The 57,048-nt window shown below is 73.0% G+C and carries 54 protein-coding genes and 1 riboswitch (2 of these 55 running past the window's edge); of the genes, 24 read left to right on the top strand and 30 right to left on the bottom strand.

Annotated features, from left to right (window positions below; genetic code table 11):
* Positions 1-970 carry the 3' portion of a DUF4037 domain-containing protein gene (locus tag FHX44_RS36655; protein WP_147259951.1) on the top strand. Its footprint begins 128 nt before the window's first position, so the window shows 970 of its 1,098 coding nt (coding positions 129-1,098); the start codon falls outside the window, past its left edge; the stop codon is at positions 968-970.
* 214 nt (positions 971-1,184) lie between these two features.
* On the opposite strand, the gene gcvP is transcribed toward FHX44_RS36655, so the two are convergent.
* Positions 1,185-4,055, bottom strand: coding sequence for an aminomethyl-transferring glycine dehydrogenase (gcvP, locus tag FHX44_RS36650; RefSeq protein WP_147259950.1), 2,871 nt, complete (start codon positions 4,053-4,055; stop codon positions 1,185-1,187).
* Between the two features lie 167 nt (positions 4,056-4,222).
* Positions 4,223-4,315: riboswitch (glycine riboswitch) on the bottom strand.
* 98 nt (positions 4,316-4,413) lie between these two features.
* On the opposite strand from gcvP, the gene FHX44_RS36645 reads away from it, so the two are divergent.
* Positions 4,414-4,704, top strand: a complete 291-nt coding sequence (locus tag FHX44_RS36645; RefSeq protein ID WP_147259949.1) for a YiaA/YiaB family inner membrane protein — start codon at positions 4,414-4,416, stop codon at positions 4,702-4,704.
* Here the strand turns inward: FHX44_RS36645 and FHX44_RS36640 are convergent.
* The 8 genes from FHX44_RS36640 to clsA all read right to left on the bottom strand — a co-directional run bounded on the left by FHX44_RS36640 (position 4,688) and on the right by clsA (position 11,742).
* Positions 4,688-5,914: an NAD(P)/FAD-dependent oxidoreductase gene (locus tag FHX44_RS36640; protein WP_147259948.1), complete on the bottom strand. Its 1,227-nt coding sequence runs from the start codon at positions 5,912-5,914 to the stop codon at positions 4,688-4,690. The two genes, FHX44_RS36645 and FHX44_RS36640, sit on opposite strands and share 17 nt — an antisense overlap.
* Positions 5,911-6,789: an alpha/beta fold hydrolase gene (locus FHX44_RS36635; protein ID WP_147259947.1), complete on the bottom strand. Its 879-nt coding sequence runs from the start codon at positions 6,787-6,789 to the stop codon at positions 5,911-5,913. Before FHX44_RS36635 ends, FHX44_RS36640 begins: the two co-directional genes overlap by 4 nt.
* A 109-nt stretch (positions 6,790-6,898) precedes the next feature.
* A complete protein-coding gene (locus FHX44_RS36630) occupies positions 6,899-8,509 on the bottom strand; it encodes a helix-turn-helix domain-containing protein (protein ID WP_147259946.1) in 1,611 nt (536 codons plus the stop codon).
* Between the two features lie 16 nt (positions 8,510-8,525).
* A complete protein-coding gene (locus FHX44_RS36625; protein WP_075953851.1) occupies positions 8,526-9,104 on the bottom strand; it encodes a MerR family transcriptional regulator in 579 nt (192 codons plus the stop codon).
* A gap of 132 nt (positions 9,105-9,236) precedes the next feature.
* A complete protein-coding gene (locus FHX44_RS36620; protein ID WP_147259945.1) occupies positions 9,237-9,710 on the bottom strand; it encodes a bifunctional nuclease family protein in 474 nt (157 codons plus the stop codon).
* Positions 9,711-10,097: 387 nt separating this feature from the next.
* A complete protein-coding gene (gene garA / locus FHX44_RS36615) occupies positions 10,098-10,550 on the bottom strand; it encodes a glycogen accumulation regulator GarA (RefSeq protein ID WP_147259944.1) in 453 nt (150 codons plus the stop codon).
* A 142-nt stretch (positions 10,551-10,692) separates the two neighbouring features.
* Positions 10,693-11,079, bottom strand: a complete 387-nt coding sequence (gene gcvH, locus FHX44_RS36610) for a glycine cleavage system protein GcvH (protein ID WP_147259943.1) — start codon at positions 11,077-11,079, stop codon at positions 10,693-10,695.
* A 9-nt stretch (positions 11,080-11,088) separates the two neighbouring features.
* A complete protein-coding gene (gene clsA / locus FHX44_RS36605; protein ID WP_246170787.1) occupies positions 11,089-11,742 on the bottom strand; it encodes a cardiolipin synthase ClsA in 654 nt (217 codons plus the stop codon).
* A gap of 80 nt (positions 11,743-11,822) precedes the next feature.
* Between clsA and FHX44_RS36600 the strand changes: the two genes are divergently transcribed.
* The 8 genes from FHX44_RS36600 to FHX44_RS36565 all read left to right on the top strand — a co-directional run bounded on the left by FHX44_RS36600 (position 11,823) and on the right by FHX44_RS36565 (position 18,171).
* Positions 11,823-12,326 (top strand): OsmC family protein, encoded by a 504-nt coding sequence (locus FHX44_RS36600; protein WP_147261761.1) that lies wholly within the window; start codon positions 11,823-11,825, stop codon positions 12,324-12,326.
* Entirely contained in the window at positions 12,323-13,903 is a 1,581-nt protein-coding gene (locus tag FHX44_RS36595) for an acetolactate synthase large subunit (protein ID WP_147259942.1), read from the top strand. Before FHX44_RS36600 ends, FHX44_RS36595 begins: the two co-directional genes overlap by 4 nt.
* A gap of 219 nt (positions 13,904-14,122) precedes the next feature.
* Complete coding sequence (locus FHX44_RS36590; RefSeq protein ID WP_147259941.1) at positions 14,123-15,145, top strand: MEDS domain-containing protein; 1,023 nt, start codon at positions 14,123-14,125, stop codon at positions 15,143-15,145.
* A complete protein-coding gene (locus FHX44_RS36585; protein WP_147259940.1) occupies positions 15,142-16,113 on the top strand; it encodes an ATP-binding protein in 972 nt (323 codons plus the stop codon). The genes FHX44_RS36590 and FHX44_RS36585 overlap by 4 nt, the downstream gene beginning before the upstream one ends.
* A 247-nt stretch (positions 16,114-16,360) precedes the next feature.
* Positions 16,361-17,158: an AfsR/SARP family transcriptional regulator gene (locus FHX44_RS36580; RefSeq protein ID WP_147259939.1), complete on the top strand. Its 798-nt coding sequence runs from the start codon at positions 16,361-16,363 to the stop codon at positions 17,156-17,158.
* 50 nt (positions 17,159-17,208) lie between these two features.
* The gene (locus FHX44_RS36575) at positions 17,209-17,445 is read left to right on the top strand and encodes a hypothetical protein (protein WP_147259938.1); all 237 of its coding nucleotides are present in this window, start codon (positions 17,209-17,211) and stop codon (positions 17,443-17,445) included.
* A complete protein-coding gene (locus tag FHX44_RS36570) occupies positions 17,442-17,759 on the top strand; it encodes a DUF4235 domain-containing protein (RefSeq protein WP_246170786.1) in 318 nt (105 codons plus the stop codon). Before FHX44_RS36575 ends, FHX44_RS36570 begins: the two co-directional genes overlap by 4 nt.
* A 4-nt stretch (positions 17,760-17,763) precedes the next feature.
* Positions 17,764-18,171 carry a ChaB family protein gene (locus FHX44_RS36565; protein WP_147259937.1) on the top strand — a complete coding sequence of 136 codons (408 nt, stop codon included), beginning with the start codon at positions 17,764-17,766 and terminating at the stop codon, positions 18,169-18,171.
* A gap of 52 nt (positions 18,172-18,223) precedes the next feature.
* On the opposite strand, the gene fgd is transcribed toward FHX44_RS36565, so the two are convergent.
* Positions 18,224-19,237, bottom strand: coding sequence for a glucose-6-phosphate dehydrogenase (coenzyme-F420) (gene fgd / locus FHX44_RS36560; RefSeq protein ID WP_147259936.1), 1,014 nt, complete (start codon positions 19,235-19,237; stop codon positions 18,224-18,226).
* A gap of 148 nt (positions 19,238-19,385) precedes the next feature.
* Between fgd and FHX44_RS36555 the strand changes: the two genes are divergently transcribed.
* Positions 19,386-21,161, top strand: a complete 1,776-nt coding sequence (locus FHX44_RS36555; RefSeq protein WP_147259935.1) for an ABC transporter ATP-binding protein — start codon at positions 19,386-19,388, stop codon at positions 21,159-21,161.
* Positions 21,158-23,083, top strand: a complete 1,926-nt coding sequence (locus FHX44_RS36550; protein WP_212612814.1) for an ABC transporter ATP-binding protein — start codon at positions 21,158-21,160, stop codon at positions 23,081-23,083. Before FHX44_RS36555 ends, FHX44_RS36550 begins: the two co-directional genes overlap by 4 nt.
* A 66-nt stretch (positions 23,084-23,149) precedes the next feature.
* Here FHX44_RS36550 and FHX44_RS36545 read toward each other — a convergent pair whose 3' ends face one another.
* The 6 genes from FHX44_RS36545 to FHX44_RS36520 are packed head-to-tail and all read right to left on the bottom strand — an operon-like array spanning position 23,150 to position 28,238.
* Positions 23,150-23,914, bottom strand: coding sequence for a fumarylacetoacetate hydrolase family protein (locus FHX44_RS36545; RefSeq protein WP_147259934.1), 765 nt, complete (start codon positions 23,912-23,914; stop codon positions 23,150-23,152).
* Positions 23,915-23,930: 16 nt separating this feature from the next.
* Positions 23,931-24,977, bottom strand: a complete 1,047-nt coding sequence (locus FHX44_RS36540; protein WP_147259933.1) for an ABC transporter substrate-binding protein — start codon at positions 24,975-24,977, stop codon at positions 23,931-23,933.
* 39 nt (positions 24,978-25,016) lie between these two features.
* Positions 25,017-25,868 carry an ABC transporter permease gene (locus tag FHX44_RS36535; RefSeq protein ID WP_147259932.1) on the bottom strand — a complete coding sequence of 284 codons (852 nt, stop codon included), beginning with the start codon at positions 25,866-25,868 and terminating at the stop codon, positions 25,017-25,019.
* The gene (locus tag FHX44_RS36530; RefSeq protein WP_147259931.1) at positions 25,865-26,713 is read right to left on the bottom strand and encodes an ABC transporter permease; all 849 of its coding nucleotides are present in this window, start codon (positions 26,711-26,713) and stop codon (positions 25,865-25,867) included. The genes FHX44_RS36535 and FHX44_RS36530 overlap by 4 nt, the downstream gene beginning before the upstream one ends.
* Positions 26,710-27,561 (bottom strand): ABC transporter ATP-binding protein, encoded by an 852-nt coding sequence (locus tag FHX44_RS36525; RefSeq protein ID WP_212612813.1) that lies wholly within the window; start codon positions 27,559-27,561, stop codon positions 26,710-26,712. Before FHX44_RS36525 ends, FHX44_RS36530 begins: the two co-directional genes overlap by 4 nt.
* A complete protein-coding gene (locus FHX44_RS36520; RefSeq protein ID WP_170309188.1) occupies positions 27,558-28,238 on the bottom strand; it encodes a GntR family transcriptional regulator in 681 nt (226 codons plus the stop codon). Before FHX44_RS36520 ends, FHX44_RS36525 begins: the two co-directional genes overlap by 4 nt.
* 105 nt (positions 28,239-28,343) lie before the next feature.
* On the opposite strand from FHX44_RS36520, the gene FHX44_RS36515 reads away from it, so the two are divergent.
* Entirely contained in the window at positions 28,344-29,108 is a 765-nt protein-coding gene (locus tag FHX44_RS36515) for a GntR family transcriptional regulator (protein WP_147259929.1), read from the top strand.
* 123 nt (positions 29,109-29,231) lie between these two features.
* Entirely contained in the window at positions 29,232-31,205 is a 1,974-nt protein-coding gene (locus FHX44_RS36510; RefSeq protein WP_147259928.1) for an elongation factor G, read from the top strand.
* On the opposite strand, the gene deoC is transcribed toward FHX44_RS36510, so the two are convergent.
* Positions 31,202-31,930 carry a deoxyribose-phosphate aldolase gene (gene deoC, locus FHX44_RS36505; RefSeq protein WP_246170785.1) on the bottom strand — a complete coding sequence of 243 codons (729 nt, stop codon included), beginning with the start codon at positions 31,928-31,930 and terminating at the stop codon, positions 31,202-31,204. The genes FHX44_RS36510 and deoC overlap by 4 nt on opposite strands.
* The gene (locus FHX44_RS36500; RefSeq protein ID WP_212612812.1) at positions 31,927-32,631 is read right to left on the bottom strand and encodes a GntR family transcriptional regulator; all 705 of its coding nucleotides are present in this window, start codon (positions 32,629-32,631) and stop codon (positions 31,927-31,929) included. Before FHX44_RS36500 ends, deoC begins: the two co-directional genes overlap by 4 nt.
* 146 nt (positions 32,632-32,777) lie before the next feature.
* Here FHX44_RS36500 and recQ point away from each other — a divergent pair, with 146 nt between their 5' ends.
* Complete coding sequence (recQ, locus tag FHX44_RS36495; RefSeq protein ID WP_147261756.1) at positions 32,778-34,589, top strand: DNA helicase RecQ; 1,812 nt, start codon at positions 32,778-32,780, stop codon at positions 34,587-34,589.
* Between the two features lie 7 nt (positions 34,590-34,596).
* Here recQ and FHX44_RS36490 read toward each other — a convergent pair whose 3' ends face one another.
* The 4 genes from FHX44_RS36490 to FHX44_RS36470 form a co-directional block, all read right to left on the bottom strand.
* The gene (locus FHX44_RS36490; protein WP_147259926.1) at positions 34,597-35,205 is read right to left on the bottom strand and encodes a GTP-binding protein; all 609 of its coding nucleotides are present in this window, start codon (positions 35,203-35,205) and stop codon (positions 34,597-34,599) included.
* Complete coding sequence (locus FHX44_RS36485) at positions 35,195-35,581, bottom strand: DUF742 domain-containing protein (RefSeq protein ID WP_170309187.1); 387 nt, start codon at positions 35,579-35,581, stop codon at positions 35,195-35,197. Before FHX44_RS36485 ends, FHX44_RS36490 begins: the two co-directional genes overlap by 11 nt.
* On the bottom strand, positions 35,578-37,362 hold the full coding sequence (locus FHX44_RS36480) for an ATP-binding protein (protein WP_170309186.1): 1,785 nt from the start codon (positions 37,360-37,362) through the stop codon (positions 35,578-35,580). The genes FHX44_RS36485 and FHX44_RS36480 overlap by 4 nt, the downstream gene beginning before the upstream one ends.
* Before the next feature lie 215 nt (positions 37,363-37,577).
* A complete protein-coding gene (locus FHX44_RS36470) occupies positions 37,578-40,019 on the bottom strand; it encodes a GcvT family protein (RefSeq protein ID WP_170309185.1) in 2,442 nt (813 codons plus the stop codon).
* A gap of 53 nt (positions 40,020-40,072) precedes the next feature.
* Here FHX44_RS36470 and FHX44_RS36465 point away from each other — a divergent pair, with 53 nt between their 5' ends.
* From FHX44_RS36465 to FHX44_RS36450, 4 genes are all read left to right on the top strand, one after another.
* Entirely contained in the window at positions 40,073-40,996 is a 924-nt protein-coding gene (locus FHX44_RS36465) for a choline kinase family protein (protein WP_212612811.1), read from the top strand.
* A gap of 36 nt (positions 40,997-41,032) precedes the next feature.
* Complete coding sequence (locus FHX44_RS42955; RefSeq protein WP_246170784.1) at positions 41,033-43,726, top strand: amino acid permease; 2,694 nt, start codon at positions 41,033-41,035, stop codon at positions 43,724-43,726.
* A gap of 99 nt (positions 43,727-43,825) precedes the next feature.
* The gene (locus FHX44_RS36455; RefSeq protein WP_170309354.1) at positions 43,826-45,169 is read left to right on the top strand and encodes a glutamine synthetase family protein; all 1,344 of its coding nucleotides are present in this window, start codon (positions 43,826-43,828) and stop codon (positions 45,167-45,169) included.
* A complete protein-coding gene (locus FHX44_RS36450) occupies positions 45,150-45,899 on the top strand; it encodes a gamma-glutamyl-gamma-aminobutyrate hydrolase family protein (protein WP_147259922.1) in 750 nt (249 codons plus the stop codon). Before FHX44_RS36455 ends, FHX44_RS36450 begins: the two co-directional genes overlap by 20 nt.
* A 7-nt stretch (positions 45,900-45,906) precedes the next feature.
* On the opposite strand, the gene sigJ is transcribed toward FHX44_RS36450, so the two are convergent.
* On the bottom strand, positions 45,907-46,812 hold the full coding sequence (gene sigJ, locus FHX44_RS36445; RefSeq protein WP_147259921.1) for an RNA polymerase sigma factor SigJ: 906 nt from the start codon (positions 46,810-46,812) through the stop codon (positions 45,907-45,909).
* Positions 46,813-46,957: 145 nt separating this feature from the next.
* Here sigJ and FHX44_RS36440 point away from each other — a divergent pair, with 145 nt between their 5' ends.
* Together FHX44_RS36440 and FHX44_RS36435 are read left to right on the top strand one after the other, a co-directional pair.
* Positions 46,958-47,317 carry a nuclear transport factor 2 family protein gene (locus tag FHX44_RS36440; RefSeq protein ID WP_246170783.1) on the top strand — a complete coding sequence of 120 codons (360 nt, stop codon included), beginning with the start codon at positions 46,958-46,960 and terminating at the stop codon, positions 47,315-47,317.
* 157 nt (positions 47,318-47,474) lie between these two features.
* The gene (locus FHX44_RS36435; protein ID WP_147259920.1) at positions 47,475-48,242 is read left to right on the top strand and encodes a 3-oxoacyl-ACP reductase; all 768 of its coding nucleotides are present in this window, start codon (positions 47,475-47,477) and stop codon (positions 48,240-48,242) included.
* 270 nt (positions 48,243-48,512) lie between these two features.
* Here FHX44_RS36435 and FHX44_RS36430 read toward each other — a convergent pair whose 3' ends face one another.
* A complete protein-coding gene (locus FHX44_RS36430) occupies positions 48,513-48,926 on the bottom strand; it encodes an MmcQ/YjbR family DNA-binding protein (protein WP_246170782.1) in 414 nt (137 codons plus the stop codon).
* Entirely contained in the window at positions 48,919-51,189 is a 2,271-nt protein-coding gene (locus FHX44_RS36425) for an ATP-binding domain-containing protein (protein WP_147261752.1), read from the bottom strand. Before FHX44_RS36425 ends, FHX44_RS36430 begins: the two co-directional genes overlap by 8 nt.
* A gap of 227 nt (positions 51,190-51,416) precedes the next feature.
* Between FHX44_RS36425 and FHX44_RS36420 the strand changes: the two genes are divergently transcribed.
* On the top strand, positions 51,417-52,187 hold the full coding sequence (locus FHX44_RS36420) for an RNA polymerase sigma factor SigF (protein WP_147259919.1): 771 nt from the start codon (positions 51,417-51,419) through the stop codon (positions 52,185-52,187).
* Positions 52,188-52,215: 28 nt separating this feature from the next.
* Entirely contained in the window at positions 52,216-52,725 is a 510-nt protein-coding gene (locus FHX44_RS36415; RefSeq protein ID WP_147259918.1) for an SRPBCC family protein, read from the top strand.
* A gap of 14 nt (positions 52,726-52,739) precedes the next feature.
* Here the strand turns inward: FHX44_RS36415 and FHX44_RS36410 are convergent, their stop codons facing one another.
* Together FHX44_RS36410 and FHX44_RS36405 are read right to left on the bottom strand one after the other, a co-directional pair.
* Complete coding sequence (locus tag FHX44_RS36410) at positions 52,740-53,357, bottom strand: DUF6328 family protein (protein WP_147259917.1); 618 nt, start codon at positions 53,355-53,357, stop codon at positions 52,740-52,742.
* Between the two features lie 81 nt (positions 53,358-53,438).
* Entirely contained in the window at positions 53,439-54,017 is a 579-nt protein-coding gene (locus FHX44_RS36405; protein ID WP_147259916.1) for a type 1 glutamine amidotransferase domain-containing protein, read from the bottom strand.
* An 80-nt stretch (positions 54,018-54,097) separates the two neighbouring features.
* Here FHX44_RS36405 and FHX44_RS36400 point away from each other — a divergent pair, with 80 nt between their 5' ends.
* On the top strand, positions 54,098-54,742 hold the full coding sequence (locus FHX44_RS36400) for an SDR family NAD(P)-dependent oxidoreductase (protein WP_170309184.1): 645 nt from the start codon (positions 54,098-54,100) through the stop codon (positions 54,740-54,742).
* 6 nt (positions 54,743-54,748) lie between these two features.
* Here FHX44_RS36400 and FHX44_RS36395 read toward each other — a convergent pair whose 3' ends face one another.
* The 3 genes from FHX44_RS36395 to FHX44_RS36385 form a co-directional block, all read right to left on the bottom strand.
* Positions 54,749-55,816, bottom strand: coding sequence for a DNA topoisomerase IB (locus FHX44_RS36395; protein ID WP_147259915.1), 1,068 nt, complete (start codon positions 55,814-55,816; stop codon positions 54,749-54,751).
* A 72-nt stretch (positions 55,817-55,888) separates the two neighbouring features.
* Positions 55,889-56,248 (bottom strand): TraR/DksA family transcriptional regulator, encoded by a 360-nt coding sequence (locus FHX44_RS36390; protein ID WP_147259914.1) that lies wholly within the window; start codon positions 56,246-56,248, stop codon positions 55,889-55,891.
* Positions 56,249-56,487: 239 nt separating this feature from the next.
* A protein-coding gene (locus FHX44_RS36385) for a glycoside hydrolase family 65 protein (RefSeq protein ID WP_147259913.1) crosses the window boundary here: on the bottom strand, positions 56,488-57,048 show its final stretch. 1,800 nt of this gene lie beyond the right edge of the window; the window shows 561 of its 2,361 coding nt (coding positions 1,801-2,361); its start codon lies beyond the right edge, outside the window — the gene reads right to left on this strand; its stop codon occupies positions 56,488-56,490.

Raw genomic sequence — 57,048 nt, 5'->3', positions numbered from 1 at the left:
CCGGTCGGCCGACCACGAATGGGGACCACGCCTGGAGGTCTTCCTCTCCCCCGCCGACGCCGGCCGCATCCCGGAGCTGCACCGCAGGCTCGCCGAACACCTGCCGCGCACCTTCCACGGCTGGCCGACGCACTTCGAGCCCGTCGAGGGCGACCACGCCGGCCGCATGACCCCCACCGACGGTCCCGTCCGGCACCGCGTCGGGCTCACCACCGTCGAGGAGTGGTGCCAGGAGCGGCTCGGTGTCGACCCCCGCCGCGGCCTGAGCTCCGGCGACTGGCTCGCGACGCCCGCCCAGGCCCTCGCCGAGGCCACCGCGGGTGCCGTCTTCCACGACGGGCTCGGAGAGCTCGAGCCGCTCAGAGCCGTCCTGGCCTGGTACCCACCGGACGTCTGGCGCTACGTCCTGGCCTGCCAATGGCGGCGCATCGCACAGGAGGAGGCGTTCGTGGGCCGCACGGGCGAGGTCGGCGACGAGCTGGGATCCGCCGTCGTCGCCGCCCGCCTGGTCCGCGACCTCATGCGCCTTGCCCTGCTCCTGCACCGGCGCTACCCGCCCTACAGCAAATGGCTCGGCAGCGCGTTCGCCGCACTCCCCGTGGCCTCCGCCCTCGACCCCGCCCTGCGCGGTGCCCTGGCCGCCACCACATGGCACGAACGCGAACGCCACCTCGTCACCGCGTACGAGACCCTCGCGGCCGCCCAGAACGACACCGGCCTCGCCGCACCCGTGGATCCCACGACACGGCCCTACTTCAGCCGCCCCTTCCAGGTCCTGAAGGCCGATCGCTTCGCCGACGCCCTCCTCGCCGCCGTCACGGACCCGGTGATCGCCGCACTCCCCCGCGTCGGCGCCGTGGACCAGCACGCCGACAACACCGACCTGCTCACCGACCCCCGGCGCAGCCGCGCCGTCGCCCACACGGCCCTCTCCCCCGAGCTGTCGGCAAAGCACGTTCATGACACCTGACGTCAGCAAAGCCACTTTGCTGACGTCGCTCGGGGCCCTCTTTGCCGGCGTATGCCCTGGTCATCGAATCGTTGGCCATCCGGAGGCGTCAATGATTCGTTGACAGTGATGACGGTCACATGTATCACACAGCGTGTCCCGCCCTCCTTGCTGCGGACGGGTGGGCCGGAGGGGACCCGCCCGTCCACTCCACCGCGTCCGCAGCACGGGCCGCTCAGGAGGAGAACGCCTCCACCGGCGGGCAGCTGCACACCAGGTTCCGGTCCCCGTAGGCGCCCTCGATCCGGCGCACCGGCGGCCACACCTTCCGGTCGTGCACGCCGGGCGTTCCGCCCATCGGGTAGGCGGCGATCTCACGCGAGTACGGGTGGTCCCACTTGTCCGCGAGGCACGCGGCGGTGTGCGGGGCACCGCGCAGCGGGTTGTCGGTGGCCGGCCACTCCCCCGCCGCCACCCGCTCGATCTCACCCCGGATTCCGATCATGGCGTCCACGAAGCGGTCGATCTCGGCGAGGTCCTCGCTCTCCGTGGGCTCCACCATGAGCGTGCCCGCCACCGGGAACGACATCGTCGGCGCGTGGATGCCGTAGTCGGCCAGCCGCTTCGCGACGTCGTCGACGGTGACGCCGGTCTCCTTCGAGATCCCGCGCAGGTCGAGGATGCACTCGTGGGCCACGTGGCCGTCTGCGCCCGCGTACAGCACCGGGTAGTGGTCCCGCAGCCGAGCGGCCACGTAGTTGGCCGCCAGCACCGCGGTGAGGGTGGCCCGCCGCAGCCCGTCGAGGCCCATGAGCCGCAGGTACGCCCACGAAATCGGGAGCACGCCCGGGCTGCCGTGCGGCGCGGCCGACACGGCGCCCACCTCACCCCGGCCGGGCAGGAACGGCGCCAGGTGCTCGGCCACCGCCACCGGGCCGACGCCCGGTCCGCCGCCGCCGTGCGGGATGCAGAACGTCTTGTGCAGGTTCAGGTGGCTGACGTCGCCGCCGAACGCCCCCGGCCGGGCCAGCCCGACCAGCGCGTTGAGGTTCGCGCCATCGACGTAGACCTGGCCGCCTGCCTCGTGCACGGCGTCGCACACCTCGCGGACCCGTGCCTCGAACACCCCGTGCGTGGACGGATAGGTGATCATCAGCGCCGCGAGGGACTCCCCGTGCTCGGCGATCTTCGCGTGCAGGTCGTCGAGGTCGACGTCGCCGGTCGGGGCCGTCGCCACCACGACCACCCGCATGCCCGCCATCACGGCCGAGGCCGCGTTGGTGCCGTGTGCGCTCGCCGGGATCAAGCAGACGTCGCGGTGGGCCTCACCACGGCTGCGGTGGTAGGCGGCGATCGCCAGCAGACCGGCGAACTCCCCCTGGCTGCCCGCGTTCGGCTGCAGCGACACCGCCGCGTAGCCGGTGAGCTCGGCGAGCCAGCGCTCCAGGTCGGTGATCAGTTCGAGGGTGCCCGCCGCGTCGGCCTCCGGGGCGAACGGGTGCAGGTTCGCGAACTCCGGCCAGGTGATCGGCTCCATCTCGACGGCCGCGTTGAGCTTCATCGTGCACGAGCCCAGCGGGATCATCGTGCGGTCCAGCGCGAGGTCGGCGTCGGCGAGGCGGCGCAGCCAGCGCATCAGCGAGGTCTCGCTGCGGTGCTCGTGGAACACCGGGTGGGTCAGGTACTCCGACTCCCGGCGCAGCCCGGCGGGCAGGGCGTCCCCGGTGCCGGCGTCGAGCTCCGCGGCGTCGGCGGACACGCCGAACGCCGACCACAGCGCCTCCAGGTGCGCCACCGTGGTGACCTCGGAGCAGGCGATGCCGAGCGTGTCGGCGTCGATCCGGCGCAGCGCGATCCCGGCGGCGTGCGCGGCGTCGGCCACCTCCTCCGCCCGGCCCGGCACCCGTGCCTGCACGGTGTCGAAGAACTCGCCGTGCACGACCTCCACGCCCCCGGCCCGCAACCCGGCGGCCAGCACCGCGGCCATCCGGTGGGCGCGCTGCGCGATGCGGCGCAGCCCCTCCGGGCCGTGGTACACGGCGTAGCAGGCCGCGACGACGGCGAGCAGCACCTGCGCGGTGCAGATGTTGGAGGTGGCCTTCTCGCGACGGATGTGCTGCTCACGGGTCTGCAGCGCGAGCCGCAGGGCGGGGTGGCCGTCGGCGTCGCGGGACATGCCGACCAGGCGCCCGGGCAGCTGGCGCGCGTGCTGCTCGCGCACCGACAGGTAGCCGGCGTGCGGCCCGCCGTAGCCGAGCGGCACCCCGAACCGCTGCGTGGTTCCGACGACCGCGTCCGCGCCCAGCTCGCCGGGCGGGGTGAGCAGCGTGAGCGCCAGCAGGTCCGCGGCCACCGCGACCAGCGCGCCGCGCTCGTGCGCGGCGTCGATCAGCGCCGCGGGGTCGCGCACGACACCCGAGTCGCCCGGGTAGCTCAGCAGCAGCCCGAACAGCTCCCCCTCCGGCAGGCCCGCCGCGAGGTCGGCCACCACCAGCTCGATGCCCAGCGGCTCGGCCCGGGTGCGCAGCACCTCGACGGTCTGCGGGAGCGTGTCGGCGTCCACGACGAACCGCGGCGAGCGCGCCTTCCCCGCCCGGCGCAGCAGCGTCATCGCCTCGGCGGCCGCGGTGGCCTCGTCGAGCAGCGACGCGCCTGCGACCGGGAGCCCGGTGAGGTCGGCCACGACGGTCTGGAACGTCAGCAGCGCCTCCAGCCGCCCCTGGCTGATTTCCGGCTGGTACGGGGTGTAAGCGGTGTACCAGGCGGGGTTCTCGAGCACGTGCCTGCGGATCACCGCCGGGGTGATGGTGCCCGCGTAGCCCTGGCCGATCATCGGCACGGTGACCGTGTTGCGGGCGGCCAGCGCGCGCAGCTCCGCCAGCACCTCGGTCTCGGTGGCCGCCGGCGGCAGCGTGGACGCGACCGGCTCGGCAGCATCGGCACGGTCCTGGATGCTGTCGGGGACGGCGGCGGCAGCGAGCTCGTCGAGCGAGGCCGCCCCGATCGTCGCCAGCATCCGGTCGAGGTCGACCGGGCGCGGGCCGATGTGCCGGTCGGCGAACGGGGTGCCGCGCTCGAGATCGGCGAGGGTGGGGCGGTCGGTCACGGGAACCTCCGTGCGGCACGATCGGGCGGGTGGTCGGGCAGGGTGGAACCGCCCTCCCCCTCTGTCCCCGCCCGTGACCGGGCACCTGAGAGATTCGCCCCGTTACCGGAGCTTTCCCCGTCGGCGGACGGGCCCCGGCATGCGGACCCGTCGCTTTCCAGAGGCGTCTCGCCCACGCGGTCCTGGATGCCTGAGAGGTTCCGGGGAGGAGTTGCTCCTTCGGCGCCCGGCCGGGACCGGGACTCTCCCGCGCGGGTTCGGCGACTACCCGCGGCATGCTACTCCCCGATGCCTCCGCGGGAGGGGACGCGTAGTTCCACGGATGCCCCGCGGGTCGCCGCCGCGGCAGGCTCCGGCCATGACGACGACACCGCCCCCGCCACCGACCACCGGCGCGTTCTTCGTGCAGGCCGTGATCTCGTTCGCGGCCTCGCTGCTTGCCGTCGCCCTCGGGATCGCCTACCTACCCGCCGACCCGTGGGTGCGGGGGTTCCTCGCACTCGCCGTGCTCTACGTGGTGACGTCGGCGTTCACGCTCGCCAAGTGCGTGCGGGACCGGCAGGACAGCACCGCGGTGGTCACCCGGGTGGACCAGGCCCGGCTGGACAAGCTGCTGGCCGAGCACGACCCGTTCAAGGTCGACGTGTGAGGTCCGTGCGGCGCTGCATCCGCTGATCGTCGAGGATCCGCCCGACGTTCTCGTCGGAGAAGAACTCCGCGGGCGAGGTCACCCCCGCGACCACCCGCGCGAACCCGTCCATCGCCTCCTGGTCGCAGCTCACGGCGGAGAGGAGCTGTTGCAGCTCGGGCGGCGCCGGCTCGAGCGACGCGAGCTCCGCGGTGAACTCGTACATCGGCAGGGCCTCGTCCCGGGCGGACCGGTAGTCGTGCATCGCGGCGTCGAACGCGCGGGCGCCGCTGAACGAGTCGTGCAGGGCCGTGGCGCAGAGCTCGGCATCCCGGAACGCGTCCTGGATCCCCTGCGCGGTGATGAAGTCCTTGTTGTACCCGGCGTCCCCCACCAGCGCCCAGCCCGGCCCGTACGGCGTCCGGAAGAAGTTCGGCACCGCGGTCCCGGCGATCCGCGTCTCCCGCCGGGCCGTCCGGAGGCGGTCGGCGAAGGCAGGGGCCGTCGCGAGGGTGGCGAGGTAGTTGCCCTCGACGTCACCGCGGTTCGCCGCGAGCTCGCGGAAGGGCCACCCCGCGATGACGAGGGTCAGGTCGTCGTTCGTCGGCCACGCCGCGAACGCCCGGTCCGTCCGGTCGTAGGACTCGAACCGGCCGTCCATCGGCAGGCCGCTCCAGTAGGCGTAGTAGCCGCAGAGCAGCTGCGGCTTCTCGTGGTACTGCTCGGGCCGCACGGTGCGGGCCACGAGCGAGTGCAGCCCGTCCGCTCCGACGACCGCCGCGGCCCGCTCGGTGACGGTCCGCCCGCCCTTCCCGTGGCCCCGGATCCCGGTGACCCGGCCGTCCTCGACGAGGATCTCGGACACCGTGAACCGCTCCCGCACCTCCGCCCCCGCCGCGGCCGCCGCTTCGACGAGCACGGTGTCCAGCACGGTCCGCCGCGGGGCGTACGCGGTGCCCGGCCTCCCGGTGATGGTGAACGGGCCGAAGTCGAACGCGTAGGCCTCGATCGGCGGGCATCCCGCGACCGCCCGGTCCAGCAGGCCCCACCGGCGCAGCGCCGCCACACCGGGCGCGTGGACGAGGTGCGTCGAGAGCGTGTCGCTCGGGAAGCTCGCGCGGTCGACGACGAGCACCTCGTGGCCCGTGCGAGCCAGCAGCATCGCGGTCGGCGATCCGGCGCACCGCGCACCCACCACGATCGCGTCGTATCCGTCGGGGCCGCCGCTCATGGCACGGCCACCGTTCCCAGCGAGGCCTGCAGCGCGACGATGAACGCGTCGGGCCGGTCGAGCGCCGGATCGTCGCCCGCGTCCTCGACGACGTGCAGCGGCCACCCGTAGCGGGCGCTCGCGGCCTCGGCAACGGACAGCGGGGTCGCGAGATCGTGCCGGCCCCAGATCAGGGTGGTGGGAACGTCGATGCCAGCCAGCTGCTCCGGTGGGATCGGCGCGGCCGCGAACTGGCCGATCAGACCGCCGAGCGCCGCCTGCACGCGATCGTCGGCGGCCAGCTCGACCGCGTAGGCCGCGTACGTGTCCCACCGCATCCCGATGTGCTCGCGCACCCGGTCGAGGTCGAACGCGCAGAACTCCATGAAGCGCTCGTAGGAGCGCGGCGTCGGGTCGCCGAGGAAGCGGTGCAGGGCGAGACCGAACCGCGGCGCGGGATCGAACGCGGTGAGCCCGAGGCTGTCGACGAGCACGAGCGCGGCGAGCCGGCGCCGGTTCCCCGCGGCGAACCGTGCGGCAACGGCGCCGCCGATGGTCTTCCCGACCAGCACCGGCGGCGCGGCACACGTCTCTTCGACGAGCTCGCCGAGCCAGTCGAGCACGCGCCCGGCGTCGAGCGGAACCCCGTCGATCAGCGAATCGCCGTGCCCTGGCAGGTCGGGGACGATCACGTGGTGGGCGCGCGCCAGCCGGGGCAGCACGGGGAGCCAGGTGGCGGCGAACTCGCCCGGGCCGTGCAGCAGGACCACCGGCGGGCCGGCGGCGCCGTCGCCCCCCTCGAGCACCGCGGTCGACACACCGGCCAGGTGCCGCCGCCGCTCGTCGACCGGGAACCCGGCCAGCAGGGTCTCCCGCATGCGTTGCCTGGTGTCCATGACGACCTCCCGCTGGCGCCTCGATCCGTGTCGGGCGACGGTAGGGAGGGCGTGCGGCAGTGCTCATCGGGCGAAGCACCCAGACGGCGGGATGGGTGGTTCTACCCACTCAGACGAGGCGGTGCTCGTACGCGTAGGCCGTCGCCGCCGCCCGCGAGGACACCCCGAGCTTGGTGAAGATGTTGCTCACGTGCCGGGCCACGGTCTTCTCGCTGAGGAAGAGCTCCGCGGCCACCGCGCGGTTGGTCATGCCCGTCGCCACCAGTCGCAGCACCTGCGCCTCGCGGGCGGTCAGGAGGCCGGTGGCCGGAGCGCGCGACAGGGTCTGCAGGCGCAGGACGTCGGGGGCCGCCCCGAGCCCTTCGAACACCAGCCGGGCCGCGTCGAACTCCATCTCCGCCGAATCGGGGTCCCGCCGCTGCAGGCACGCGAGCCCCATCTGCACGCGGACGCGCGCCGCCTCGTAGGGCGCGTCGAGCTCCTGCCAGGCCCGCCAGGCACGGCGCAGCACCTCCCACGCGCCCGGATCCTGCTCGGCGACGAGCACGGCGCCCGTCGCGTGCAGGGCCATCGCCCGCAGCAGCGGCGCCCCGACGTCGTCGGCGATCGCCCGCAGCTCGTCGGCGCTCACGCGGGCCGAGGCGGCATCACCCGCCGCGATCACGACCTCGACGTGGGCGGCGAGCAGCCGCGTGCGGGCCACGAACCCGACCGCCTCCTCCAGCACCGGGCGCAGCATCGCGGCGGCGGCGTCGGCCTGGCCCTGGGCCGTCCGCAGCAGCGCGAGCCCCGGCTGCGGTTCCGGTATCCAGCGGCTGGCCCGGCGGTAGGCGTCCTCGGCCGCGTCGAACGAGCCGTGCAGGCGGTGCAGCTCGGCCAGCTGGTAGAAGGCCGCTCCCGCCGCGGGGTGCCCCGAGAGCTGGTCGCACGCCCGGCGGGCCTCGTCCAGCGCGTCCGGCCATGCGCCGTGCACCAGCATGATCTCGGCGCGGTGCACCATGCACTGCCCGCGGTAGGGCACGAGGTCCGGCTGCGACGCGCACCAGTGGGACAGCGCCGCGGTCCATTCCTGCGCCCGGCGCAGCTCGAAGACCTCCTGGCACGCCTCGATCACGGCGCAGTAGACGATGCCCGCGACGATCGGCGAGACCTCGTCGGCGGTGACCGCCACCATCACCTCGTCCAGCAGCGCCAGCGCCTGCGTGGTGTCGCCGGCACTGATCAACGCCTGTCCCACGCAGAGCCGGCCCAACGCCTGCAGGTCCGGCTCGTCGAAGCGCTCCCCGATCGCGGCGGCCCGCTCCGAGCAGGCCCGCGCGGCCTCGGCGTCGCCCTCCCCGAGCCGCTGCAGGGCGTCGGGGACGAGGAGGTACCCCTGCTCGACGCACTCGCGGCCGGCCTCGTCGACCAGGCGTCGCGCCCGCGCGAGCCATCCGCCGCCCCGGGCCGGCTCGCCACGGAGCAGCAGGTGCATGCCCAGCCAGAACGCGTGCCGCGCCGCGCGCGTGGGCTCCTCGCGCACCAGCTCGCGGTAGGCGCGGGCCGCCAGGTCGTCGCCGACGTCGTCGTGACCGACGAGGTAGGCGCTCGTCGTCAGCAGCTCGAGATCGTCCGGGGCGAGCGGCGACGTCCGATCCGCCGCCGTCAGCAGCTCGTAGGCGCCCGCCCACTCGCGCTGCCGGTATGCCGAGCGGCCCCGCTCGTGCAGGTCCTCGTCCACGGGACCCGGGTGGGTGTCAGCTGATGGCGCGCCGCGCCCGCCGGCGGGACAGCTCGTCCTCGGGGGCGTCGTCCACGCTTCCGCCGTCGGCCCGCTCCACCGGGAAGTCCTTGATCGAGCCGCTGATCTCCTTCATGGCCCCCCCGACGGCGATGCCGAACACGCCCTGGCCGCCGCGCAGCAGGTCGACGACCTCCTCGGGCGAGGCGCACTCGTAGACCGTGGTGCCGTCGCTGAACAGCGTGATGCCGGCCAGGTCGCGGATGCCGCGGCGGCGCAGGTGCTCGACGGCCACGCGGATGTTCTGCAGCGACACCCCTGCGTCCAGCAGCCGTTTGACGACCTTCAGGACGAGCACGTCCTTGAAGGAGTACAGGCGCTGCGAGCCGGAGCCCGCGGCGCCGCGGATCGAGGGGACGACGAGGCCGGTGCGGGCCCAGTAGTCGAGCTGGCGGTAGGTGATGCCCACGACCTGGCACGCGGTCGGCCCGCGGAAGCCGACGAGCTGGTCGGGCAGGCCGTCGAACCCTTCTCCGAGCAGCGGGTCGGGGAAGAGCTCGCCCTGCTCGGGCGCGCCGGACGGCGGCTGCTCCACCGAACTCCTTCCGCCGGAGCCCGGCTCCGACCACCGGGGGGTCTGTCGGAGCCGACGGGCTTAAGAGACATCCGACGATATGAGCCCGCGCGCCCCCGGTCAACGCGGCGCGCCGCCGGTGGCAGGGCGGGGCTAGGGCTGGGCGCCTCGGAAGTCCTCCGGGGAGATCGAGTCGAGGAACTCCCGGAACTTCTCGACCTCGTCCTCCTGCTCGTCCGGGATGATCAGCCCGGCCTCGGCGAGAACGCTCTCCTCGGCGTGGATCGGCACCCCGATCCGCAGCGCCAGCGCCACCGAGTCACTCGGGCGCGCCGACACCGTGATGCCGCCGTCGAACACCAGCTCCGCGTAGAAGGTGCCTTCCTGCAGGTCGGTGATCCGCACCTGCTCGAGGCGGCGCCCCAGGGCGTTGATCACGTCCTTGAGCAGGTCGTGGGTGAGCGGCCGGGCCGGCTTGACGCCCTGCTGCTCCAGTGCGATCGCCGTGGCCTCCACCGACCCGATCCAGATCGGCAGGTAACGATCACCGGTGGTCTCCCGCAACAGGAGGATCGGCTGGTTGGCGGGCAGTTCGACCCGTACCCCCACGACGCGCATCTCGCTCATCGCACGACCTCGCTGCGCTCGGCCGGCCCATCAGAAATCGACGCAGCGCGAAGGCGCTGCACCGATGAAAGGCGCTGTGTCGATGATTCGCTCGCAAGCACGCTCATCGCTCTGCTCCTCCTCGCGGTCCTGCGATTCCGACGCTACACGGCGCACCCTGCCGGCGCCCGACTCCGGACGGGTCGCGCCGCCGGTACGGCGGGTGAGCCGGAGCTAGTGCTTCCCGTCGGAGGTTCGTCGGGGGTATCGGTGGATCCAGCTTCTCGCTGGGCGTGCCGGCGGGCAGCCCTCGCACCGGGCGCACTAGGGCTGTTCGCCGGTGCGTCCAGCGGGGAGCTGGGCCGCCGAGACCCTTGGCGAACCTCCGGCGGGGAGCACTAGAGCCCGTCAGCCCCTCGGCCCGGACTCGCGCGGCCCGGTGAGGAACACCAGCCGGAACTTCCCGATCTGCACCTCGTCGCCGTTGGCGAGCACCGCGGTGTCGACCGGCTCCCGGTTGACGTAGGTGCCGTTGAGGCTGCCGACGTCGACGACGACGAACTCGCCCGCGTCGCTGCGGAACTCCGCGTGGCGGCGCGAGACGGTGACATCATCGAGGAAGATGTCGCTGTCCGGGTGCCGTCCCGCGCTCGTGGAAGGCCGGTCGAGCAGGAAGCGCGAGCCCGCGTTGGGGCCGCGCTTGACCACCAGCAGCGCGGAGCCGGCGGGCAACGACTCCACGCCGGAGACCGGCTGGTCCTGGGCCGGGGCTTCGGCCTCGGAGAGGAAGTCCGCGCGGAAGACCGATGTGGTCTCCGGGGAGCGCTCCGGGGGCACGCCGGGCCCGTCGTTCGTGGTCACCTCGGGGTCTCCTCCTGATGGTGGGCGGGGTGTGGGTGCCCTGCTCGTCGGGTGCAACAAGTGTGACGCCGCACGGGCGAACGTGCGCGACGGCGTCGGATTCCGCAAACCTACCGCGCGGTGGTGGGCGCGGGAGCCTCGGTCAGCTCCCGGTCAGCTCCTGGTAGGCGGCCGGATCGAGCAGGTCGTCCGGAATGCCGGGTGCGTCGCCCGCGAGCCGGACCTCGAACATCCAGCCCGCCTCGTACGGACCGGAGTTGACCAGCTCGGGGTTGGCCTCGAGGGCGTCGTTGACGGCCGCGACCGTGCCGGAGACGGGTGAGTAGATGTCCGAGACCGACTTGGTGGACTCGACCTCGCCGACGGAAGCCCCGGCCGCGACCTCATCGCCGACGGCGGGCAGCTGCACGAAGACGACGTCGCCGAGCTGGGACTGGGCGTGGTCGGTGATGCCGATCCGAACCACCCCGTCCCCCAGGTCGCGCACCCACTCGTGGGCTTCGGTGTAGCGGAGGTCCTCGGGGATCACGCCGAAAGACTAGTCCTCACGCCGGAGGCCACCCGCGACCCCCGCCCGATCGATCGGCGCGCGCAGCGCGCGCACGAACTGGGCCAGGTAGAGGGCCCCCGTGTACAGGTAGAGCACGGTGCCCCACACGGCGAACGCGTAGGCGAACGGGCGGGCCAGATCGGCGAACCACCCCTGTGCCTGGGCGGCGAGCAGGAGCGGGAACGCGTACAGGAGCAGGAACGTGGCGCCCTTGCCGAGGTAGGTCACCCGGTAGGGCCCGTAGCCGCGGGAGCGCAGCACCGGCAGTGTGGCGGCGAGCACGAGGTCGCGGGCCACCAGCGCGGCCACCACCCACCAGGGCACGGCCTCGCGCAGGCCAAGCGCCAGAAGTGCGGCGAGGATGTACAGCCGGTCCACCGCGGGGTCCAGGAGTGCCCCGAGCGTGCTGTACTGGCCGAGCAGGCGGGCGAGCTTGCCGTCGAGCCAGTCGGTGATGCCGCCCAGTGCCAGCACCACGATCGCCCAGACGTCCGCGCCCCACGCCGCGCCGCCGGGCACCAGCAGCAGGTAGAGGAACAGCGGCACCCCCGCCAGCCGCAGCACGCTCAGCAGGTTGGGCACCGTGAGCACCCGGTCACGGCGGACCTGCCCCAGCAGGCTGGTCAGCGACGGTTCGGCCACCGGTCGAGCCTACTGACCCGCCCTGCGCCGTCGCGCCTCGTGACGACGCGAGGCACGATGCAGCCATGGAACGGACCGGCATGGACGCCACGACCCTCCGAGAGCTGCAGGCCCCGCTCAAGGCGCGGTACCGGGACGACCCCGACGCCGCGGTCGTCACCCTCACCGCCGACGGCGAGCTCGACGGCACCGGCGTGGCCTGCCGGGTACGCACCGCCACCGCGCTCGCCGAGGCGGGCCTGCACCCGGCCACCGGCGGCGACGGCACCCAGCTGTGTTCCGGCGACATGCTGCTCGAGGCGCTCGTCGCCTGCGCGGGCGTCACCCTGCGCGCGGTGGCCACCTCGCTCGGGTTGCAGGCGGCCGGCACCGTGCGCGCGGAGGGTGACCTGGACTTCCGCGGCACGCTCGGCGTCGACAAGGAAGCCCCGGTCGGGTTCCGCGAGATCCGGCTGGCGTTCGACCTCGACACCACCGCGAGCGAGGACGAGGTCGCGACGCTGATCCGGCTCACCGAGCGCTACTGCGTGGTGCTGCAGACGTTGAAGTCCTCCCCCGCCACCTCGGTGAGCGTGCGGGCGTGATCGGCGCACACGCTCTCCTCCGGTCGCTGCTCGCGAACGGGGTCGACACCTGCTTCGCCAACCCCGGCACCTCCGAGATGCACTTCGTCGCCGCGCTCGACGGGGTGCCCGGGATGCGGGCCGTGCTGGCGCTGTTCGAGGGGGTCGCCACCGGCGCCGCCGACGGGTACGCCCGGATGGCGGAGCGGCCCGCGGCCACCCTGCTGCACCTCGGCCCCGGTCTCGGCAACGGTCTGGCGAACCTGCACAACGCCCGCAGGGCCGGTGTCGGAGTCGTCAACGTGGTCGGCGACCACGCCACCACCCACGCGAAGTACGACGCCCCGCTGCAGTCCGACATCGCCGCGATCGCGGGGGCGGTGTCGGGGTGGGTGCGCGAGAGCACCCTCACCGCCGAGATCGGCACGGACGCGGCGGCCGCCGTGGCGGCGGCCCGGGCCGGGCAGGTCGCGACGCTGGTGCTGCCCGCCGACGTGAGCTGGAACGACGGCGGCGAACCCGCCCCGGCCGCCGACCCGGCCGACGCCGCGCCGCGCGCCGAGCCGGACGCGGTCCGCGAGGCCGCGCAGGCGCTGTCCTCCGGGGAGCCGTGCGTGCTGCTCGTCGGCGGCGACGCCACCCGCGCCGCGGGGCTCGCCGCCGCCGACCGGATCGCCGCCGCCACCGGCGCCCGGGTACTGACCGAGACGTTCCCGACCCGGCTCGAGCGCGGTGCCGGGATCGCGCCCGTCGACCGCCTCGGCTACGTCGTCGACGTGGCCGTCCAGCAGCTGGCGGGGACGCGCCACCTCGTGCTGGTCGGGGCCCGCTCGCCGGTGTCGTTCTTCGCCTACCCGGGCAAGGACTCCGATCTGGTGCCCGCGGGGTGTCGCGTCCACGCGCTCGTGCCGAAGGAGGGCGCCCTCACCTCGGGCTCCGCGACCGCCGCGCTCGAGGAGCTCGCCGACCTGCTCGCCCCGGGCACGGCCCCGCGGCCGGCTCCGGCCGCCCGGCCCGAGCTGCCCACCGGGCCGCTCACCGTCGAGAGCGCGGCCGCCGTGGTCGGTGCCCTGCTACCCGAGGGCGCCGTCGTCGTGGACGAGTCGGTGACCTCCGGACTCGGCCTCCCGGCCGTCACGGCAGGCGCCCCCCGCCACGACTGGTTGACGCTCACCGGCGGATCGATCGGCTACGGCCTCCCGGCCGCCACGGGCGCCGCGGTGGCCTGCCCGGACCGGCCGGTGTGGTGCCTGCAGGCCGACGGCAGCGCCATGTACACCATCTCGGCGCTGTGGACCCAGGCCCGGGAGGGCCTCGACGTCACGACGCTCGTGTACCACAACAGCGCCTACGCCATCCTCCGCATGGAGCTGCTGCAGACCGGCGCCGCCGCGCACCTCGCCGGGGACGGGGCACGTGCCAGGGACCTGCTCGACCTCGGCCGGCCCGACCTCGACTTCGTGGCGCTGGCCGCGGGGATGGGCGTGCCCGGCGAGCGCGTCACCACCGCCGACGGGCTGGCCGCCGCGCTGCGCCGCGCCGCCGCCGAGCCCGGGCCACACCTCATCGAGGCGATGGTGCCGCCACTGGTGCCCTGATCTGGCGTTTTCCGGGTTCCGCACGTCCGTTCACCGCGGCGATCATGCGGTTCGTCGTTCCCGTCCACCCGGCGGGGCCCGCCCGCTCGATCGGCGGACGTACAGTGTCCTGCACGTGACGCTGCGTTCGATCGGACCTGTGTTCGAGCGGACCGTGTTCGATCGGATCTGCGTCCGATCCGATGCCGATGCCCCAGCTCGCTCGTCCCGGGAAGCGTGATGACGACAACGGTCGAGGACTGCCGGTCCGTCGACCATGCCGTCGCGGTCCCGGTGAGCGACGAGCAGCTCTGGCAGATCTCCGCGGAGTTCCTCGCCCACGGCCTCGGCCGCGGCGAGCACGTCATCTACTTCGACGACGGCTCCTCGGACCGGGTGCTCGAACGCATGACCGACGACGGTGTCGCGGTGGCCGGGCCGCTGCGCGAGGGCCGGTTCACCATCGTCCCGAGCGATCGGCACACCTCGCCCCACGAGGTCGCCGAGGCGGTGCGCGCCTCGGTCGACGCCGCGCTCGCCGCCGGCTACCCGGCCGTGCGCATCACCGGCCGCCTGAGCTTCCCGGTGACGCACGCAGCAGGTGAGGCGGGCGTGGCCCACTACGACCGCGTCGTCGACGAGGTCGTGCGCAACCGGCCGGCCCACGTCCTGTGCATCTACGACCGCACCCGCTACCCGGAGGGGGTCGTGGAGGCGATGCGGGCCGCGCACCGCACCGAGGTGATCGCGCCTGCGATCTACGACGACGGCCTCCTGCGGATCACCGCGATCGGCCCGGGCGCCGCTCACGTGGCAGGCGAGTGCGACCACAGCAACCGGCCACGCATCCGGAGCTTCCTCGAGGCCGCCCTCGACCGGGCCCTCCGCCAGCCGGACGCACCCACCGACATCACCCTCGACCTGTCGTCGCTGCGCTTCCTCGACGTCGCAGGCGCCGTCGGGCTCGTCCACGCCGCGGAGGAGTTCCCCGACGCCCACCGGCTGATCCTCACCGGCGTGCGCCCCCGGGTGCAGCGCGTCCTCGACCGGTGCGGGGCGCCGTTCGCCACCCAGCTCGTCGTGCGCGCCCGCAGTGACCAGCCGCCCGTCGAGCAGCCTCCGGCCGTCCGACCGCCTGCCCCCCAGGCACCAGCCGTCCAGGCACGAGCGGCACAGGCAGCAGCGGCGCAGGCAGCAGCAGTCCAGTCGCCCGCCGACCGGCCTCCCGTCGACCGGCCCTCCCCGGAGCAAGCACCGGCATGAGGATCGAGACCACGCGCTCGGCCAACGCGGTTCGCCTCGAACACGCCGCGGGTTTCCACGACTCCTCCACGGACCTCCTCGACCAGCTCGTCCCGCTCGTGCTGCAGACCGCCGAGCGCGGCGAGCCGCTCGCCATCGCATTGCAGCCCGCCACCGAGGAGGCCCTCGCCGACCGGCTCGACGGCCGCGTCGCTCCCGAGGACCGGCTGGTCCGGCTGCGGCAGCCGGACGGCGGCCCGGCCGGCCTGTCGGCGCAGACCCTCGCCGCCCGGTGGGCGCTGGAGCTCCGCGCGCTGAGCGTCGCGAAGGGGCGCCCGGTCACCGTGCTCAACGAGCACGCAGCCGCCCTCGACGGGGCCGACGGCCGCTTCTGGACCGAGCTCGACGCGGCCCTCAACGTCGCGCTCGCCGACCTGCCGGTGCGCATCACCTGCTTCTACCCGGAGCTCCCGCTGCACCTGGAGATCCTCGACGGGGCCCGGCGCAACCATCCCCTCCTGCTCACCGACGGCGAGCTGCGCCACAACCCCGGCCACCACGATCCGCGCGCCGTCCTCGCCGCGCGGCCGGCCGCCCGGCCGCCCCTGCTCGGCCCGCCGGACGTGCGGCTGTCGTTCAGCGCGTGGCAGCTCCACGAGGTGCGCGGCACCGTCGAGCAGGCGCTGTCCGGCCGCGGCTACGAGCGCGAACGCATGGAGGACATCGTTCTCGCCGTCAACGAGCTCGCCACCAACGCGGTGGAGCACGGCACGCCCGAGGCGCAGCTGTCGCTGTGGACGGGCGGGCACGGGTTGCTGTGCGAGATCGACGACGGTGGCACCCTCCGGGACCCCTTGCCCGGGCTGCACGCGCCGCACCCGGCGGAGCCCCGCGGCCGTGGCGTGTGGATCGCCCGGCAGCTCTGCGACTCGCTCCACGTGTGGGCCGACGGCCGCGGCACCCACGTTCGGGTGCACGCCATCCCCTGAGTAGGATGTCCCGTGACTCGCACGTCACCCGGACGGCCGCAGAGCAGCCGGAAGTGTGACGAACATGCCCCTTGGCAACGGGGTCGCTCGGGAGAACACTCTTTCGCGGACTCGGGCGCTGTCGTGCTGCCGACGGGTCCCTGCGAGCTCCAGCCGGGCACTCCACCTACATGGGACGATCATGTCTGACGATCAGCGACGATCTCGCACGACTCAGGCGCAGCCAGGCGCCCGGCACGCGGTACGCGTGCTGGGGTCCTTCACCCTCGTGTCGGACGGCAACGCCGTCCCGCTGGGCGTCGACTCACGCAGGCTCGTCGCCTATCTGGCCGTGCACCCCCGCCCGCAGGAGCACGCGGCCCTCGCCGCCGACCTCTGGCCCGGCGTCCCCGCCGCGGCGGGAAGGCGCCTGCTCACCGAGGCGGCCACCGCGGTCGGCATCCCGTCGCTGTTCAGCGACGGCGACCTCACCGGTCCCCTCTCCCTCGCCGCCGACGTCCAGGTGGACCTCGCCGACGCCCTCGGCCTGGTGCGGGCCCTCCCGGAGATCCCGGCGAGCGACAGCCCCGACATCGGGTTGCTCTCGGCCGACATCCTGCCCGGCTGGACCGCTGCCTGGATCGCCGTGGAGCGCGAGCGCTTCCGCCAGCTCCGGCTGCACGCCGTCGAGGAACGGAGCCTGCGCCTGTCGGCCGCAGGCCGCCACGCCGGCGCCGTCGCGCTCGCCGAGATGGCGGTGCACGCCGCACCGAGCCGGGAGAGCGCCCGCCGCGCCCTGATCGAGGCCCACCTCGCACAGGGCAACATCGCCGCGGCCGTGGCCGAGTACGACGCGTACGAGGAGCTGCTGCGCTCCAGCGTCGGCGGTCCCGCCTCCAACGGTCTCGACGCGCTGTTCCCGCCGTCGCCGGTGTGGCCGGTGCTGCGGGCACGCCGCCCGATGCCCCGCTCGGCCGTCCAGCTGCCCGGCCTGCGTGCCGTGCGCGGCGCGGCAGGCGGCGCCCGCCGCCTCGTGTCGGGCGGCGGCGCCTCGCGCCCCTACTGACCGCACCTACTCCTGTGTTGGGGACCCGGATGATCGGGTACCCGCAGGGCATGCACGGGACCTCTGAACCGGACGTCGAGGTCGACCCGAACGTCGCGCGCAGCCGCGAGGCGGGTGGTGTCGACCCCGACCGGAAAGCTCCACCGGAAGGCGAGCGCGCCGAGGACGACGCGCCCAGCACGACGGGTACCGACGAGAACGAGCAGTTCGTCGGCCGCGTCGCCGGACAGGACGCCGGCTACGCCGGTGAGACGGGCGCCGAGGCGCGCGCTCGGGAGGACCGGTGAGACGCGGCGACGGCAACGAGCTGACCGGGCTGGCGAAGGTCGCCTACAAGCCGATCGGTCTGTTCTTCGGCCTGGTCGGCGGCCTGCTCGCCGGCAAGGTCTTCGGGATCGTGTGGAAGAAGATCTCGAACGAGGACGAGACGCCGCAACCGCTGTCGGACGACTACAGCACCCGCGAGGTGCTGCTGGCCGCCACGCTGCAGGGCGCCATCTTCGGACTGATCAAGACCGCGGTGGACCGGTACGGGTTGAAGGGCGTCCGGCGTTTCCTGGACACCCCACGCCCGCCGGCACGTCGCAGAGCGGAGGTGTGAGGAGATGCCGGGCAAGGACGCGATGCCGAGCACCGTCGAGCGCTCGGACGACAAGGCCAAGCGCACGTGGGTGGAGACCTACGACTCGGCCATGGAGACCTACGGCGACGAGGGCGGCCGCGCCCGCCGGGTCGCGTTCGCCGCGCTCAAGCACACCCACGAGAAGGTGGGCGACCACTGGGAGCCGAAGGGACGCAAGGGCCCGTCGGACAAGCAGGCCTCCGGCCCCGGCCGCCGGACCAACCGCGAGACCGCGGGCGGGGTCGACGCGAACGCCTCGAAGTCGCACCTGATGGACGTGGCGAAGAAGCTCGACATCCGCGGGCGCTCGTCGATGAAGAAGGACGAGCTGGTCGACGCCATCAAGAAGGCGAACAACCGCAAGACCGAGAAGTCGCGCGGCAAGAAGTGACCCCCGTGGGTCGATGCGGGTGCCCGGGCACCCGCATCGACCCGACTAGCGCTCAGGTGAGGGCGCGCAGGCGCGGCAGGACGTCCTCGGCGAACTGGGACAGGAAGCGCTCCTGGTCGTGCCCGGGGCCGTGGAACACGAGGTGGTTGAGCCCGGCGTCGATGTAGGGCTTGATCTGCGCCACGGCGTCGTCCGGGTCGGAGGCGACGATCCAGCGCTTGGCCACCTGCTCGATGGGCAGCTCGTCGGCGAGGCGTTCCATCTCCACGGCCGACCCGACGCTGTGCTTCTGCTCGGCCGTGAGCGAGAGCGGCGCCCAGAAGCGGGTGTTCTCCAGTGCCTGGTCCGGGTCGCGGTCGTAGGACAGCTTGATCTCGATCATGCGGTCGACATCGGCCGCGTCGCGTCCCGCGGCCGCCGCGCCCTCCTCGACGGCGGGGATGAGCTTGTCGGTGTAGAGCTCCATCCCCTTGCCCGAGGTGCAGATGAACCCGTCGCCGGACCGCCCGGCGTACTTCGCGACGACCGGGCCGCCTGCGGCGACGTACACCGGCACCGGCTGCTCGGGCCGGTCGTAGACGGTGGCGCCGACGGTGCGGTAGTACTCGCCCTCGAACGAGACCTCCCCCTCGGTCCACAGCGCCCGCATCAGCCGGATCGACTCGCGCAGCCGTGCGAACCGCTCCTTGAACTCCGGCCACTCCCGGCCGGACACGGCGATCTCGTTCAGCGCCTCCCCGGTGCCCACCCCGAGCATCACGCGCCCCGGGTACAGCAGCCCCAGCGTGGCGAACGTCTGGGCGAGCACCGCCGGGTTGTAGCGGAACGTGGGGGTCAGCACGGAGGTGCCGATCAGCACCCGCGACGTGCGCTCCCCCACCGCCGCGAACCACGCGAGCGACGACGGCGCGTGCCCGCCCTCGTGCCGCCAGGGCAGGAAGTGGTCCGACGTCACGACGCTGTCGAGCCCCACCTCCTCCGCCCGCACGGCGTACTCCACCAGCTCCCGCGGCGCGAACTGCTCCGCGGACGCCTTGTAGCCGATCCTGAGTTGTCCTGCCGCCACGACGGTTCCTTCCCGATGCGATCTTCTGCGGTTCCCAGCCTGCCACTTCCCCCGGACTGGACTTCAACCCGAGTCGAGGTGGTTCCGTCGGTTGCGTGAGAGAACTCGAGTGCGCGGGCCGCCCTGCCGTTCTAGCGTCGATCGAGCCATGACGGAGCCGCCGCCCGAACGGGCCTCCCTTTCCACCCTCCGCCGCCTCGCCCCCTACGTCCGCCCGCACCGCTGGACGCTGCTCGGGGGCGGCGCGGCGGCGCTCGGCGGCACCCTGGCGGGGCTGACCATCCCGCTGGTCACCCGCGCGATCGTGGACGGCCCGATCGCCCGCGGCGAGCTCGGCTCGTTGCCGTGGCTGGTGCTGGGTGTCCTCGGCCTCGGCGCCCTCGAAGCCGTACTGATGTTCCTGCGCAGGCGCTTGGTGGCGCGCCCCAGCACGGCCGTCGAGGCTGCGATGCGCACCGACCTGTTCGCGCACCTGCAGCGGCTGCCGCTGGCCTTCCACGACGGGTGGCCGTCCGGGCAGCTGCTGTCCCGCGCCACCGCCGACCTCAACACGATCCGCTGGTTCGTCGCGTTCTCCGGCATCTTCCTCGTGGTCAACGTCCTGACGGTGCTGGTCGGCACCGGCGTGCTGCTGTGGCTCTCGGTGTGGCTCGGGATCGTCATCGCGATCATCGCCGGGCCCCTGCTGGTCCTCACGCTCCTGCTGGAACGCCGGTTCTCCGTCGAGGCCCGCCGCGCCCAGGACCAGGCGGGCGACCTCGCCACCGTCGTCGAGGAGTCGGCGCTCGGGATCCGGGTGCTCAAGTCGCTGGGCCGGGGGCGGCGCCTCACCGAGCGCTTCGTGGCCGACGCCCGCGGCATGCGTGGCACCGAGCTGCTCAAGATCCGGCTGATCGCTGCGCTCTGGGCGGTGCTCGTGCTGCTCCCGGAGGCGGCGATCGCGGTCGTGCTCGGGCTCGGTGCGTGGGGCGTGGCCGACGGGTCCCTGACGATCGGCACGCTGGTCGCGGCCATCACCGTCATGACGTACCTGTACTGGCCGATCGCCTCCATCGGCTGGCTCCTGGCCGAGGCCAGCAACGCCGCGGCGGCGACGAGGCGGTACTGGGAGGTCCGCGACGTCGAGCCGGCGATCGTCGATCCCCCCGATCCGCAACCCCTGCCGCACCCGGTGCGCGGCGCGCTCGAACTGCGCGGCGTGCGGTTCCGCCACCCGGGCGGCGACCGGGAGATCCTCCGTGGCGTCGACCTCAGCGTGCGGCCCGGCGAGACGATGGCGCTGGTCGGCGCCACCGGATCCGGCAAGACCACCCTCACCGCGCTCGTCACCCGCCTGCACGACGTCACCGGGGGCACCGTGCTGCTCGACGGGGTCGACGTCCGCCGGCTCCGGCTCGCCGACCTGCGCGCCGCCGTCGCCACCGCGTTCGAGGACCCGGTGCTGATCTCGGCGAGCGTGCGCGAGAACGTCCTGCTCGGCTCGCCCGGCTTCTCAGACGACCAGGTGTGGGAGGCGCTGCGCGTCGCCAGCGCCGACGGGTTCGTCGCCGCGCTGCCCTGGGGGCTCGACACCCGCATCGGTGAGCAGGGAATGTCCCTCTCCGGCGGGCAGCGCCAGCGGCTCGCCCTGGCCAGGGCGGTGGTCGGGCACCCGCCGGTGCTGGTGCTCGACGACCCGCTCTCGGCCCTCGACGTGCACACCGAGGCCGAGGTCGAGGCGGCGCTGCGCCGGGTGCTGGGAGGCGTCACGGCGCTGGTCGTGGCGCACCGGCCGTCCACCGTGCAGCTCGCCGACCGGGTGGCGCTGCTCGACGGCGGTCGGATCGCGGCGGTCGGCACGCACACCGAGCTGCTGGCACGGGTGCCGGAGTACCGCAGGCTGCTGGCCAGCACCGATGACGACCTCGAGGAGGTGGGGGCGTGACGACCGCCGTCGACCACGTTGAGGAGGACGAGGAAGGCTGGCGCGGGATCGCCGACAGCGGCGACGGTGGGGACGAGGAGGCCGACGCCGTCGACCGCAGCACCGGGCTGCGGTTGCAGGCGCGAGCCCGCCGCCTCGTCGCCGAGCTGCTGCGGCCGCACCGGCGCGCCGTGGTGCTGGCCGCGGTGCTGCTCGTCGCCGAGAACGCGGTGATGCTCGCCGGGCCGCTGATGGTGGCGCTCGCCATCGACACCGGCGTGCCGGCCGCGCTCGATGGCCGGCCTGGCCCCCTCGCCGCGGCCATCGGCGGGTACGCCGTCACCGCGGTGGCCGGCGCCGGGCTGCGGTCGGCGTTCCTGCTGCTGTCCGGGCGCATCGGGCAGGACCTCCTGCTGGACGTGCGCAAGCGGCTGTTCGCCCACGGGCAGCGGCTCTCGCTCGACTTCCACGAGTCGTTCACGTCGGGCCGGCTGATCTCCCGCCTCACCAGCGACGTCGACGCGCTCTCCGACCTCCTCGAGAAGGGCCTCGACGGGCTGTTCGGCGCGCTGCTCTCGCTGGTCGGGATCACGGTGCTGCTGGTGTGGATCGACCCGCTGCTCGCGGCCGTGGTGCTGGCCGGGTTCGTCCCGCTGCTGTTGGTCACCCGCTGGTTCCAGCGCCGCTCCCGGGCGAGCTACCGGCGCACCCGCAGCACGGTGGCCCGGGTGATCGTGCACTTCGTCGAGTCCGTGAACGGGGTCCGTGCGGTGCAGGCCTTCCGCAGGGAGCCCCGCAACGACGAGATCATGAACGGGCTGACGTCCGCGCACCGCGACGCCAACACGGCCGCGTTCCTCACCGTGGCCTGGTACGTGGCGGCCGTGCGGCTGGTCGGGAACGCCACGCTCGCGCTGGTGCTGCTGCTCGGCGGGCTGCGCGTCGTCGACGGCACGCTCGCGCTCGGCGCGCTCACCGCGTTCGTGCTCTACCTGCGCCGCTTCTACGACCCCCTGGACGATCTCGCCCAGTTCTTCAACGCCTACCAGTCCGCGGCCGCGGCTCTCGAGAAGATCGCATCGGTCCTGGACACCCCGGTCGGTGTGCCCGAGCCGGCACGTCCGGTGCCGCTGCCGCACCCGGTGCGCGGCGAGCTGGAGTTCGATCGGGTCCGGTTCGCCTACCCGCGGGCTTCCGCGCGGAGCGGCAGCGGGGCGCGCACCGCCGCCGACCGCACCGTGCTGCCGGAGTTCTCGCTGCGCGTCCCGGCCGGGCAGACCGTCGCGCTCGTGGGCGCCACCGGCGCGGGCAAGTCGACCCTCGCCAAGCTCGCGGCCCGGTTCTACGACCCCACCGAGGGTGCCGTGCGGCTCGACGGGGTCGACCTGCGCCACGTCACCGACGCCGACCTGCGCTCGGCGCTGGTGATGGTCACGCAGGAGGCGTTCCTGTTCTCCGGCTCGGTGGCCGAGAACATCGAAATGGGGAACACCGCCATGGGCGGGCGCGGGGACGGCTCGCCGTCACGGGCGGAGATCGTGGCCGCGGCGGACGCCGTCGGGGCCCGCGAGTTCATCGAGGCCCTGCCGGAGGGCTTCGACACCGACGTCCGCAAGCGGGGCGGCCGGCTCTCGGCGGGCCAGCGCCAGCTCATCGCGCTGGCCAGGGTGGTGCTCGCCGACCCCGCCGTCGTGCTCCTCGACGAGGCGACGTCCTCGCTGGACATCCCGTCCGAGCGCGCGGTGCAGGCGGCGCTGGAGACGGTGCTCGCCGGCCGCACGGCGCTGATCATCGCCCACCGCCTCTCGACGGTGCTGATCGCCGACCGGGTGCTGGTGGTGTCCGAGGGCCGGATCGTGGAGGACGGCCCTCCGGCGGCCCTCCTGGAACAGGACGGCGATTTCGCGAGGCTCCACGAGTCGTGGCGCGCCAGCCTGGCCTGACCCCGGATTGCAGCATGGCCGCCGTGATGCCATCTCGTTGCATGAAGGTGGCCGTGCTGCAATCGCTCAGACTTCGGCGACCACCGGGTTCGTCAAGGCGCCCAGGCCCTCCACCTCCACCGTGATCGTGTTGCCCGGCTCCACCGCGCGGACGCCCTCCGGCGTGCCGGAGAGGATCACGTCGCCGGGTTCGAGGGTGGTGAAGCGGGTGATGTACTCGATCAGGTACGGGATCGGGAAGATCAGGTCCTTGGTGCGGCCGTCCTGGCGGCGCTCGCCGTCCACCGTGCACGAGACGCCGACGTCGGTCGGGTCGAACTCGGTGTCCACCCACGGTCCGATCGGGCAGAACGTGTCGAAGCCCTTGCCGCGGGTCCACTGGCCGTCGGAACGCTGGATGTCGCGGGCGGTGACGTCGTTGCCGCAGGTGTAGCCGCCGATCACGGCCCAGGCGTCGGCCGCTGCCACGTTCCGCGCGGTGCGCCCGATCACGAGCACCAGCTCGGCCTCGGGGTCGACGCGCTGCGACAGCGCCGGGTACACCACGTCGGCGCCGGGCCCGACCACCGCGGCGGGCGGCTTGAGGAACAGCAGCGGCTCCTCCGGCACCGGGTTGCCGAACTCCGCGGCGTGCGAGCGGTAGTTGCGTCCCACGCACAGGACGGTGCGCGGGGTCACCGGGGCGAGCAGCGGCACCTCGTCGAGGCGGCCGACGACCTGCCCGCCGGGTCGCAGGTCGACGAACGGCGTGCCCTCGGCGGTGCGCACCACCCCGTCGTCGAGGACGCCCCATGCGGCGCCGTCGGGGCTCGAGTAACGAACGATCTTCAACTGGTGTCCTTCCGCCTCAGCACTGGTTGTACGCGTTGGTCCACAGCACGCCCTCGGCGGGGTCGCCGGCGGTGTCGGTGATCTCGACCTCGTGCATGACGGTGAGCGTGCTCCGCACGGCCGCGGCATCGAAGCACCCGTCGGCGGACAGGGCCGGTGCCAAGGCGTCCAGGGTCTGCTGCAGCACCGGGAGGTCACCTGCCGACATCCGGTCGACGATCTTCGCGGCGGCGGCGTGCGGGTCGGTGAGCACCTGCTCCATGCCCGCGTTCAGCGCGCGGTTGAACGCGCGGGCGGCCTCCGGGTTCGCCTCGGCCCACTCGCGGTTGGCGGCGAACCCGGTGTAGGCGAAGTCGGCGAACCGCGGCACGTCACCCGACGGGCCGTCGATGAGCACGGTGCCGAACCCCTCGGCCTGCGCCACGTACGGCGTGGGCGGGGAGAGCTGGTAGGCGTCGATCTGGCGGGTTTCGAGGGCCGCGAGCAGGGACGCGCCGTCGCCGATCGCGATGATCTCGGCGTCGCGCTCCGGGTCGAGGCCCGCCTCGCGCAGGTAGTAGCGCATGTACTTGTCGCTCGCCGCCCCCGGCGAGGTCACGCCCAGCCGCAGCCCTTTCAGCGCCGCGTAGCGCGCCTCGATCGGCGAGTCCCGGGTCACTCCGCGCTCGCGCGCCACGTCCGGGTTCATCACCAGCGTGAACGTCACCCGCCGCACCAGGTTGTGCACCATCACGAGGCTGCCCTCGCCCTCGGCGGCGAGGGTGGCCAGGTCGTCGAACCCGAGGTCGGCGTACTGCGAGCTGCCGGAGATGGCGGCCGGCACGCCGTCGGCGCCGCTCTGCAGCTCGACGATCGTGACGTCCAGCCCCTCGCGCTCGAAGATCCCGTCCTTCTCGGCGATGTAGAGCGGGGCCAGGAACGCGCTCGGCAGTGACGACACCGTGATCGCGGTGCGCCCGCCCTCCCCGGCCGTCCCCCCACCCGCGTCCCCGCCGCACGCCGCGACCGTCAGCGCGAGCGCCAACGCGCCACCCATGATCGCGGAACGCCTTTGTCCTCGCATGATCACTCCTGTTCGTTCGGAAGTCAGCGTCGTCGATCTTCAGCGGCCGTCGGTCGCCTGTGGCAGGTCGACGTCCGGTTGCCAGCGCAGCGCGTGCCGCAACGGGCGCAACAGCAGGTTCATCAGCAGCACGATCACGGAGAGGCAGAGCACGCCTGCGAGCACGCCGGCCGTGGAGTAGCTCGCCGCGGCGGCCCGGGTGAGGTAGCCCAGCCCGCGGTTGGACGAGATGAACTCGCCGGTGACCGCGCCGATCATCGCCGCGGGCAGGGTGATCCGCAGCGCCGCCAGCACGAACGGCAGTGCGCTGGGCAGCAGCACGGTGCGCAGCAGGTCCCTCCGTGACGCACCCATGACGCGCGTGACGTCGAGCAGCCCTGTGGGCACCTGCTGGAACCCCGCGACCGTGTTGATGAAGACGATGAAGAACACGAAGTAGGCGGCGATGAGGACCTTCGGCGTCATCCCGATCCCGAACCAGAGGATGAAGACCGGGCCCATCGCGACCGCCGGGATCGAGTACGCCACGAGGAAGTACGGCTCGGCGATCCGGTAGGCGGTGCGCAGCATGGCCAGCGGCCACGCGACCAGTACCGCCGCCACCGCGCCGAGCACGTAGCCGAGGAACGCCGCGGTGACCGTGAACCCGCCGTGGTAGACGAGCTCCCCCGAGACGGCCCACTCCACGAGCGTCTCGGCCACGTCGCCGGGCGAGCTCACGTAGAACGGGCGGATCAGGGTGCCCGAGGCGAGCTCCCAGCCGACCAGCGCGACGACCACGATGCCGGCCCGGGCGGCCAGGAGGAACCGCCGCTGCGCGGTGCGGGCGGCGTGGTGCGTGCTGCGCGTGGCCTCGAGGACGGCCCGCGCCGCGGGCGTGAGGTCGCTCATCCGTGCACCTGCCCGCTGTGCCACGGCGCGAGCCGGGCCTGCAGGAACCGCAGCAGCCCGTTGGCCGTCATCACGACGGCCGCGATGACCACGATGCCCGCGAACACGGTGGCGATGTCGAACTCCCGCGACGCCCGGGCGACCAGGTAGCCCAGCCCCTGCGTGGAGGCCACGAACTCCGAGAGGAGCGCGCCCTCGATCGCGCGGGTGACGGTGATCCGCACGCTCGCGACGATCGCCGGTGCCGCCGAGGGCAGCGTGACCTTCAGCAGCAGGTCCCGACGGCTCGCCCCGAGCACCCGGCACACGTGCAGCAGCCCCGGCCGCACCTCCCGGATCCCGGTGGCCGTGTTGACGAACACCACGAAGTAGACGAGCAACGCGGCCATGACGATCTTCGGCGCCGTGCCGAGGCCGAACCACAGGATGAACAGCGGCGCCAGGGCGATCTTCGGGATCGAGTAGAAGCCGACCAGGAACGGCTCGAACACCGCGTACCCGCGGCGGGTCTGCGCCAGCGCGAACGCGCTCGCCAGGCCCAGCACGGAGCCGATGGCGAACCCGGCCGCCGCCTCGCCGATCGTGACCCCCACGTGGCGGAAGATCTCCCCCTCCGCCGCGAGCTCGCCGACCCGTCCCGCGATCGTGGCCGGGTCGCTCACGTAACGCGGGTTCACCAGGTGGCCGAGGCCGAACTGCCAGAACAACAGGATCGACGCGCCGACGGCCGCGGTGCCCGCCCAGAGCACGGCGCGCTCCGACCGCGCGCGCCTGCGGTCGGCCGCCGCGGCGCGCGCCAGCACCGCAGCACTGCGGTCGACGTCCGGGGTGACGGTGGCGGTCACGGCGTCCCGCCGCCGATCCCGGCTCCCCCGATTTCGGCGCCCTTGATCTCGGAGCGGATGTCCGCCCACAGCGCCTCGTGCAGCTCGCTGAAGCCGGGCGTCTCGTGGATGCGGAACGGGTCGCGCGGGCGCGGGATGTCCACCGTGTACTCGCGCTTGACCGTGCCCGGGTTCGCGGTGAACACCAGGATCCGGTCCGACAGCGCGATCGCCTCGACCAGGTCGTGCGTGACGAACAGGACGGTGGGCCGGGACCGCTGCCAGAGCTTGATCAGCTCGGCCTGCAGGATCACCCGGGTCTGCGCGTCCAGGGGACCGAACGGCTCGTCCATCAGCACGACGTCGCTGTCGTGGACGAGGGTGCGGATGATCCCTGCGCGCTTGCGCATGCCGCCGGACAGCTCGTGCGGGTAGTGCTCCTCGAACCCGGCGAGCCCGACGAGGTCGATGAACTCCTCGGCCCGTGCGCGGCGCTCGGCCCGCGGGACGCCGCGCAGCTCCATGCCGAGCTCCACGTTGCCCGTGAGCGTGCGCCAGGGCAGCAGGTTGTCCTCCTGCGTGATGTAGCCGACCGCGGTGTTGACGCCGCGAACGGGCCGGCCGTGATGGGTCACCGCGCCCTCCGACGGGCCGGACAGGCCCGCCACGAGGTTCAGGCAGGTCGACTTCCCGCAGCCGGACGGCCCGACGAGGCTCACGAACTCGCCCGGCCGCACGTCGAACGCGACGTCCTGCAGCGCGAGCACCGGCTCGCTACGCCGGCCGCGCGCGACGAACGCCTTGTAGACGTGGTCGAACCCCACCGCGGCGGTCGTCACGTTCTCGCTGACCTTCTCCACAGTGCTCACGCTGTCTCCCCGCCGGCCGCATGCCGCTCGCCGTCCGGCATCTCGTCCAGCAGGGTGCTGACCGTGTCGCCCACCGAACGCTTGTGCCACAGCGCGAGCGCCGCGGCCCGCTTGGGATCCCGTGCCCGCAGCGCGTCCATGATCCCCTCGTGCTCGGACTGGGAGGCGGCGATCCGCTCGGGCACCATCCGGAAGACCCGCTGGAAGCCGGAGTGGCGCTGCCAGATGTCCATGGTCAGCTCGCGCAGCATCTCGTTGCCGCAAGCCCCGATGATCGTCGCGTGGAACTCGCGGTTGAGGTCGGAGAAGCCCGGGCCGTCCTTGGCCTCGACGGCCGCACGCATCCGCAGCATCAGCTCGTCGAGGGTGTGCAGCTCGGTGTCGGTGATGCGCTCGGCGGCGAGACCGGTGGCGATGCTCTCGAGGTGGCCGCGGATGAAGTAGGTCTCCTCGATCTCCCGCGCCGTGAGCGTGGTGACCCGTGCCCCCCGGTACGGGATCATCTCGACCAGCCCGTCGCGCTCGAGCATCCGCAACGCCTCGCGCACCGGGATGTCGCTGCTGTCGTACTCGTTCGCGAGCTGGCGCAGCACCAGGCGGGTGCCGGACAGGATCTCGTTGGACAGGATCCGTTCGCGCAGCGCGCGGTAGATCGTCTGCGACTTCAGATCGGACACGAACCACCTCCTTGTGGCCTCGGTCACTCCGACCATATCAGATATTCCGGTTCGCGCACGCTCCGTTCCCGCCCGGTCCGCGTCGGTAGCACTTACTCTGAGCGGATGTCCCCTGAGCTGCTCGGGCGTGCCCCTGCGCTGGAACGCCACCGCGGCGTTCCGGTGCACGCCCAGATCGAACGGTGGCTCATGGAGGAGATCACCGCGGGCGCGATCGCGGCAGGCGACCGGCTACCCGGCGAGCGCGAGCTGGCCGCCGCGCTCCGGGTGAGCCGCATGACCCTGCGCCAGGCCCTCGACGGGCTCGCGCGCCGCGGCGTGCTGATCCGCACTCCCGGGCGGTCCGGCGGCGCGTTCGTCGCCGAGCCCCGCATCGACTGCGACCTCACCGGCGTCGCGGGCTTCACCGAGCAGATGCGGCGCGCACACCGCCGGGCGGGCGCGGAGGTCCTCGGCGCCCGGACCATCGAGGCGGAGGGGCCGGTGGCGCGGGCACTGCGGCTCGCGCCGGGCGCGCCCGTCTACGAGCTGGTTCGGGTCCGCTCGGCCGACGGCGCCGCGCTCGCGCTGGAGCGCTCGTGGCTGCCGGCCGACCAGCTGCCCGGCCTGCTCTCCCACCCGCTGACGGGCTCGATCTACGAGCTGCTCGCCGACGAGTACGGGCTCGCCCCGCACACCGCCGTGGAGTACCTCGAACCCGTGAGCGCCGACCCGGCCGAGGCGGCCGCGCTCGGGGTGGTCCGGGGCACGGCGCTGATGGGTGTGGAGCGCACGGCCCACTCGGTCGGTGGCCTGCCGGTCGAGTACGCCCGCGACCTCTACCGCGCCGACCGGGTGCGGCTCATGGTGCGCACCGAGGTCCACCGCTAATCCGATTGCCGCACCCCACCGCGAGCGGCTTTACTCCCCCGGCGAGCCACGAGAGGAGTTCCACGATGCGAGCTGCGTTCATGTCCACCCCCGCCGCTTCCGCATCGCTGAAGGACATGACGCTTGGCTCGCACGCTCAACCTCGGGATCGTCGCCCATGTCGACGCCGGTAAGACCAGCCTGACCGAGAGGCTGCTGTTCGACGCCGGTGTGATCGACCGGATCGGCAGCGTCGACGAGGGCACCACCCAGACCGACGCAGGCGACCTCGAACGCAGGCGCGGCATCACGATCCGGTCCGCGGTCGTCTCGTTCGGCATCGGCACGGGAGCCGACGCCGTCACGGTCAACCTCATCGACACCCCCGGCCACCCGGACTTCATCGCGGAGGTGGAGCGGGTGCTCGGCGTGCTCGACGGCGCGGTGCTCGTGCTGTCGGCCGTCGAGGGGGTGCAGGCGCAGACCCGCGTGCTCATGCGCACGCTGCGGCGCCTGCGCATCCCGACCCTGCTGTTCGTCAACAAGATCGACCGCACCGGCGCCGACGTCGACCGCGTGCTGGACGACGTCGCCCGGAGGCTCACGCCCACCGCGGTCGCCATGGCCACCGTGCGCGACGGGGAGGTACTCCCCCAAGGCCCGTCCGATGCCGCGTTCACCGCACGGCTCGCCGAGGTGCTGGCCGAGCACGACGACGCGCTGCTCGCCGCGTACGTCGACGGCGCGCTCCCGTACGGCCGGCTGCGCCGCGAGCTCGTCGCGCAGGTCGCCCGGGCGCAGGTGTACCCGGTGTTCGCCGGATCGGCGATCACCGGTGCCGGCGTCGAGTCGCTGACGTCCGGGATCGCGCAGCTGCTGCCCGCCCCCGAGGGCGACCCGGACGGGCCGCTGTCCGGCACGGTGTTCAAGATCGAGCGCGGCCCGGCGGGCGAGAAGGTGGCCTACGCACGCCTGTTCTCCGGCACCGTCCGCGTGCGCGACCGCCTCGAACCCGGCGGCAAGGTGACCGCGCTCGCAGCCGTCGACGGCGGCCGGCCGGTGCCGCGGCCGGCCGTCACGGCGGGGCAGATCGCCACGCTCCGGGGCCTGCCCGACATCCGCGTCGGCGACCCGATCGGCACCCCACGACCCGGCACCGTGGCGCGGCATTTCGCCCCGCCGACGCTCGAGACCGTGGTCGTGCCCTCCACGCCTGCCGACGGCGGCGCCCTGCACGCCGCGCTCACCCTGCTCGCCGAGCAGGACCCGCTCATCGACCTGCGGCGGGACGGGCGCGAGATCGCGGTGTCGCTGTACGGCGAGGTGCAGAAGGAGGTCGTGCAGGCCACGCTCGCCGAGGAGTTCGGGCTCGACGTCGCCTTCCGCGGCTCGACCACGATCTGCGTGGAACGGGTCGACGGGGTCGGCGCGGCCGTGGAGGTCATGAAGGTCGAGCCGAACCCGTTCCTCGCCACCGTCGGGCTGCGCGTGGAGCCGGGCCCGGAGGGTTCGGGCACCGTGTTCCGGCTGGGCGTCGAGCTCGGGTCGATGCCCTACGCGTTCTTCGTCGCGGTCGAGGAGACCGTCCGGGAGACGCTGCAGCAGGGGCTCCGCGGATGGCACGTGCTCGACTGCACGGTGACCATGACCCACTCCGGGTACGCCCCGCGGCAGAGCCACGCCCACGCCACCTTCGACAAGAGCATGTCGAGCACCGCCCGCGACTTCCGCCACCTCACGCCGCTGGTGCTGATGAACGCGCTGCAGCAGGCCGGGACCACGGTGCACGAGCCGGTGCACCGCTTCCACCTCGAGGTCCCGGCCGACACCTACGGCGCCGTCCTGCCGGCCCTGTCCCGGCTCCGCGCGGTGCCGCAGGCACCCCTCCCCCACGGAACGGACTACCTCCTCGACGGGCTCCTGCCCGCCGCCTCCGTGCACGAGCTGGAACAGCTCCTCCCCGCGCTCACCCGCGGCGAGGGCGTGCTGGAGAGCGAGTTCGACCACTACGAGCCGGTGACGGGGCCCGTGCCGAGGCGCCCCCGCACCGACGACGACCCGCTGCACCGCAAGGACTACCTGCTGAGGGTGGAGCGCCGGGTGCGTTCGCTCCCCTAGGTTGACGGGTCGGCGCCCACGGTCGTCCCCGCCGCGGCTGCTCGACGGGCGGCGAGGTCGTCGAGGATCGTCGCCGTGGCCGTCGCCCCGAAGCGGGTGGCACCGAGGGCGGCGAGCTCGAGCAGCCGGTCCAGGGTGCGCACGCCGCCTGCGGCCTTGACCCCGACGTGCGGCGACACCGTCCGTCGCATCAGCACGATGTCGTCGGCGGTCGCGCCGCCGCCCGCGAAGCCGGTGCTGGTCTTGACGTAGTGGGCGCCCGCGGCCTCGGCGAGCCGGCAGCCGAGCACCTTCGCGTCGGCGTCGAGCAAGGCGTTCTCCAGGATCACCTTCACGGTGCGGCCCCTGGCGGCCGCGACGACGGCCGCGATGTCGTCCTGCACATAGGCGGCGTCGCCGTCGAGCAGCCGCCCGACGTGCAGCACCACGTCGATCTCGGCGGCGCCGTCGGCCACCAGCTCCCGCGTCTCGGCGACCTTGGTGGCCGTGGTCGTGTCGCCGTGCGGGAACCCGGCCACGGTGCCGACGACCACCTGCGTGCCGGCGAGCGCGGCGACCGCGAGGCGCACGTCGGACGGACGCACGCACACCGACGCCGTGTCGCGGGCGGCGGCGAGCGCGCAGCCCGCGCGCACCTCGTCGGTGGTGAGCTCGGGCCGCAGCAGCGAGTGGTCGATCATCTTCGCGACCGCGGCGGGTTCGGGGAGCATCTGCGGGGCGTTCACGGGCCTGCCTCCACGTCGAAGGTCACTTGCAGGGCGTACCGGGAACCGACGTAGCGGCTCACCGTCCGTTCCAGGGGTTCGGCTCGCTGGTCGGCGATGAGCCGGGTCTCCACCAGCAGCGGCTCGGTGGCGGGCACGTCCAGCAGGCCTGCGTGCGGCCCGGCCGCTTCCGCCGTGAGCGTCGACGAGCCGAGCGTCGGGCGCAGGCCGCGCTCCCGCAGCGCGCGGTGCAGCGACTCGCGCTCCAGGTCGAGCTCCAGCAGGTGGGCCAGGTGCGGCGGGAAGCAGGCGTGTTCCAGCGCGAGCGGCGTTGCTCCGGCGAGGCGGACGCGCACGATCGAAACGACCTGCGCTCCCGGCCCGAGGCGCAGGGACGCACGCTCGTCGGCGGTGGCCTGCCGGAGCGCGGCCTCGACGACGCGGGACGAAGGCACCTGGCCCCAGCTGCGCACCTGGTCGTGGAAGCTCATCAAGGTTCCGGCCGGGCGGGGCGCGGGCCGGGGCCGCACGAAGGTGCCGCGACCGGGTACGCGCTCCACGAGGCCGTCGGCGGCCAGCCGGTCGAGCGCCGCCCGCACGGTCATCCGGGCCACCCCGAACTCGGCCGCCAGCGTCGGCTCCGACGGCAGCGGGTCGCCGGGCGAGGCCGTGGACAGACGGGTGCGCAGCGCCTGCTCGATGCGCGCGTACAGCGGCGGCACGACACCTCCTTTGTCTAGACAGTCTAGACAATCGCCAGTCATCGGCCTGCCTGTCAACCGGGACGGCGGATTCGACGGTTCGGCCCCGCACCGTCGGACCGTCCCCCTACGATCGCCGGGTGCCCGACGTCAGGACCGCTGATCCCATGACGGCCCCGCTCGACGTCCTGCGCCGCGTCTTCGGCTACGAGTCGTTCCGCGGCCAGCAGGCGGAGATCATCGAGCACGTCTGCGGCGGCGGGGACGCGCTGGTCCTGATGCCCACCGGCGGCGGGAAGTCCCTGTGCTACCAGATCCCCGCGCTGGTGCGTCCCGGTGTCGGCGTGGTCGTGTCCCCGCTCATCGCGCTCATGCAGGACCAGGTCGACGCGCTGCGCGCGCTGGGGGTGCGGGCCGGGTTCCTCAACTCCACCCAGTCCTTCGAGGAGCGCCGCGACACCGAGCAGGCGTTCCTCGCAGGCGAGCTCGACCTGATCTACCTCGCCCCCGAGCGGCTGCGCGTGCCGTCCACGCTGGGCCTGCTCGAGCGCGGCCGGATCGCGCTCTTCGCCATCGACGAGGCCCACTGCGTGGCGCAGTGGGGCCACGACTTCCGGCCCGACTACCTGGAGCTCTCGCAGCTGCACGAGCGCTGGCCCGACGTGCCGCGCATCGCGCTCACGGCCACCGCCACCGAGGCCACCCACACCGAGATCGCCCAGCGCCTCGACCTGCAGCCGAGCGAGCGGGCGCGGCACTTCGTCGCGAGCTTCGACCGCCCCAACATCCAGTACCGGATCGCGCCGAAGGACGATCCGCGCCGCCAGCTGCTCGACCTCCTCCGCACCGAGCACGCGGGCGACGCGGGGATCGTCTACTGCCTCTCCCGCAACTCGGTGGAGCGCACCGCCGAGTTCCTGGCGGCCCAGGGCCTCACCGCGCTGCCGTACCACGCCGGTCTCGACGCGGCCACGCGCGCGGCGAACCAGTCCCGGTTCCTGCGCGAGGACGGCGTGATCGTCGTGGCCACGATCGCGTTCGGCATGGGCATCGACAAGCCCGACGTGCGGTTCGTCGCACACCTCGACCTGCCCAAGTCCGTCGAGGGCTACTACCAGGAGACCGGTCGCGCGGGCCGCGACGGCCTGCCGTCCACCGCATGGCTCGCCTACGGGCTGGCCGACGTCGTGCAGCAGCGGAAGATGATCGAGGAGTCCGACGGCGACCGCGAGCACCGCCGCCGCCTCGCCCAGCACCTCGACGCCATGCTCGCGCTGTGCGAGACGGTCGAGTGCCGACGCTCCCAGCTGCTCGCCTACTTCGGCCAGCGCGGCACGCCACCCTGTGGCAACTGCGACACCTGCCTGGTCAAGCCCGAGTCCTGGGACGGCACGGTGGCGGCGCAGAAGGTGCTCTCCACCGTGTTCCGGCTGGACCGGGAGCGGCGCCAGAAGTTCGGCGCCGGGCAGATCGTGGACATCCTGCTGGGCCGGCGCACGGCCAAGGTCGAGCAGTTCGACCACCACTCGCTCACCGTCTTCGGCGTCGGCACCGACCTCGGGGAGGCCGAGTGGCGGACGGTGCTGCGCCAGCTCGTCGCCCGCGGGATGCTGGCGGTGGAGCCGCGGCACCAGACGTTCGTGCTCACCGAGGAGAGCCGCCCCGTGCTGCGCGGCGAGCGTCAGGTGATGCTGCGGCGCGACCCGCAGCGGCAGGCCCGCCGGTCCCGTCCGGCCAAGGCGGCGCAGCCCGCCCTCGCCCCCGAGGCGGCCCCGCTCTTCGAGCGCCTGCGCGCCTGGCGCGGTGCCGCCGCGAAGGAGCAGGGCGTGCCGGCCTACGTGATCTTCCACGACGCCACGCTCCGCGAGATCGCGTCCCGGCGCCCCACGTCGCTCGCCGAGCTGGGCACGGTCAGCGGCGTCGGCGAGACCAAGCTCGCCCGCTACGGCGAGCAGGTGCTCGAGGCCCTCGCCGGCTGAACGGCACTCAATTGCTGAACGGCACTGGGCGCGGGAACCGCACCACGTTGGAGCGGTCGAGCGCGTGCTCGACGAGCCGGACGATCGTCGCGAGGCACGAGCTGGGCTCCCGCGCGTCCATCCGCACGACCGGCACGTCGGTCCGTAGCCGCAGCGCGTCGTGCACGGCCGCGGGGCCGAACCGGTCGGAGCCCGGGAACGTGTTCACCGCCACGACGAACGGGACGTCGCGGCCCTCGAAGAAGTCCACGGCGGCGAAGGAGTCCTGGATCCGGCGCAGGTCGACCAGCACGATGCCGCCGACAGCGCCCCGCACGAGCTCGTCCCACATGAACCAGAAGCGGTCCTGCCCCGGCGTGCCGAACAGGTAGAGCATCAGCGAGTCGCCGATGCTGATCCGGCCGAAGTCCAGCGCCACCGTCGTGGTGGTCTTGTCCGGCACCGCCCCGAGGTCGTCGACGCCCACGGACGCCACGGTGAGGGCCTCCTCGGTGGACAGCGGTGCGATCTCGGACACCGAGCGCACGAGCGTCGTCTTCCCGACCCCGAACCCGCCCGCGATCACGATCTTCAGCGGGATCAGCCCTGGCCGGTCCGGCCGATGGTCAGCGGGCACGCAGGCCGTCCAGGAGGCGGGTGAGCACCGCGGCGCTCGGTCGTCCGCCCGCGAATGCGGGTGGCGGGGCGTGCACGTCGAGATAGCCGCCCTCGACGAGGTCGCTCACGAGCACGCGTGCGACCGTCACGGGCACGGTGAGCGCCGCACCGATCTCCACGAGCGACACCGGCGTGCGGGCCAGCTCGATGATCGTGCGGTACTCGTTCTGCAGGTCGTTGGCCCATCTCGCGTGGTCCGTGGCGGTCACGAGCGACTCCATCGGCAGGTCGCGTCCGCCCGACCGGGTACGCCCACCGGTGAGGGCGTAGACGGGGACGAGCCGGCGCGGGGCCGCCCCCTCTGCTCGGTGCCGGGGCGGCTCCGGCCCGCTCACCGCCCCGTCCCCGGTTCGGGTCTCGCGTCGGAGGGCGCGGGAGCGGACGGCGCGGGCTCGAACCACGCGGTGCCCGCGCCTTCCGGCGGTGCCTCCTCACCCTGTTCGACGGCGGCGCGCCGCCCGGCGTGGAAGCGCGAGAGCGCCTGCGCGGCGCCCGTCACGTGGGCGGGCGGGAGCGCGGGACGCTCGGCGCCGGCGGATCCGACCGACCGCAGTTCCGGCACGATGTGGGTCTGCGGCACCCGGCGGCGCAGGCCGATGTACTGCCCGGCGTCGTCGCCGAACCACGCCGGTTCGGAGCGCTGGGCCGGCACCGCCGGTTCGGGTGCGGCCTCGTGCGGTCCCCACCGGCCCGGCCGGGTGTCGTCACCGTCGAAGCGGAGCCGGTGTGCACCCCCGCCGCGCTGGGGACGTGCCAGCACGGCGGTGCCGATGGTCGAGGGCACGGTTCCCCCGGCGATCGCGACGGGCTCGCGCCCGAGACCGAACGGGTCGGCATCGCCCTCGAACAGTTCGACGGGCAGGGCGACCACCGCGGTGGTGCCCGACGCGGGGGTCGGGGAGAGCGTGACCCGGATGCCGTGCCGCGCGCTGAGCCGGGCGACGACGTGGAACCCCAGGCGCTGGGCCACCGAGAGGTCGACCTCGACGGCCTTCGCCAGGATCGCGTTGGCCGCCGCGAGGTCCTCGGCGGGCATCCCGACGCCCCAGTCCTCGATCACGAGCAGCTCGCCGCCGGGGTGTTCCCGGTCGGGGCGCATGCGGATCCGCACGAGGGTGTCCGGAGGGGAGAACCGCACAGCGTTCTCGGTGAGCTCCGCGATCAGATGGGTGAGGTCGGTGACGCTGTGGCCGGCGATGGCGAGGCGGTCGTCGATGAGCACCGACACGCGCTCGAAGTCCTCGGTCTCGGCGATGGCGGCACGCACGACGTCGCGCAGCGCGACCGGCTCGCGCCAGATCCGCGCCGGCTCCTCGCCGGCGAGGACGAGCAGGCTCTCGGCGTTGCGCTGCACCCGGGTGGCGAGGTGGTCGAGCTTGAACAGCTCGGCGAGCGCGTCCGGGTCCTGCTCCGCCGTCTCGAGCTGGTTGATGATCTCGAGCTGCCGGTAGAGCATGCTCTGGTTGCGCCGGGCCAGGTTCACCAGCAGGTCGGAGGCGAACTGCCGCCGGTTGATCTCGGCATCGGCCAGCCGCTGCGCCAGTGCGTCCTTCTCCTGCTGCGAGTCCTCGGTGACCCGCCAGAACAGCGCCATTCCCAGACAGGCGACGAGCACCGCGACGCCGTGGATCAACGACCACAGCCACGGGTTCGCCTGAGCCGGCTCGTGGTTGAAGATCAGCGACTGCTGCCAGGCCGATCCGACGCCGTGGCTCACCACGGTGAAGAGCACGTTGGTGAGGAACGGGACCCAGTCCTGGTACAGGGCGATGAAGCCGATGATCACGAAGAAGTGGAAGTGGGCCTCGATGGTGCCGTCGGTCAGGCCGACCAGCGCCGCCGAACTCCAGACGAGCCCGGCGGTGACCGCGACCGATGCCACCCGCCGGTGCCGCCGCAGCAGCCAGCCGACGAGCAGGCACGCGGCGGGGACCGCGACCGCGATCAGGACGGCGTCGGGCGGCCGGCGCAGGAACAGGCCGAAGGCGGCGAGGCCGGGCACGTGCACGGCCAGCACGACCAGCAGCAGCCGGTGGCGGCGCTGCCAGTCCGCCTCGGCCAGGCCGTATCCGTGCGGGATCAGGTTGACGACAGATCTGCAGACCGAGCGACGCATCCGCATCCTCCACGGCTGAGCTGACGGGGAGCGGAACGCGCAGGCCGAAGGACGTTCGGGGGGAGCCGCACGGCGACGCCGATGTCACCGTGGGCGACGACCTCGTACCAGCACGCTCACGTGAACAGCGCAGTGGGATTCGTCCCGACGCCGCCCATCGTTACGCCTGGTGCCGACTTCTTCTACAATTAGTACACCCGGGTGAAGATCGGCGATCACGCGCGGATGCGCTCGCCCCTCGGGTCGTAGAGCGGGCTCGGGGCCACCGCCGCGCGTTCCCACGTGCCGTCCACCTGCACCGACAGCTCGGTTCCCTCGGCGGTCCCTGCCGGCAGGTAGGCGTAGGCGATGGACCGGGCCACCGTGTAGCCGTAGCCCCCGGAGGTCACCTGCCCCACCACCTCGCCGCCCAGGCGCACCGGTTCCCCGCCGAGCGCCACGGCGCGCGGGTCGTCGAGCACGAGGCAGCGCAGGGTGCGGGCGAGCCCTCGCTCGCGGGCCGCGAGGAGGGCCGCACGCCCGACGAACTCCCCCTCCTTGCGCACGGCGAAGGCGAGCCCGGCCTCGTCGGGCGTCGTCTCGGGGGTGATGTCGGCCCCCCACACCCGGTAGCCCTTCTCCAGCCGCAGGCTCTCGATCGCCCGGTAGCCGCACGGCCGGGCCCCGGTGTCGGCGAGCGTGCGCCACAGGGCGGCGCCGAACTCGGTGGAGCAGTACAGCTCCCACCCCAGCTCGCCCACGAACGTCACGCGCACGGCGCGCACGGGGATGTCGCCCACGGTCGTCTCCTGCATGGTGCCGAACGGGAAGTCGGCACTTCCGAGCGACGCGGGGGTGAGCGGGGCGAGCAGCTCCCGCGCCTGCGGGCCCCACAGCCCGAAGCACGCCTCGGCGCCCGTGACGTCGGCGAGCCGCACCGACGCGCCGGTCAACCTCGCCTGTCGGCGCAGCCAGCCGAGGTCGTGCGTGCCGAAGGCGGTGCCGGTCACCACGAGGAACTCGTCCTCGGCGAGCCGGGTGAGCGTGACGTCCATCTCGATGCCGCCCCGGTCGTTCAGCGCCTGGGTGTAGACCACGGCCCCCGGCGCCCGGTCCACCCGCCCGGCGAAGACGTGCGCGCAGAACGCGGCCGCGTCCGTACCGCTGATCGAGATCTTGGCGAACGAGCTCTCGTCGAACAGCCCCGCCGCCTCGCGCACGGCCCGGTGCTCGGGCTCCACGCAGGGCGACCAGTGCCGGCCCGCCCATCCCCGCGGACGCAGCTGCTCGGATCCCGCGTCCGAATAGTGGTTCACCCGCTCCCACCCGGCCTTCTCGCCGAACACGGCTCCGTGCGCGGCGTGCCACGAGTAGGCGGGTGACGTGCGCAGCGGGCGACCCGCCGAGCGTTCCGCCGCCGGGTAGCGGATGTCGTAGTAGCTCTCGTAGTTCTCGACCGTCCGCACGAGGGTGTAGCCGGGCGAGCGGTAGTGACGGCCGAAGCGGCGCACGTCCATGTGCCACAGGTCCATGCCCGGGTCGCCGTCGAGGACCCAGTCGGCCATCACCCGCCCGATCCCGCCGGCGCCCGCGATGCCGTGCGCGCAGAACCCCGCGGCGACGAAGAAGCCCGCGACGTCGGTCTCCCCCAGGCAGAACTCGTTGTCCGGCGTGAACGCCTCCGGCCCGTTGATCATCGTCGTGATCCCGGTGTCGGCCAGCACGGGGACCCGGACCTGCGCGTTCTCGATGATCTCGGAGAACCGGTCCCAGTCCGGCGACAGCAGCTTGCCGTTGAAGTCCGCCGGCACGGCATCGTAGGAACGCGCACTGGCCGTCCACGGAGCCGACTGCCGCTCGTAGCCGCCCATGACGAGGCCGTCCACCTCCTGGCGGTAGTAGACGAGCAGGTCGGGGTCGCGCAGCGAGGGCAGCGGCCGGTCGGCCGGCATGGATCCCACCGGTAGCGGCGCCGTGACGACGTACTGGTGCGACATCGGCACCACCGGGATCCGGACCCCCGCGAGCCGGCCGATCTCGGCCGCGAACATCCCTCCGCAGTCGACGACGATCTCGCACTCGACGTCGCCCTGATCCGTTCGTACGCCGCTGACCTGGCCTTTTGCGATGTTGATCCCGACGACACGGGTTCGTTGTGCGATCGTGACCCCGTTCGCCCTGGCCAGGGCCGCGAGGGCGTAGCACAGCCGCGACGGGTCCACGTGCCCGTCCGTCGGCGTGTACGCCGCGCCGAGCACGCCATCCGTGCTCATCAGCGGAAACAGCTCCCGCGCCTCCTCGGCGGAGATCAACTCCAGGGGCAGCCCGGACCGGGCCGCCCACCCCGCCTGACGGCGGATCTCCTCGAGGCGCTCGGGCGAGGACGCGAGCCGCAACGACCCCGACTCGACCCACCCCGGAGCGTGCTCGCCACCGCCTGCCTCGAGCTTGCGGTACAGCTCGGCGGAGTACACGTTCATCCTGGTCAGAGCGGGATCCGAGCGCAGCTGCCCGACGAGACCCGCCGAGTGGAACGTCGATCCACTGGTCAGCTCGGAGCGCTCGAGCAACAGGACATCCCGCTCGCCACGCTCCGCGAGGTGGTAGGCCACACTGGCGCCGCCCACCCCTCCACCGATGATCACGATGCGGGCACGGGTGGGCAACACATCTGGCATGACCCGCACCTTACGGTCTAGACCGTATTTGACGCGACTTCTACCATCCCCCAGTGGAGTTGACCACGACCGTGCTCGATCCGGACCTCGACGCGCTGCTCGACACGATTCCGTGCACCGCGCGACACCCGCGCACCGTCGTCGATCTCCCTGGTGGGCTCACCAATCGCAACCTCAAGGTCACCAACGCCGACGGCACGTGTGTGGTGCGCATCCCCGCCGGCGGGAAGAGCCTGCTGGGCATCGATCGTGATGTCGAGCACGCCAACTCGGTGGCGGCGGCCGAGGCCGGGGTGGGCGCCCCGGTGCTGCACTACCGGCCCGGCGAGGGTCTCGCCGTCGGCTTCCTGTGCGGCAGGGCGCTGAGCGACGCCGACCTGCACCGCCCGGATGTCCTGCAGCGCGTGGCGGCCGCGTGCCGGCAGCTGCACGCCGGACCGCGATTCGTCAACGACTTCGACATGTTCGAGGTGCAGGCCCGGTACCGGCGGATCGTCGCCGAGCACGGATTCCGCCTCCCGGAGCGCTACGACGAGTTCGCGCCGATGGTCGCCCGGATCCGCGAGGCGCTGGGGCCCCGCACCGACACGGTGCCCTGCAACAACGACCTGCTCGCCGAGAACCTGCTCGACGACGGCGAGCGCGTGCGGATCATCGACTACGAGTACTCGGGCAACAACGACCCGTGTTTCGAGCTCGGCAACATCTGGAGCGAGGCGACGCTGCCGCTCCCCCTGCTCGACGAGCTCGTCACGGCCTACTACGGGCGCCCCCGCCCGCGACAGGTCGCACGGGCGCGCCTGTTCGCCCTGATGTCGCAGTACGGCTGGACACTCTGGGCGGCCATCCAGCACGGCTCCAGCCCTCTGGACTTCGACTTCTGGTCCTGGGGCATGGAGAAGTACGACCGCGCCGTCGCGGCGTTCGACGGGCCCGACCTCGAGCAGCTGCTCGAGGCGGCCTCCCAACCCGAATAACCCACGATCCACCCCCCGAACCACCGAGGAGCCCCCGTGGCCGCCACCGAGGGTGCCCAGCGCACCGACGACGAAGCGATCCTGCATCGCCTCGGCTACGCCCAAGTGCTGTACAGAGAGATGGGCGGGTTCTCCAACTTCGCCATCTCGTTCACCATCATCTCGATCCTCGCCGGCTGTCTGACCTCGTACTACATCGCCTTCAACAACGGTGGCCCGGTCGCCATCACGTGGGGCTGGCTGCTCGTCGGTGTGTTCTGCGTGCTCGTCGCCATGGCGATGGGTGAGATCGCCTCCGCGATGCCCACCGCGGGCGCGCTGTACTTCTGGGCCTCCAAGCTCGGCGGGCCGGCGTGGGGGTGGTTCACCGGCTGGTTCAACCTCGTCGGACAGATCGCGGTCACCGCAGCCATCCAGTACGGCTCCGCGATCTTCACAACGGCTCTGCTCAACCTGTGGTTCCCGAGTCTCGTCGGCACCGACACCGGCGCGATCTTCATCGCGTTCACGGTGATCGTCGCTCTGCAGCTCGGGCTGAACCTGCTCAACGTCAACCTCCTCGCCCGGCTCAACACGATCTCGGCGTGGTGGCACATGGCCGGCGTCGTCGTGATCGTCGGCATCCTGATCCTGGTTCCGGACACCCACCAGTCCGCCGGCTTCGTGTTCGGCGAGGTGATCAACAACTCCGGCTTCTCCGACTCGGCCGTCTGGTTCGTCTTCGGCCTCGGGCTGCTGATGTCGCAGTACACGATCACCGGCTACGACGCCTCGGCGCACATGAGCGAGGAGACGCGGCAGGCGTCGCGGTCAGCGGCACTGGGCATGGTGATGGCCGTCGTCGCCTCGGTGGTCTTCGGCTTCATCCTGCTGGTCGCGGTGACGTTCGCGGTGCCGGACGTGGAGGGCACCCTCGACGCCGCCGGCAACGCCGTGGTCTACATCTGGACCGAGTCCCTCGGCGAGGCCTGGGCGGAGTTCCTGCTGCTCATCGCCGTGGTCGCGCAGATGTTCTGCGGCACCGCGTCGGTGACGTCGGCGTCCCGGATGATGTTCGCGTTCTCCCGCGACCGGGCCGTGCCCTTCTCCACCCTGTGGCGCAAGGTCGCGGCCAACCGCGTGCCGGTCAACGCCGTCACCGCGATCTCGGTGCTCTCCTGGGCCCTGATGATCCCCACGCTCGCCAACGGCGTGGTCGGTTACGCGGTCGGCACCTCGATCGCGGTGATCGGCCTCTACATCGCGTTCGCGCTGCCGATCATCCTGCGCATCAAGGCGGGCGACTCGTTCGAGCACGGCGCCTGGAGCCTCGGCAACCACTACAAGTGGATCTCCCCCATCGCGGTCGTCTGGATCGCGCTGGTGTGCGTGCTGTTCCTGATGCCGATCTCGCCCAACGGCATTCCCGGCGCGGAGGAGTTCGCCTGGGAGTCGGTGAACTACGCCCCGATCACCGTGTTCGGCGCGCTGGTCCTCTTCGGCGGCTGGTACCTGCTCTCGGCCCGCAACTGGTTCACCGGTCCGGTCCGCGAAGCCGGCACCGAAGAGGAGCTGATGAACATCGAGAAGCAGCTCGACGTCGAGGCGCACCGCACGACCGGCCCCGGTGCCGCGACGGCGGCCGCCGGTGCGGCCGGCACCACCACGGCGGTGGCGGTTGCCGAGAAGGTCGAGGTGGACGCCGACAAGGACACCACCAAGGACACCACCAAGGACACCGACAAGGACGCCCCGGACGACACCGAGAAGGTCACGGCGACGGAGGCCGGCAGCTCCGACGCGGCCGACGACGAGGCCGATGGCAAGGCGGGGAGCGCCGAGACCGGGGAAGCCGCCGGCAAGTCCGGTGACGGTCCGGGGGACGACGCCGGGAACGACAACCCCGGGGGCCCGGCCACCGACACGGCCGCCGCGGACGAGGCCGAGAAGAAGGCCGACGACGACAAGGCCGATGACCCGGCCGGTGGCCAGGCCGACGACAAGGCCGACCCCGGCGAAGCGGCACCCGCGGCCGTGGCCGACACCGAGGCCGCCGAGACCGAGGCCGCCGAGACCGAGGCCGCCAACACCGAGGCCGCCAACACCGAGGCCGCCAACACCGAGGCCGCCAACACCGAGGCCGCGGACGACAAGGCAGTCGACGACAAGGCAGTCGACGACAAGGCAGTCGACGACAAGGCAGTCGACGACAAGGCAGTCGACGACAAGGCAGTCGACGACAAGGCAGTCGACGACAAGGCAGTCGACGACAAGGCAGTCGACGACAAGGCAGTCGACGACAAGGCAGTCGACGACAAGGCAGTCGACGACAAGGCAGTCGACGACAAGGCAGTCGACACCGAGGCCGCCGACGCTCAGATCGCCGATGAGGGCGAGGTGGGCACCCGGGCCGAGACCGAGCCCGCGGCGGCCACCGGTCCGGCTGCCCCCGCGGTCGTCGTGGCCGACGCGGAGCCGGAGCCGGAGCCCGTGACCGACGGCACGGCCGACGCGGCCGAGCCGGCCAGGGCCGAGATCAGCCCCGAGGTCAGGGCCGAGCTCAAGGAGGAGCTGAAGGCCGAGCTCAAGGCCGAGCTTCTCGCGGAGCTGCGGGCCGAGGTCGCCGCCAACGGCCGGACCGGACGGAGCGGCACGGGTACCCGGAGCCGGTCCAAGTCCGGCTCATCGGCCAACGGCAAGGCCACCGCCGGAACCGACCCGGAGCCCGAGCCCGAGACACCAGCGAAGTAAGCGTAAGAATGGACGAACGGCACTCCCGCCGGTGCAGCCGGAGCGGGAGTGCCGTTCGTCGTGATCGCCCCCGGAAGGACATCCATGGCTCGCCCCGGCATGCTCACCCTCGAGGAGCTGCGCACGTCCGTCGACGACGGCGCGATCGACACCGTCCTCCTCGCGTTCACCGACATGCAGGGCCGCCTGCAGGGCAAGCGCTGCGCCGCGCAGTACTTCCTCGACGAGGTGGTGCCGCACGCCGCGGAGGCGTGCAACTACCTGCTCGCGGTCGACGTGGAGATGAACACCGTCGACGGCTACGCCATGTCGAGCTGGGAACGCGGCTACGGCGACTTCGTGCTGGTGCCGGACATGCCCACGCTCCGCCTTGTGCCCTGGCACGAGGCCACCGCGCTCGTGCTGTGCGACGTGCAGTGGAGCGACGGCGCGCCCGTCGTCGCGTCCCCGCGGCAGATCCTGCGCGCGCAGCTGGACCGGCTCGCGGCACACGGGCTCGCCGCCGACGTGGGCACCGAGCTGGAGTTCATGCTGTTCGCCGACTCGTTCGACACGGCGTGGCGCAAGGCCTACCACGGCCTCGAACCGGCGAACCTCTACAACGTCGACTACTCGATGCTCGGCACCTCCCGGGTGGAGCCGCTGCTGCGGCGCATCCGCAACGGGATGGCCGGTGCGGGCATGGTCGTGGAGTCGGCCAAGGGCGAGTGCAACCTCGGCCAGCACGAGATCGCGTTCCGCTACGCCGACGCGCTCACCACCTGCGACAACCACTCGATCTACAAGACGGGCGCCAAGGAGATCGCCGACCAGTCCGGCATGGCGTTGACCTTCATGGCCAAGTACGACCAGCGCGAGGGCAACTCCTGCCACATCCACATCTCCCTGCGGGGCGAGGACGGCCCGGTGTCCGCAGGCGACGGCGAGCACGGCTTCTCGAAGCTGTTCTCGCACTTCCTCGCCGGCCAGCAGGCGTGCCTGCGCGAGCTGACCTACCTCTTCGCGCCGAACATCAACTCCTACAAGCGCTACGCCGAGGGCAGCTTCGCCCCCACCGCCGTCGAGTGGGGTCTGGACAACCGCACGTGCGCGTTGCGGGTGGTCGGGCACGGCCCGTCGCTGCGGGTGGAGAACCGCGTGCCCGGCGGGGACGTCAACCCCTACCTGGCGGTGGCGGCGCTGATCGCGGCCGGCCTGCACGGCATCGAGAACGCGCTGCCGCTCTCCCCGCCGTACGCCGGCAACGCCTACCAGTCCGGGGGCTCCCGCGTGCCGACGACGCTGCGCGATGCGGCGGAGCTCTTCGCCGGTTCCAAGGTGGCCGAGGCCGCGTTCGGCACCGAGGTGGTGGAGCACTACACGAACGCCGCACGCGTGGAGCTGGCGGCCTTCGACGTCGCGGTCACCGACTGGGAGCGCAGGCGTGGCTTCGAACGGCTCTGATCCCCACAGCCCCGATCCGGCCGCCGGGCCGCGCCCCGTCATCGGGGTCACCGCGTACGGGGAGCGCGCGAGCTACGGCGTCTGGGACCACGAGGCCGTGCTGCTGCCCCGCACCTACCCGGACGTCGTGATCGCGGCGGGCGGGGTGCCGGTGCTGCTCCCGCCGGTTCCGGAGTCGGCGGCCGCGGTGGACCGCCTCGACGCCGTCGTGCTCGCGGGAGGTCCGGACGTCGGACCCGACCGCTACGGCGCATCCCCGCACCCCCGCACCGGGCAGCCGCGCCCGGAGCGCGACGCGGCCGAGCTCGCGGTGCTGCGCCGAGCCCTCGATCGCGGGATCCCGGTGCTCGGCGTGTGCCGGGGCGCGCAGGTCCTCAACGTCGGGCTCGGCGGCACGCTCGTGCAGCACGTGCCCGACGTCGTCGGCCACCCCGGGCACAACCCCTCCCCCGGCGTCTTCGGCACGACCGAGGTCACGCTGGAGGCCGGCAGCCGGGTGGGCGCTGCCCTCGGCCGGGCGGCGAGCGTGCGCTGTCACCACCACCAGGCCCTCGACCGCCTGGCGGACGGGCTCGTCGTGACCGGCCGGGCCGCCGACGGTCTCGTGGAAGCGGTCGAGCTCGCAGGCTCCCCGTTCGTGGTCGGCGTCCAGTGGCACCCCGAGGAGGACGCCACCGACGTCCGGCTCATGGCGGCGCTGGTCACCGCGGCCGCAACGGCGCGGCGCTGACGGTACGTCAGGCGCCCGCCGTCCAGGGGCGCAGCTTCTCGGGGTTGCGTATCGCCCAGATGTGCGTGATCCGCCCGTCCGCCACGGCGAAGGCGTACACCGTGACGGTGACGCCGTTCAGCCGGCCGACCAGACCGGGCTGGCCGTTGACCGTGCTCTCCACGAGCGTCATGTCGGACAGTCGGGCGGCGATCTCGACGCAGGCGCGCGCGACCCGCTCGCCGCCTTCGAGCGGGCGGAGCTCGGCGCTGGCGAGGCCGCCACCGTCGGCGATCGCGGTGGCGTCCGGGTCGAGGAGGCCGATGAGGGCGCGGATGTCCTTGGCCTCCCACGCCCGCTTGAAGTCCCTGACGACGCGAGCCTGCTCGGCCGCCGGGCTCGCGGGAGCCCGTGCCGCGCGAATGCGGCGGCGGGCCGAGGATGCCAGCTTCCGGCATGCCGCAGGCGTCCGGCCGACGATCTCGGCGACGTCGGCGAAGGGGTAGCGGAAGACGTCGTGGAGGATGAACGCCACGCGTTCGGCGGGGGTCATCGACTCGAGCACGACGAGGAACGCCATGTTGACCGACTCGTCGAGGGTGACCCGGTCGGCGGGGTCGGCGGTGGCACCCGGCCGCCCGGTGCCCCACTCCGTCGGTTCGGGCAGCGGCTCGGGGATCCATTCACCCACGTAGCGCTCTCGCCGGGCGCGCGCCGAGCCGAGCAGGTCGAGGCAGATGCGGCCGGCGACCGTCGTCAGCCACGCACCCGGTGCCGCGATGGCCGCCCGCTGCTGCGCGGACAGGGCGTACCAGCGGGTGTAGGTCTCCTGGACGGCGTCCTCGGCCTCGGCGAGCGAACCCAGCAGCCGGTACGCGAGGTTGATCAGCTGGCGACGCTCGCTCATGATCGCGCTCAGGCCTGGTTCGCTCATGGTGCCGGCGGCTCCCTCGGTCGCACGTCTGCCCTCACCACTTCGACGACACGGCACGCCGAACTGTGAGGCCACCCGGCGCCTCACACCCGGACGGTCCACGTCGTCGTACTGCGGAGGAACACCGGCGGCAAGGAGGCAACGGATGGACGACGTTCGCACGATCGCGGACCGGGTCGAGATCGAGGCGCTGCGCGGCGAGTTCAGCGATGCGGTGATGATGCGCGACTACGACCGCATCGCGTCGCTGTTCACGCCGGACGGCGTGCTGCGGATGCCCGACATCCCGGTCGAGCTCACCGGCCCGGACGAGATCCGGGCCTGGGGCGGGCAGGTGCGGGCCCACGTGGAGTTCCTGGTGCAGAACACGCACCCGGGCATCATCCGGCTCGACGGCGACACCGCGACCGGCCGCGCGCACATGTCGGAGGTCGGGCGAGCCCGCGATGGCAGGCAGGGGCTCAACTTCGCCATCTACCACGACCGCTACCCGGCGCACCGGTGACGGCTGGAGGTTCACCGAGCGCGTCTACGAGATCAGGTACGAGGACACCACTCCGTTGACGGGCTCCGCACGCGTCGCGCCTGCGAGCGGGCACCGGTAGACCGCAGTCGAGATCCACCGGGAAGGGCCCGGAACGGCGCGTTCTAGGCTCGCCCCCATGACGGAACGGTTCTCCGGCCGCACGGCGGTCGTGACGGGTGGCGGCAGCGGCATCGGGCTCGCCACGGTGCGCCGGCTCGCCTCCGAGGGGGCGCGCGTGGTGGTCGCCGACATCGACCCCGGCCCCGGCAAGGCCGCCGCCGACGAGGTGGGCGGGCTCTTCGTGCAGACGGACGTCACGTCGGAGACGCAGGTCGAGGAACTCTTCACCGCGGCCGTCGACACCTACGGCAGCGTGGACGTCGCGTTCAACAACGCCGGAATCTCCCCGCCCGAGGACGACTCCATCCTCGAGACCGGCCTCGACGCCTGGCGGCGGGTCCAGGAGGTCAACCTCACCTCGGTGTTCCTGTGCTGCAAGGCGGTGATCCCGCACATGCAGCGCCAGGGGCGCGGCGCGATCGTCAACACCGCGTCGTTCGTGGCGGTGATGGGCGCCGCGACCTCCCAGATCTCCTACACCGCCTCCAAGGGCGGGGTGCTCGCGATGACCCGGGAGCTGGGCGTGCAGTTCGCCCGCGAGGGCATCCGGGTCAACGCCCTGTGCCCCGGGCCGGTCGACACCCCGCTGCTGCAGGAGCTCTTCGCCGCCGACCCCGAGCGCGCCCAGCGCCGCCTGGTGCACATCCCGATGGGCCGCTTCGCCCGCGCCGAGGAGATCGCGTCCACGGTGGCGTTCCTCGCCAGCGACGACGCCAGCTTCATCACCGCCTCCACCTTCCTCGTGGACGGCGGCATCTCCGGGGCGTACGTGACGCCGATGTAGGCCATCGGCCTCGCGCCGGGTCGAGCACCTTGCCGCAGGGAGTACGGTCGGCGGCCCTCATCCCAGCGGTTTGTCGGCCGAAGGGGGCGAGACGACTGTGTCGGCGGAGCAGAACCGAGCGGCGCTCGACGCTGCGGTTGCAGCCTGGAACAGACGGTGATGCGACTCCGCGCCGGCCGCGTGGTGGAACGCTGGACGGTGGCGGATCGGCTCGGCCTGATGATCCAGCTCGGAGCCGTTCCCGCCCCGGGCAGCTGAGGCTCACACCACTCAGCTGCCCGGGGTGTGGTCGAGCCGGGCGACGAGCTTCCTCGGTGCGACCTGCCGGTAGGCGTCGGCGATCACCTCGCCGATCTCGTCCCAGTCCGGCCCACCGGGCCCGGCGTCGAGCCGCATCCCCACCCAGTCGCGGCCGCCGAAACGGGGCTCGAAGAAGCGGTCCGGCGCGGCAGCGGTCAGCTCCTGCCGCGCCCCGGGCGGCGCCGCCGCCCAGATCGCCACCTCCGGCAGGTCGAGCTGGGGGTGGTCGTCCGGATCGACGAACTTCACGAACGACCGCCGCCCGCGCACGAACCAGGTGGGTGCTCCGTGGGTGAGGCCCTCGGTCACCTCGGGCAGGGCCATGCAGCGCACGCGCACCCCGGACAGCAGGGCCGCGGCCGGCGGCGGCAGAGCCTCAGGCACCGTCGCGCAGCTTGCGCAGCATCGCCGGGAGCGGTTCGGCGTGCACCACCGCGAGCCGCTGCGTGGCGCGGGTGAGGGCGACGTAGAGGTCGCCACCCCCGCGCGGTGACTCGGCGAGCAGCTCGGCGGGCTCCACCACGATCACGGCGTCGAACTCGAGACCCTTGGCGGCCGAGACCGGCAGCACCACCACGGGAGCGGTGAGGTCCACCTCCGTGGGGTCCTGGCCGTCCTGGCCGTCCTGGTCGCCGCCGCCGAGCAGCCGTGTCCGCAGCCCGTCCAGCAGGCCCGCGGGCACGAGCACGGCCGTGCGTCCGTCGCCGACCGCACCGGCCTCCTCGGCGAGGACCTTCGCGACGGTGTCCTCCAGCCGGCCCTGCTGAGCGGGCACGGCGCGCGGGGGCACGCCGGTGCTGCGGACCGAGCGCGGCGGGGCGAGGTTCGGCTCGATCGAGGCGAGCACGTCGTCGGCGACGTCGGCGATCTCGGCCGGGGTCCGGTAGTTCACCGTGAGCTGTTCCAGGCGCCACCGGCGCTCGACGAACGGCGCGAGCACCTCGTCCCAGGAGCGTGCGCCGGCGAGGTCACCGGTCTGCGCGATGTCGCCCACGATCGTCATCGACCGGCTCGGACAGCGCCGCATCACCAGTCGCCACGCCATCGGCGAGAGCTCCTGCGCCTCGTCGACGATCACGTGGCCGTAGGTCCACTCGCGGTCCGCGGCGGCGCGGTCGGCGGTGGAGTCGTACCGGCGCACCTGCATCCGTTCCGCGAGCCGGTCGGCGTCGACGACGTCCGTGGCGCGCAGCAGCTCGGGGTCGAGGTCCTCCTCCAGGTCGAGGACGTCGAGCACGCCCTGCGCGTAGAGCACCTCCTCGCGCAGCGCGGCGGCCTCGCGGGCGGCGGCCTCCGAACCGTCGTCGCCGAGCAGCTCGGCGGCCTCGTCGAGCAGCGGGACGTCGGCCGGGGTCCAGCGCAGGTCGGCCGGCACGTCGTCGGCGGGCGCGGGACGGTAGAGCAGCTCACGGTCGGCGGCCGGCAGCCGGCGGGCGACCGTGTTCAGCCGCTTGCGGTCGGCGAACAGGTCGGTGAGCAGCTGCTCGGCCGACAGGGTCGGCCAGAGGGCGTCCAGCTCGCGGGAGAGCGCGACGCTCTCGGCGAGCTCGTCGCGGATGTCGGCCAGGTCGCCCGCGTCGAGCAGGTCGCGCCGTCCCGGGCTCGTCAAGGTGCGCGCCACCTGCTCGGCCAACAGGCGCAGGGCCTCCTTCCGGAAGATGCGCCTGGCCTCGTTGTGCGGCTTGCGGGAGCGGCGCGCCCTGGTCCGCGCGGCGTGTGCGACGTCCCGGTCGAGCCGTACCGGCTGCTGCTCCACCACGAGCTCGACCGGCCGCCGGGGCACCTGCTGGCGGTCGCGGACGGCGGCCGCGACGATCGCAGCCATCTCCACCCGGCCCTTCACCGCCGCGGTGACGGCCGGCTCGGCGCGCCGCGCGTCCAGGCCGGGGTGCAGCTGCCCCACCGTGCCGAGCACCACGCTGGTCTCGCCGAGGGAGGGCAGCACCTGCCCGATGTAGGACAGGAACGTCGGGTTGGGCCCCACCACGAGCACGCCGCGGCGCGCGAGGCGATCCCGGTGGGTGTAGAGCAGGTAGGCGGCCCGGTGCAGGGCCACCGCGGTCTTGCCGGTACCCGGGCCGCCCTGCACGACCAGCACCCCGGACGGCTTCGAGCGGATGATCGCGTCCTGCTCGGCCTGGATGGTGGCCACGATGTCCGACATCCGGCCGGTACGGCGGGCGTCGACGGCCGCGAGCAGGGCGGCCTCGCTGGTGAGGCCGCTGGACTGGGACACCGCGGTGGCGTCGTCGAGGTCCAGCACCTCGTCGTCCACGGCGATGACGTCGCGGCGGCGGGTGCGCAGGTGCCGCCGGCGGCGGATGCCCTCGGGGGACGCCGCGGTGGCCGTGTAGAACGGCCGCGCGGCCGGCGCCCGCCAGTCCATCAGGAGCGGCTCGTACTCGTTCTCCTCGTCGAGCAGGCCCAGCCGGCCGATGTAGCGGCGCTCGCCGTCCTCGACGTCGAGGCGCCCGAAGGCGAGGCCGTGCTCGGCGGCCCGCAACGCGGCGAGGCGGTCGGTGTACATGGCGGCCGCGGCGTCCCGCTCGGTGAGCGCCTGAGGCGTGCCCACCGTCTCGTCGTGCAGCACGTCCGACAGCCGCTTGGCCGTGTCGGCGCGGCGCGCGTCGAGGCGCTCGTACAACATGTGGACATAGGTGCGCTCGTACTCGATCCCGTCCTCGAGATCGCCCGCGATGCGGGCGTCCGGCACCGCGGGGGACGTGCTGTTCGACACCGGCAGATCACCTTCGCGTGCGGGAGAACGACGGCAGGGCGACTTATGAACGTACCAGCGGCCGAGTTTCCGGTCCGCAGGCCGCGGGTAGGTCTTCGCGTGCACCTCCCGGCCTTCCCGCGCGACGAGGGCGTGCGATGAGCGACACGTCCCGGGACTCCGACTACGCCCATCTCGCTCCGCTCTTCGAGGAGTTCGCGGCGTTGCCGCCCGACCACCCCGAGCGGCCGGCGTTGCGGGCCAAGCTCGTCACCGGATACCTGCCCGTCGTGCAGCACATCGCACGCCGGTTCGCCGGCCGCGGGGAACCGGTCGACGACCTCGAGCAGGCAGGCACGGTCGGGCTGCTCAACGCCGTCGACCGGTTCGAGCCCTCCCGCGGGATCGACTTCCTCTCCTACGCGGTCCCGACCATCACCGGTGAGATCCGCAGGCACTTCCGCGACCGGACCTGGTCGATGCGGGTGCCACGGCGTCTCAAGGACCTGCAGAGCGCGATCAACGGCGCGATCGGCCCGCTGTCGCAGGAGCTCGGCCGCGCCCCACGGCCCAGCGAGATCGCGGCCCGGCTCGGCCTGCCCGCCGAGGAGGTCGTGGAGGGCCTCGACGCCCAGCAGGCCTACCGCAGCAGCTCTCTCGACGAGCTGGTGGCCGGGGCCGACACGCCCCTCACCGACACGCTCGGGGACGTCGACGCCGAGCTGGACAAGGTCGAGTACCGCGAGACGCTCGCGCCGCTGCTCGACGAGCTGCCCGAGCGGGAGCGCATGATCCTGCTGCTGCGTTTCTTCGGCAACCTCACGCAGACCCAGATCGCCGACCGCGTCGGGATCTCGCAGATGCACGTGTCGCGCCTGCTGTCCCAGACGGTGGCCCAGCTGCGGCGGCGCATGACCGAGGACGGGTAGACGGGCGCTGGTCGGGTACGCCTCGGGCATGACCACCGAGGTTGTGCAGACCGTCGACGTTGCCGTGCCCGTGAGCACGGCCTACAACCAGTGGACGCAGTTCGAGTCGTTCCCGAAGTTCATGGAGGGCGTCGAACGCATCGAGCAGCTCACACCGACGCGCACGCACTGGGTCACGAAGATCGCCGGTGTCGAGCGCGAGTTCGACGCCGAGATCACCGAGCAGCACCCCGACGAGCGCGTCGCATGGCGGACCGATCGGGGCACCCATCAGTCGGGTGTCGTGACGTTCCACCGCCTCGACGACCGGAAGACGCGGATCACCCTGCAGCTCGAGCACGACCCCTCGGGGTTCGTCGAGAAGGCGGGCGACGCGCTGGGCATCGTGCAGCAGCGCGTGAAGGGCGACCTGCAGAAGTTCAAGGAGTTCATCGAGTCCCGCGGCCAGGAGGAGGGCGGCTGGCGCGGGGACGTCGGCCGCAGCCCTCAGCAGCCGCAGAGCGGTCCGGCGAACCTGCCGCGCGACCTGCCCGGGTAGGAGACCGCCGGCCCTCAGGCCGAGGAGGGCTCACGGGCCGTCGCCCGATCGTCGGGCGACGGCCCGTCGTCGTCGCCCGCGCCTCCGTCGCAGTCGTTGGGATGGGGCACCGGGTTCGGCCGCGTGCGGCGCAGCAGCGGGATCGGCAGCACGAACCACAGCAGGCACAGCACGACCATGACCGCCGCCGCGGAAGAGATCGCGAACGACAGCCCGACCGCGACGTCGAGCACGAGCAGTACGGAGCCGGTGAGCGTCAGCGCGAGCGCACCGAGGCCGAGGGTGAACAACCGGTGCCCGAGCTGCACCGTCTCCGGCTTCACCCCGCGCCGGAACGTGACGCGGTGCACGGCTGCGGGGGCGACGAAGAGCCCCGCCGTGACCACCGAGAGCAGGAGCGTGACCACGTAGGTCCAGCGCTGCGTCTCGTTCACCGAGCCGAACCGCTCGGTGAACGAGAGGGTCAGCAGGAACGCGAACAGGATCTGCACGCCGGTCTGCGCCACGCGCAGCTCCTGCAGCAGCTCGATCATGTTGCGGTCAGCACGCTGGAGCGGGCCTTCTCCACGCCCGTCGGCACGACTACCGGGGAACTGCTGCGTGCCGTTGCCGCCGGTGCGCCACTCGGTCATGGAGCATGACTACCCGATGGAGTGACGGTTGACGCAGCGCCGGGACGCGCTGTCACCCGGTCGCACCCATCCCGGTCGCGCTCACACGGTCGCGCCCTGGTCGTGCACCCGGTGCGCGCCCTCCGCGAACTCCTCCACGATCTTCGCGCAGAACGCGGGGAGGTCGTCGGGGTTGCGGCTCGAGACCAGGCCGTTGTCGGTGACGACCTCCTCGTCGACGACGTTGCCGCCGGCGTTGCGGATGTCCGTGCGCAGGCTCGGGTAGGAGGTGAGCGTCCGGCCCCGGACGAGGTCGGCCTCGACCAGGGTCCACGGGCCGTGGCAGATCACCCCGACCGGGGTGCCCGCCCGGAACGCGTCGCGCACGAAGTCGCGCACGTGCTCATCCATCCGGAGACGGTCGGCGTTGACGGTTCCGCCGGGCATGATCAGGGCGTCGTAGTCGGCGGCCTTCGCCTGCGCCGCAGTCCTGTCGACGGTGAACTTCTCGGCCGGGGTGATGTCCCCGTTCATCGCCTGGATCTCGCCCTCGGCCACCGAGACGATCTCCGTGCGGGCGCCCTCCCTGGTCACGGCGTCGCGCGGCTCGGTGAGCTCCACCTGCTCCACACCGTCCGTGGCGAGGATCGCGATGCGCTTTCCGTCCAACTTGCCAGTCATGCCCGTCGCGTACCCGTGGACGGTGCGGCTACGCACGCCCTTGACCTTGACACCGGTGTGAGGCCCTACCGTCCGCGGCCATGGCAGGTGCAGTGGTGCTGGGAGCAGGGCCGGGGATCGGCCGGTCGGTCGCGTGCAGGTTCGCCCGAGGCGGGATGCCGGTGACGGTCGTGGCGCGGTCGGAACCGACCGTGGACGCGGCCGCGGCGAGCATCCGGGCGACCGGTGCGGACGTGCTGGCGCTCGCCGCCGACGTCGCCGACGAGGATGCGCTGCGCGCCGCGCTCAGCGCCGCGGAGGAGCGGTTCGGCGTGCCGGACGTCGTCGTGTACAACGTGGCGCTCGTGCGACCGGACGCGCCCGGTGAGCTCGCCGCGGCGGACCAGCTCGCCGCGTGGTCGGTCAACGTCGTCGGCGCCCTCACCGCCGCGGCGCAGGTGCTCCCCCGGATGGCTGCCCGGGGCAGCGGCACCTTCCTGGTCACCGGCGGGATGCCGGAACCGAAGCCGGGCTACGTGAGCCTGTCGCTGGGCAAGGCGGGCGTCCGGACGCTCGCCGCGCTCCTCGACCTGCAGTACCGGGAGGCGGGCCTGCACATCGCCACCGTCACGGTCGCCGGGCCGGTCGCGCCGGGCACGGCGTGGGATCCCGACGACATCGCGGAGCACTACTGGCGGCTGCACCACCAGCCCCGGGAGACCTGGACGCACGAGGTCGTGCACTGACGCGCCTCACGCCGCGTCGGAGGCGATGAGCCGGACGACCGCCCGCTCCACCGCGGCGCGGGCGCTGTCCTCCGTCAGGTCCGGCACGGACGAACCGTTCTGGAGACTCCGCAACGCCCGCAGCACCGTGCGGCCGTCCTCGAAGCGCTCGATCACGCGTGGATCCACGTACGAGCTGCGGGCGATCGCCGGGGTGTTCCCGAGGTGGGCCGCGACGTCCTCGAGCGCGCGGTTCACGACCCGCGTACGGGCGCGTTCCTTCTCGGGCACCCCGTCCTGGGCGACCCGGGCGGCGAGGGTGACGGCGGCGAGCACGGTGGCGTTCCAGGTGCGCAGGTCCTTGCAGCTGAACTGATCACCGATCAGCTCCTTGACCGCCGCGTTGAGGTCCTCGGCCCGCACGTCGTGCCATCCGCGGCCGACGCGGTAGGCGAGCAGGTCCTCCCCTCCGCCACGGCGGCGGCGCAACGAGTTCACGATGCCGTGCAGCAGCGGGTCGCGCAGCACGAGCGTGCGCGGCACCCCGCCCTTCGCCGGGTAGGAGAACTCCACCGCGCCCTGGCGCAGCCGCACGTGCTCCCGACGCAACGTGGCGAGCCCGAACGTGCCGTCCTCGTCGTCGTCCCCGGGGGCGTACTCCTCACCGCCCGGCCGGAAGACACCGACGTCGAGCATCCGCACCCCGGCGGCGAGCACGCGATCGCGGCCGAGGCCCTTCTCCCGCAGCCGCTGCGCCAGCTCCACCCGCACCTCGGGCAGGGCCTGCCCGAGCGTGAGCACCCGCTCGTACTTCTCCCGGTCCCGGCGGCGGCGCCATTCCTCGTGGTAGCGGTACTGGCGCCGACCCGCGACGTCGATGCCGACGGCCTGGATGTGCCCGCTGTGGTCGGGGCAGATCCACACCTCCTGCCACGCGGGCGGGATGGCGAGGGACTTGATGCGGGCGATCTCGGCGGGATCGGTGATCGGGTCGCCCGCGCAGTCGTAGAAGCTCCACCCGCGCCCACGGCGGCGGCGGGAGAAGCCGGGCTCAGCCGGGTCGACCCGCACCAACTCCTCGGGTGCCTCGCTCACGCACCCCCTCTACCCGGGCGAGGGACGTGCGAACCCGGGATCGCCGCCTCGGCCGTCGGCCGGCGGGGAGCACTAGGTCACCACCGGGGTGTCCGCGTGCTCCCGGCAGGTGCGCACCTCCGGCCGGGCCTCCAGCCGCTCGTCGTCGATCTCGCGTTCGCACACGACGCACCGCCCGTACCCGCCCTCGTCCAGCCGCTCGATCGCGTCCAGGACGCGGCGGCGCTGCTCGGTGATCGTCTCGACGCTCATGCGGGCTTCCATCGTCGCGTTCACGTCGGAGCCGTAGTCGCCGGGGTGCTGGCCGAGAGCACCCTCCGGCCCGTACGGGTCCGCGGTGGTCTCGGCGCGGTTCTCCTCGGCGGCGCGCAGCCGCTCGTCGAGTGCGTCCAGCTCACCGTTCAGCAGCTGTCGGGCGCGGTCGGGATCCACGAGCGTTCTCCTTCCTGCTCGGCGTCCCCGATCACGTACCCGGTCGGCGACCGGGTACGCGCAGGCGCCCTGGTGCTAGTGCTTCCCGCCGGAGGTTCGTCGGGGGTATCGGTGGATCCAGCTTCTCGCTGGGCGTGGCGGCGAGCAGCCCTCGCACCGGGCGCACTCGGGCTGTTCGCCGCTGCGTCCAGCGGGGAGCTGGGCCGCCGAGACCCTTGGCGAACCTCCGGCGGGGAGCACTAGCTACCCGGGTGGCGCGCCTTGGGACCGCGGCCGTAGGGCTGCTCGACCGGCTCCACCGGCTCGAGCGCCGGGATCGGCCGCACCTGCGGCTCGTCGGCGAGCGCGAGGGGCTCGCCGTGGTGGCGCAGCCGCATCGGCGGCCCCGAGACCAGGCGGTACTCCGCCTCGTCGGGCCGGATCTCCACCCGCAGCAGCCGGCCCTGCCACTTGAGACCGAACGAGATCCGCGACAGGGCGGGAGGCAGGCGCGGGGCGAAGACGATCCCGCCGTCGTCCATCCGCATCCCGCCGAACCCGGCCACCACCGCCGTCCAGGTGCCGGCCATCGACGCGATGTGCACCCCGTGATCGGAGTTGCCCGCCAGGTCGTCCAGGTCCACCAGCGCGGCCTCGGCCAGGTAGTCGTAGGCGAGATCCAGGTGCCCGGTCCACGCCGCCACCACCGCCTGCGTGCACGCCGACAGTGACGAGTCGCGCACCGTCAGCGCCTCGTAGTAGGCGAAGTTGCGGCGCATCTGCTCCGGCGAGAACGCGTCCGGCCGCAGCTGCATCGCCAG

The sequence above is a fragment of the Pseudonocardia hierapolitana genome, assembly GCF_007994075.1.
In the GTDB taxonomy this organism is placed as follows: domain Bacteria; phylum Actinomycetota; class Actinomycetes; order Mycobacteriales; family Pseudonocardiaceae; genus Pseudonocardia; species Pseudonocardia hierapolitana.
Note: the sequence above shows the minus strand (reverse complement) of the source record. Positions and strands in the feature narration are given on the sequence as shown.

Coding starts and splice junctions, on each gene's coding strand:
- FHX44_RS36645 (WP_147259949.1), top strand. CDS start 4,414: ATGACGACGACACCGCCCCCGCCACCGACCACCGGCGCGTTCTTCGTG.
- FHX44_RS36640 (WP_147259948.1), bottom strand. CDS start 5,914: ATGAGCGGCGGCCCCGACGGATACGACGCGATCGTGGTGGGTGCGCGG.
- FHX44_RS36635 (WP_147259947.1), bottom strand. CDS start 6,789: ATGGACACCAGGCAACGCATGCGGGAGACCCTGCTGGCCGGGTTCCCG.
- FHX44_RS36620 (WP_147259945.1), bottom strand. CDS start 9,710: ATGAGCGAGATGCGCGTCGTGGGGGTACGGGTCGAACTGCCCGCCAAC.
- FHX44_RS36600 (WP_147261761.1), top strand. CDS start 11,823: ATGGACGCCACGACCCTCCGAGAGCTGCAGGCCCCGCTCAAGGCGCGG.
- FHX44_RS36590 (WP_147259941.1), top strand. CDS start 14,123: ATGACGACAACGGTCGAGGACTGCCGGTCCGTCGACCATGCCGTCGCG.
- FHX44_RS36585 (WP_147259940.1), top strand. CDS start 15,142: ATGAGGATCGAGACCACGCGCTCGGCCAACGCGGTTCGCCTCGAACAC.
- FHX44_RS36575 (WP_147259938.1), top strand. CDS start 17,209: ATGCACGGGACCTCTGAACCGGACGTCGAGGTCGACCCGAACGTCGCG.
- FHX44_RS36565 (WP_147259937.1), top strand. CDS start 17,764: ATGCCGGGCAAGGACGCGATGCCGAGCACCGTCGAGCGCTCGGACGAC.
- FHX44_RS36555 (WP_147259935.1), top strand. CDS start 19,386: ATGACGGAGCCGCCGCCCGAACGGGCCTCCCTTTCCACCCTCCGCCGC.
- FHX44_RS36540 (WP_147259933.1), bottom strand. CDS start 24,977: ATGCGAGGACAAAGGCGTTCCGCGATCATGGGTGGCGCGTTGGCGCTC.
- FHX44_RS36535 (WP_147259932.1), bottom strand. CDS start 25,868: ATGAGCGACCTCACGCCCGCGGCGCGGGCCGTCCTCGAGGCCACGCGC.
- FHX44_RS36515 (WP_147259929.1), top strand. CDS start 28,344: ATGTCCCCTGAGCTGCTCGGGCGTGCCCCTGCGCTGGAACGCCACCGC.
- recQ (WP_147261756.1), top strand. CDS start 32,778: ATGACGGCCCCGCTCGACGTCCTGCGCCGCGTCTTCGGCTACGAGTCG.
- FHX44_RS36480 (WP_170309186.1), bottom strand. CDS start 37,362: ATGCGTCGCTCGGTCTGCAGATCTGTCGTCAACCTGATCCCGCACGGA.
- FHX44_RS36470 (WP_170309185.1), bottom strand. CDS start 40,019: ATGCCAGATGTGTTGCCCACCCGTGCCCGCATCGTGATCATCGGTGGA.
- FHX44_RS36455 (WP_170309354.1), top strand. CDS start 43,826: ATGCTCACCCTCGAGGAGCTGCGCACGTCCGTCGACGACGGCGCGATC.
- sigJ (WP_147259921.1), bottom strand. CDS start 46,812: ATGAGCGAACCAGGCCTGAGCGCGATCATGAGCGAGCGTCGCCAGCTG.
- FHX44_RS36440 (WP_246170783.1), top strand. CDS start 46,958: ATGGACGACGTTCGCACGATCGCGGACCGGGTCGAGATCGAGGCGCTG.
- FHX44_RS36435 (WP_147259920.1), top strand. CDS start 47,475: ATGACGGAACGGTTCTCCGGCCGCACGGCGGTCGTGACGGGTGGCGGC.
- FHX44_RS36425 (WP_147261752.1), bottom strand. CDS start 51,189: ATGTTGTACGAGCGCCTCGACGCGCGCCGCGCCGACACGGCCAAGCGG.
- FHX44_RS36420 (WP_147259919.1), top strand. CDS start 51,417: ATGAGCGACACGTCCCGGGACTCCGACTACGCCCATCTCGCTCCGCTC.
- FHX44_RS36415 (WP_147259918.1), top strand. CDS start 52,216: ATGACCACCGAGGTTGTGCAGACCGTCGACGTTGCCGTGCCCGTGAGC.
- FHX44_RS36410 (WP_147259917.1), bottom strand. CDS start 53,357: ATGACCGAGTGGCGCACCGGCGGCAACGGCACGCAGCAGTTCCCCGGT.
- FHX44_RS36405 (WP_147259916.1), bottom strand. CDS start 54,017: ATGACTGGCAAGTTGGACGGAAAGCGCATCGCGATCCTCGCCACGGAC.
- FHX44_RS36400 (WP_170309184.1), top strand. CDS start 54,098: ATGGCAGGTGCAGTGGTGCTGGGAGCAGGGCCGGGGATCGGCCGGTCG.